General features: G+C 59.0%; 52 protein-coding genes. 20 read left to right on the forward strand and 32 right to left on the reverse strand.

Annotation, left to right across the window (positions count from 1 at the left end; translation table 11 throughout):
• Positions 1–57 precede the first annotated feature (57 nt).
• From AB4O01_RS15810 to AB4O01_RS15820, 3 genes are read left to right on the forward strand one after another with little or no spacing between them, the layout of a single operon-like run.
• Positions 58–300: a PP0621 family protein gene (locus tag AB4O01_RS15810; RefSeq protein WP_093434843.1), complete on the forward strand. Its 243-nt coding sequence runs from the start codon at positions 58–60 to the stop codon at positions 298–300.
• Entirely contained in the window at positions 290–1,879 is a 1,590-nt protein-coding gene (locus tag AB4O01_RS15815) for a sensor histidine kinase (RefSeq protein WP_116255863.1), read from the forward strand. The genes AB4O01_RS15810 and AB4O01_RS15815 overlap by 11 nt, the downstream gene beginning before the upstream one ends.
• The gene (locus AB4O01_RS15820; RefSeq protein ID WP_460089008.1) at positions 1,854–3,221 is read left to right on the forward strand and encodes a sigma-54-dependent transcriptional regulator; all 1,368 of its coding nucleotides are present in this window, start codon (positions 1,854–1,856) and stop codon (positions 3,219–3,221) included. The genes AB4O01_RS15815 and AB4O01_RS15820 overlap by 26 nt, the downstream gene beginning before the upstream one ends.
• 131 nt (positions 3,222–3,352) lie before the next feature.
• On the opposite strand, the gene thiO is transcribed toward AB4O01_RS15820, so the two are convergent.
• From thiO to AB4O01_RS15855, 7 genes are read right to left on the reverse strand one after another with little or no spacing between them, the layout of a single operon-like run.
• Positions 3,353–4,453, reverse strand: a complete 1,101-nt coding sequence (thiO, locus tag AB4O01_RS15825) for a glycine oxidase ThiO (protein ID WP_460089009.1) — start codon at positions 4,451–4,453, stop codon at positions 3,353–3,355.
• 57 nt (positions 4,454–4,510) lie between these two features.
• Positions 4,511–4,912: a type IV pilin protein gene (locus tag AB4O01_RS15830; protein ID WP_093434831.1), complete on the reverse strand. Its 402-nt coding sequence runs from the start codon at positions 4,910–4,912 to the stop codon at positions 4,511–4,513.
• A 15-nt stretch (positions 4,913–4,927) separates the two neighbouring features.
• On the reverse strand, positions 4,928–8,017 hold the full coding sequence (locus AB4O01_RS15835; RefSeq protein ID WP_460089010.1) for a pilus assembly protein: 3,090 nt from the start codon (positions 8,015–8,017) through the stop codon (positions 4,928–4,930).
• A complete protein-coding gene (locus AB4O01_RS15840; RefSeq protein WP_095048697.1) occupies positions 8,004–8,483 on the reverse strand; it encodes a pilus assembly PilX family protein in 480 nt (159 codons plus the stop codon). The genes AB4O01_RS15835 and AB4O01_RS15840 overlap by 14 nt, the downstream gene beginning before the upstream one ends.
• Before the next feature lie 10 nt (positions 8,484–8,493).
• Positions 8,494–9,207 (reverse strand): PilW family protein, encoded by a 714-nt coding sequence (locus tag AB4O01_RS15845; RefSeq protein ID WP_460089011.1) that lies wholly within the window; start codon positions 9,205–9,207, stop codon positions 8,494–8,496.
• Positions 9,204–9,653: a type IV pilus modification protein PilV gene (pilV, locus tag AB4O01_RS15850; protein WP_460089012.1), complete on the reverse strand. Its 450-nt coding sequence runs from the start codon at positions 9,651–9,653 to the stop codon at positions 9,204–9,206. Before pilV ends, AB4O01_RS15845 begins: the two co-directional genes overlap by 4 nt.
• Positions 9,650–10,123, reverse strand: coding sequence for a GspH/FimT family pseudopilin (locus tag AB4O01_RS15855; protein WP_186623942.1), 474 nt, complete (start codon positions 10,121–10,123; stop codon positions 9,650–9,652). The genes pilV and AB4O01_RS15855 overlap by 4 nt, the downstream gene beginning before the upstream one ends.
• 130 nt (positions 10,124–10,253) lie before the next feature.
• On the opposite strand from AB4O01_RS15855, the gene AB4O01_RS15860 reads away from it, so the two are divergent.
• Positions 10,254–10,808 (forward strand): GspH/FimT family pseudopilin, encoded by a 555-nt coding sequence (locus tag AB4O01_RS15860; protein WP_460089013.1) that lies wholly within the window; start codon positions 10,254–10,256, stop codon positions 10,806–10,808.
• On the opposite strand, the gene ispH is transcribed toward AB4O01_RS15860, so the two are convergent.
• The 6 genes from ispH to murJ all read right to left on the reverse strand — a co-directional run bounded on the left by ispH (position 10,780) and on the right by murJ (position 18,277).
• Entirely contained in the window at positions 10,780–11,724 is a 945-nt protein-coding gene (ispH, locus tag AB4O01_RS15865; protein WP_034153853.1) for a 4-hydroxy-3-methylbut-2-enyl diphosphate reductase, read from the reverse strand. The two genes, AB4O01_RS15860 and ispH, sit on opposite strands and share 29 nt — an antisense overlap.
• 151 nt (positions 11,725–11,875) lie before the next feature.
• Entirely contained in the window at positions 11,876–12,313 is a 438-nt protein-coding gene (gene fkpB, locus AB4O01_RS15870) for an FKBP-type peptidyl-prolyl cis-trans isomerase (RefSeq protein WP_175559621.1), read from the reverse strand.
• Positions 12,314–12,320: 7 nt separating this feature from the next.
• A complete protein-coding gene (gene lspA / locus AB4O01_RS15875) occupies positions 12,321–12,833 on the reverse strand; it encodes a signal peptidase II (RefSeq protein WP_007909836.1) in 513 nt (170 codons plus the stop codon).
• A complete protein-coding gene (gene ileS / locus AB4O01_RS15880; protein WP_093434808.1) occupies positions 12,826–15,657 on the reverse strand; it encodes an isoleucine--tRNA ligase in 2,832 nt (943 codons plus the stop codon). Before ileS ends, lspA begins: the two co-directional genes overlap by 8 nt.
• Before the next feature lie 13 nt (positions 15,658–15,670).
• On the reverse strand, positions 15,671–16,609 hold the full coding sequence (gene ribF / locus AB4O01_RS15885; RefSeq protein WP_174244482.1) for a bifunctional riboflavin kinase/FAD synthetase: 939 nt from the start codon (positions 16,607–16,609) through the stop codon (positions 15,671–15,673).
• Between the two features lie 129 nt (positions 16,610–16,738).
• The gene (gene murJ, locus AB4O01_RS15890) at positions 16,739–18,277 is read right to left on the reverse strand and encodes a murein biosynthesis integral membrane protein MurJ (RefSeq protein ID WP_460089014.1); all 1,539 of its coding nucleotides are present in this window, start codon (positions 18,275–18,277) and stop codon (positions 16,739–16,741) included.
• Positions 18,278–18,529: 252 nt separating this feature from the next.
• Here murJ and rpsT point away from each other — a divergent pair, with 252 nt between their 5' ends.
• Positions 18,530–18,802, forward strand: a complete 273-nt coding sequence (rpsT, locus tag AB4O01_RS15895) for a 30S ribosomal protein S20 (protein ID WP_003228351.1) — start codon at positions 18,530–18,532, stop codon at positions 18,800–18,802.
• Positions 18,803–19,011: 209 nt separating this feature from the next.
• On the opposite strand, the gene AB4O01_RS15900 is transcribed toward rpsT, so the two are convergent.
• From AB4O01_RS15900 to rplU, 5 genes are all read right to left on the reverse strand, one after another.
• A complete protein-coding gene (locus tag AB4O01_RS15900; RefSeq protein ID WP_007909822.1) occupies positions 19,012–19,479 on the reverse strand; it encodes a CreA family protein in 468 nt (155 codons plus the stop codon).
• 10 nt (positions 19,480–19,489) lie between these two features.
• Positions 19,490–20,608 carry a glutamate 5-kinase gene (gene proB, locus AB4O01_RS15905; protein ID WP_427119803.1) on the reverse strand — a complete coding sequence of 373 codons (1,119 nt, stop codon included), beginning with the start codon at positions 20,606–20,608 and terminating at the stop codon, positions 19,490–19,492.
• A 123-nt stretch (positions 20,609–20,731) separates the two neighbouring features.
• Complete coding sequence (gene cgtA, locus AB4O01_RS15910; protein WP_093434800.1) at positions 20,732–21,955, reverse strand: Obg family GTPase CgtA; 1,224 nt, start codon at positions 21,953–21,955, stop codon at positions 20,732–20,734.
• A 193-nt stretch (positions 21,956–22,148) separates the two neighbouring features.
• The gene (gene rpmA / locus AB4O01_RS15915) at positions 22,149–22,406 is read right to left on the reverse strand and encodes a 50S ribosomal protein L27 (protein WP_003176049.1); all 258 of its coding nucleotides are present in this window, start codon (positions 22,404–22,406) and stop codon (positions 22,149–22,151) included.
• 34 nt (positions 22,407–22,440) lie between these two features.
• Complete coding sequence (gene rplU / locus AB4O01_RS15920) at positions 22,441–22,755, reverse strand: 50S ribosomal protein L21 (protein WP_003176051.1); 315 nt, start codon at positions 22,753–22,755, stop codon at positions 22,441–22,443.
• Positions 22,756–22,994: 239 nt separating this feature from the next.
• Between rplU and AB4O01_RS15925 the strand changes: the two genes are divergently transcribed.
• The 3 genes from AB4O01_RS15925 (at position 22,995) to AB4O01_RS15935 (ending at position 24,949) form a co-directional block, all read left to right on the forward strand.
• Positions 22,995–23,963, forward strand: coding sequence for a polyprenyl synthetase family protein (locus AB4O01_RS15925; RefSeq protein WP_093434797.1), 969 nt, complete (start codon positions 22,995–22,997; stop codon positions 23,961–23,963).
• A 181-nt stretch (positions 23,964–24,144) separates the two neighbouring features.
• Entirely contained in the window at positions 24,145–24,486 is a 342-nt protein-coding gene (locus tag AB4O01_RS15930; protein WP_016986200.1) for a zinc ribbon domain-containing protein YjdM, read from the forward strand.
• Positions 24,487–24,691: 205 nt separating this feature from the next.
• Positions 24,692–24,949, forward strand: a complete 258-nt coding sequence (locus tag AB4O01_RS15935) for a PA4570 family protein (RefSeq protein WP_007909813.1) — start codon at positions 24,692–24,694, stop codon at positions 24,947–24,949.
• Between the two features lie 109 nt (positions 24,950–25,058).
• On the opposite strand, the gene AB4O01_RS15940 is transcribed toward AB4O01_RS15935, so the two are convergent.
• The 3 genes from AB4O01_RS15940 to AB4O01_RS15950 form a co-directional block, all read right to left on the reverse strand.
• Positions 25,059–25,676, reverse strand: coding sequence for an FKBP-type peptidyl-prolyl cis-trans isomerase (locus AB4O01_RS15940; RefSeq protein ID WP_008078561.1), 618 nt, complete (start codon positions 25,674–25,676; stop codon positions 25,059–25,061).
• A gap of 121 nt (positions 25,677–25,797) precedes the next feature.
• A complete protein-coding gene (locus tag AB4O01_RS15945) occupies positions 25,798–26,103 on the reverse strand; it encodes a DUF6482 family protein (RefSeq protein WP_460089015.1) in 306 nt (101 codons plus the stop codon).
• A 137-nt stretch (positions 26,104–26,240) separates the two neighbouring features.
• Positions 26,241–26,729, reverse strand: coding sequence for a TIGR00645 family protein (locus AB4O01_RS15950; protein WP_007909801.1), 489 nt, complete (start codon positions 26,727–26,729; stop codon positions 26,241–26,243).
• 158 nt (positions 26,730–26,887) lie between these two features.
• Here AB4O01_RS15950 and AB4O01_RS15955 point away from each other — a divergent pair, with 158 nt between their 5' ends.
• Positions 26,888–28,717: a hypothetical protein gene (locus tag AB4O01_RS15955; protein ID WP_460089016.1), complete on the forward strand. Its 1,830-nt coding sequence runs from the start codon at positions 26,888–26,890 to the stop codon at positions 28,715–28,717.
• A gap of 36 nt (positions 28,718–28,753) precedes the next feature.
• On the opposite strand, the gene AB4O01_RS15960 is transcribed toward AB4O01_RS15955, so the two are convergent.
• Positions 28,754–29,068, reverse strand: a complete 315-nt coding sequence (locus AB4O01_RS15960; protein WP_007909799.1) for a PA4575 family protein — start codon at positions 29,066–29,068, stop codon at positions 28,754–28,756.
• Positions 29,069–29,393: 325 nt separating this feature from the next.
• Positions 29,394–31,832, reverse strand: a complete 2,439-nt coding sequence (locus AB4O01_RS15965; RefSeq protein WP_460089017.1) for a Lon protease family protein — start codon at positions 31,830–31,832, stop codon at positions 29,394–29,396.
• A 301-nt stretch (positions 31,833–32,133) separates the two neighbouring features.
• Between AB4O01_RS15965 and AB4O01_RS15970 the strand changes: the two genes are divergently transcribed.
• The 4 genes from AB4O01_RS15970 (at position 32,134) to AB4O01_RS15985 (ending at position 35,711) form a co-directional block, all read left to right on the forward strand.
• Positions 32,134–32,622, forward strand: a complete 489-nt coding sequence (locus tag AB4O01_RS15970; protein WP_007909797.1) for a DUF3015 domain-containing protein — start codon at positions 32,134–32,136, stop codon at positions 32,620–32,622.
• Between the two features lie 94 nt (positions 32,623–32,716).
• Positions 32,717–34,570: an Lnb N-terminal periplasmic domain-containing protein gene (locus tag AB4O01_RS15975; protein WP_460089018.1), complete on the forward strand. Its 1,854-nt coding sequence runs from the start codon at positions 32,717–32,719 to the stop codon at positions 34,568–34,570.
• Between the two features lie 219 nt (positions 34,571–34,789).
• Entirely contained in the window at positions 34,790–35,146 is a 357-nt protein-coding gene (locus AB4O01_RS15980) for a hypothetical protein (RefSeq protein ID WP_093434789.1), read from the forward strand.
• Positions 35,147–35,216: 70 nt separating this feature from the next.
• On the forward strand, positions 35,217–35,711 hold the full coding sequence (locus tag AB4O01_RS15985; RefSeq protein WP_093434786.1) for a GreA/GreB family elongation factor: 495 nt from the start codon (positions 35,217–35,219) through the stop codon (positions 35,709–35,711).
• Here the strand turns inward: AB4O01_RS15985 and gdhA are convergent.
• Entirely contained in the window at positions 35,708–37,045 is a 1,338-nt protein-coding gene (gene gdhA / locus AB4O01_RS15990; RefSeq protein WP_099757229.1) for an NADP-specific glutamate dehydrogenase, read from the reverse strand. The genes AB4O01_RS15985 and gdhA overlap by 4 nt on opposite strands.
• 347 nt (positions 37,046–37,392) lie before the next feature.
• A complete protein-coding gene (gene ettA, locus AB4O01_RS15995; protein ID WP_099757230.1) occupies positions 37,393–39,057 on the reverse strand; it encodes an energy-dependent translational throttle protein EttA in 1,665 nt (554 codons plus the stop codon).
• A gap of 285 nt (positions 39,058–39,342) precedes the next feature.
• Between ettA and morA the strand changes: the two genes are divergently transcribed.
• From morA to AB4O01_RS16020, 5 genes are all read left to right on the forward strand, one after another.
• On the forward strand, positions 39,343–43,191 hold the full coding sequence (gene morA / locus AB4O01_RS16000) for a cyclic di-GMP receptor MorA (protein WP_093434777.1): 3,849 nt from the start codon (positions 39,343–39,345) through the stop codon (positions 43,189–43,191).
• 240 nt (positions 43,192–43,431) lie between these two features.
• Positions 43,432–44,685: a serine hydroxymethyltransferase gene (gene glyA, locus AB4O01_RS16005; RefSeq protein ID WP_093434775.1), complete on the forward strand. Its 1,254-nt coding sequence runs from the start codon at positions 43,432–43,434 to the stop codon at positions 44,683–44,685.
• Between the two features lie 335 nt (positions 44,686–45,020).
• Entirely contained in the window at positions 45,021–46,334 is a 1,314-nt protein-coding gene (locus tag AB4O01_RS16010; protein WP_064118745.1) for a C4-dicarboxylate transporter DctA, read from the forward strand.
• 82 nt (positions 46,335–46,416) lie between these two features.
• Positions 46,417–47,121, forward strand: a complete 705-nt coding sequence (locus AB4O01_RS16015; RefSeq protein ID WP_034153832.1) for a FadR/GntR family transcriptional regulator — start codon at positions 46,417–46,419, stop codon at positions 47,119–47,121.
• Between the two features lie 18 nt (positions 47,122–47,139).
• On the forward strand, positions 47,140–47,850 hold the full coding sequence (locus AB4O01_RS16020; protein WP_460089019.1) for a GntR family transcriptional regulator: 711 nt from the start codon (positions 47,140–47,142) through the stop codon (positions 47,848–47,850).
• 98 nt (positions 47,851–47,948) lie between these two features.
• On the opposite strand, the gene yjiA is transcribed toward AB4O01_RS16020, so the two are convergent.
• From yjiA to AB4O01_RS16035, 3 genes are all read right to left on the reverse strand, one after another.
• A complete protein-coding gene (gene yjiA / locus AB4O01_RS16025) occupies positions 47,949–48,920 on the reverse strand; it encodes a GTPase (protein WP_186623973.1) in 972 nt (323 codons plus the stop codon).
• Positions 48,921–49,079: 159 nt separating this feature from the next.
• A complete protein-coding gene (locus AB4O01_RS16030) occupies positions 49,080–49,277 on the reverse strand; it encodes a YbdD/YjiX family protein (protein ID WP_003228401.1) in 198 nt (65 codons plus the stop codon).
• Positions 49,278–49,292: 15 nt separating this feature from the next.
• Positions 49,293–51,359, reverse strand: a complete 2,067-nt coding sequence (locus AB4O01_RS16035; RefSeq protein WP_093434763.1) for a carbon starvation CstA family protein — start codon at positions 51,357–51,359, stop codon at positions 49,293–49,295.
• A 159-nt stretch (positions 51,360–51,518) separates the two neighbouring features.
• On the opposite strand from AB4O01_RS16035, the gene AB4O01_RS16040 reads away from it, so the two are divergent.
• Positions 51,519–51,887 (forward strand): PilZ domain-containing protein, encoded by a 369-nt coding sequence (locus AB4O01_RS16040; RefSeq protein WP_093434760.1) that lies wholly within the window; start codon positions 51,519–51,521, stop codon positions 51,885–51,887.
• A gap of 118 nt (positions 51,888–52,005) precedes the next feature.
• On the opposite strand, the gene radA is transcribed toward AB4O01_RS16040, so the two are convergent.
• From radA to katB, 3 genes are read right to left on the reverse strand one after another with little or no spacing between them, the layout of a single operon-like run.
• A complete protein-coding gene (gene radA / locus AB4O01_RS16045) occupies positions 52,006–53,373 on the reverse strand; it encodes a DNA repair protein RadA (protein ID WP_007909773.1) in 1,368 nt (455 codons plus the stop codon).
• A 45-nt stretch (positions 53,374–53,418) separates the two neighbouring features.
• Complete coding sequence (locus AB4O01_RS16050; RefSeq protein ID WP_460089020.1) at positions 53,419–53,964, reverse strand: ankyrin repeat domain-containing protein; 546 nt, start codon at positions 53,962–53,964, stop codon at positions 53,419–53,421.
• A gap of 59 nt (positions 53,965–54,023) precedes the next feature.
• Positions 54,024–55,565 (reverse strand): catalase KatB, encoded by a 1,542-nt coding sequence (gene katB, locus AB4O01_RS16055; RefSeq protein ID WP_093434754.1) that lies wholly within the window; start codon positions 55,563–55,565, stop codon positions 54,024–54,026.
• Positions 55,566–55,851: 286 nt separating this feature from the next.
• Here katB and mscL point away from each other — a divergent pair, with 286 nt between their 5' ends.
• The gene (mscL, locus tag AB4O01_RS16060; protein ID WP_093434751.1) at positions 55,852–56,265 is read left to right on the forward strand and encodes a large-conductance mechanosensitive channel protein MscL; all 414 of its coding nucleotides are present in this window, start codon (positions 55,852–55,854) and stop codon (positions 56,263–56,265) included.
• Between the two features lie 46 nt (positions 56,266–56,311).
• On the opposite strand, the gene AB4O01_RS16065 is transcribed toward mscL, so the two are convergent.
• Complete coding sequence (locus tag AB4O01_RS16065; RefSeq protein WP_093434748.1) at positions 56,312–57,088, reverse strand: ferredoxin--NADP reductase; 777 nt, start codon at positions 57,086–57,088, stop codon at positions 56,312–56,314.
• Positions 57,089–57,113 lie beyond the last annotated feature (25 nt).

A 57,113-nucleotide genomic window follows, 5' to 3' on the forward strand; every position in this document is an offset into this window, starting at 1 on the left:
TGCGCTTGTCGGTAGCTTGGCTAAACTGCCGGATCATCAGTCGGAAAGCCGCTCATCATGCTTCGTTTATTGTTCTGGATCGTCGTGATTTTTGCCGCGATATGGTTGTGGCGTAAATTCAAGGCGCCTGCCGCGTCCAATCAATCCAACCGTGCCCCTCGCGAACAGGACGCCCCACCAATGGTGCGTTGCGCCCATTGCGGCGTGCATCTGCCGCGCGACCGCGCGCTGAGCGTGCAACAACAGTGGTATTGCAGCCAGGCTCACCTTGAGCAAGGCCCGGGTACCCGTGATCGCTGAGGCCACCCACGCCGACAGCAAACAGGCGCAGCGCCTGCTGCGCCTTTATCATCTCTACCGCTTGAGTATCGGCATCACGCTGGTGCTGCTGATCTCCAGCAACATGGACAACCGCCTGCTGACGTCGGCCAACGACGAATTGCTGCGCGGTGGCAGTTGGCTGTATCTGATCCTCAACATTCTGTTGGTGGTGTTCCTTGAGAACACCCGACGGCCAGCGCAGCTGTTCAGTCTGGCCCTCGTCGATGTCCTGCTTTTATGCGGTTTGTTCTTTGCTGCGGGCGGCGTCGGCAGTGCGCTGGGCAATTTGCTGATTGTCTCTGTGGCGATCAGCAACACCCTGCTACGGCGGCGCATCGGGCTATTGATCGCCGCCATCGGTGCGCTGGGCATCGTCGGCTCGAGCTTCCTGCTCGGCTTCAACCATGCCCTTAGCGCCAATGAATACTTGCAGGCCGGCACCCTCGGTGCGCTGTGCTTTGCCGCGTCGTTGCTGGTGCAGGGACTGATCCGCCGCCTCGAAGTCAGCGAAACCCTTGCCGAGCAACGTGCCAGTGAAGTGGTCAGCCTCGAAGCCCTCAACGCGCTGATCCTGCAACGCATGCGCACCGGCATTCTGGTGCTCGACGAGGCGCGGCGAGTGCAACTGGCCAATCACAGCGCGCAAACCCTGCTCGCGCAGTCGCACCTTCAGGGGCATTTGATCGATGACTATTCCACGGCGCTGGTCGATCGCCTGCAACTGTGGCTGAACAACCCGACCTTGCGCCCGCAGAGCCTGAAAATCCCCGGCAACGGCCTGGAACTGCAACCGAGCTTCATTGCCCTCGAACAAAGCCCCCACCAACAAACCCTGGTATTTCTCGAAGACCTCGCGCAAATCGCCCAGCAAGCCCAGCAACTTAAGCTCGCCGCACTCGGGCGCTTGACCGCCGGCATCGCCCACGAGATCCGCAATCCGTTGGGCGCCATCAGTCACGCCGCGCAGCTATTGGCTGAGTCCGAGGAACTCGATAGCGCGGATCGGCGTCTGACGCAGATCATTCAAGACCACTCCCAGCGCATGAACCGAGTCATCGAAAACGTCCTGCAACTGTCCCGCCGCCAGCAAAGCGCGCCGCAACGCCTGGATCTCAAGCCATGGCTGGAAAACTTCGTTGTCGAGAGTCGTGAACAGGCCAGCGAACGCCAGCAGATTCACCTGCGGATCAATTCGGGAGACTTCACCACGCTGATGGACCCGAACCAGCTCACGCAAATTCTCGACAATCTGTTACGCAACGGCTGGCGCCACAGCGCCCTGCTGCATGATCAGGCCGAAGTCTGGCTGTCGTTGTTCAGTGATCCCGACAGCCAGTTGGCGGTCCTCGAAGTGCAGGACAACGGCCCCGGCGTCCCGCTCGATCAACAGACGCATCTGTTCGAACCGTTCTTCACCACCAGCAGCCAGGGCACCGGCCTTGGGCTTTATCTGTCCCGTGAGCTGTGCGAAAGCAACCAAGCGCGCCTAGACTTTCAATCACGCCAAGGCGGCGGCTGCTTTCGCATCACCTTTGCTCACGGACGGAAACAAAGTTGAATACGAGCCCACGGCAAAAATCCTCATCGTCGACGACGAACCGGATATCCGCGAACTCCTGGAAATCACCCTGGGACGGATGAAGCTCGACACCTACAGCGCACGCAATCTGGCTGAAGCCCAGGCGCTGCTGAACCGCGAGAGTTTCGATCTGTGCCTGACCGACATGCGCCTGCCCGACGGTACGGGGCTGGAGCTGGTGCAGCACATTCAGCAACGCTATCCACAACTGCCGGTGGCGATGATCACCGCCTATGGCAGCCTGGAAACGGCCATCAACGCTTTGAAAGCAGGTGCTTTCGACTTCCTCACCAAACCGGTGGACCTCACTCGTTTGCGCGAACTGGTCGGTACAGCCCTGCGCATGCCGGCGGCGGGAGGCAGCTTTACCTCCATCGATCGGCGCTTGCTCGGCGATTCGCCACCGATGCGCATTCTGCGCAAGCAAATCGACAAACTCGCTCGCAGTCAGGCGCCGGTGTACATCAGTGGCGAATCGGGCAGTGGCAAGGAACTGGTTGCGCGCCTGATTCATGAACAGGGGCCGCGCGCCAGCCAGCCGTTCGTACCGGTGAACTGCGGAGCGATCCCGACGGAACTGATGGAAAGCGAGTTTTTCGGCCATCGTAAAGGCAGTTTCACCGGCGCGGTCGAGGACAAACCCGGACTGTTTCAAGCCGCCCATGGCGGCACGTTGTTTCTTGATGAGGTGGCGGACTTGCCGCTGTCGATGCAGGTAAAACTGCTGCGGGCGATCCAGGAAAAAGCCGTGCGCAGTGTCGGCGGCCAGCAGGAAAGCGTGGTCGATGTGCGGATTCTCTGCGCCACGCACAAGGATCTCGACGCGGAGGTCGCGGCCGAACGCTTTCGTCAGGACCTTTATTACCGCTTGAACGTGATCGAACTGCGCGTGCCGCCCTTGCGAGAGCGGCGCGATGACATCGAAGTGTTGGCGGCCAGTATGCTCAAGCGTTTGGCCAAGGACACCGGCCAGGCGGCAGCACGCTTGCATCCACAGGCGTTGGCAGCGCTGAAGAATTACCGGTTTCCGGGGAATGTGCGGGAGTTGGAAAACGTGCTTGAGCGGGCACACACCTTGTGTGAGAACCGCACGATCGAGGCTGAAGATTTACGTCTGAGCGAAGGCAACTGCGCGGCGGACGGCGGGATTGCCGATCTGACGCAGATCGACAATCTGGAAGATTATCTGGAGAACGTTGAGAGGAAGCTGATCTTGCAGGCGCTGGAAGAAACGCGCTGGAATCGCACGGCGGCGGCGCAGCGGTTGAGTCTTTCGTTTCGTTCGATGCGCTATCGGCTGAAGAAACTGGGCCTGGATTGAGGACCCCTTCGCGAGCAGGCTCGCTCCCACAGGGATCTAGGGTGTTCACAAAATGTGAGTTAACCGGAGATCCATTGTAGGAGTGAGCCTGCTCGCGATGACGGCCATCCGATCGCTGAAGAAATATCAGACTAGATCCGGCCCTCGGGCGCATACGGCGCCGGATCAATAATCGGCGTCCTTCCCAGCATCACATCGGCAAACAACTGACACGACGCCGGCGCCAGCACCAGTCCATTGCGGTAATGCCCGCAGTTCAACCACAACCCGTCAAACCCCGGCACCCGACCAATGTAAGGAATGCCCTCCGGCGAGCCCGGACGCAGCCCTGCCCAGTGCCCGATCACTTCGGCATCGGCCAACGCTGGCAATAACTCCACTGCCGAAGCCTTGAGACTTTCCAGCGCCACATCGGTCGGCGTCTTGTCGTAGCCTTCGTGCTCCAGCGTGCTGCCAATCAGAATGTGGCCGTCACGACGCGGAATCGCATAACGGCCCTTGGCCAAAACCATGCTCGGCAGAAAATCCGCCGCGCACTTGTAGAGAATCATCTGGCCTTTGACCGGTTCAACCGGCAGCGTCAGGTCCAGCGTCTTGAGCAAATCACCGCTCCACGCACCGGCCGTCAACACGATCTGATCACCTTTGATCACGCCGTTGGAGGTTTCGACGCCGACGACCTGCGCGCCCTCACGGACGAATCCGCTGACCTCGCACTGTTCGTGAATCGTCACGTTCGGCAGTGCCTGTAGGGCCGCCTTCAACGACTTCACCAGACGCGGATTGCGCACGTTGGCGACATCGGCCATGTAGATCGCCCGCGAGAAACCGCCACCGAGGACCGGCACCGCATCATGCGCCGCCGAGATATCCACAGCCCGCAACGGGCGGTTTTCCCGCTCGGCCCAGGCCAGCGCTTCGGCTTCGTCGTCCAGATCCAGCCAGTACAGGCCCGTGGTGTGCACTTCAGGATCAACGCCAGTGTCGGCAAACAAACGCTCGCCGAGCTGTGGATAAAAGTCCTGCGACCAGTGCGCCAGTGCGGTAACCGCCGGGCTATAGCGCCACGGATACAACGGCGAAACGATACCGCCGCCCGCCCAGGACGATTCCTGGCCGAGGTTCGAGCGATCGAGCAGCACCACGCTGCGCACTTCGGAGGCGAGATTGTAGGCGGTCAGCAGGCCAATCACCCCGCCACCGACAATCACCACTTGCTGTTGCCTGGTCATGTTTGATCCAACCGTAAAAAAGACAGTGGGCGCAAGAGGCACCCGAAAGAAAGCGCCTCAGCGGCCCCAGCAATCCTTGGTGGTCAGCCCGGTAGTCGCGTTGTTCATGCTTCTGACGCCGGTGTTGGTCAGGGTGAAATCCCCGCACTTGTCGGTGGCCATGGACGTACCCGTTTTGCGGGTAGCGGTCAGCAGGAAGGTCTGGTCAGCGATGGTCGGGGTGATGGTGTAGAAATCATTGCCCGTGCTCAGACCAGTGATGCCGGTATAGACATTGTTCTTGGTGTAGAAACGCTCGAGGGTTTGCGCCTGCTCCGAGAGCAGTGACACCACTTCGGCGCGACGGCCTTTTTTCAGGTACTCGGTATAGCTCGGTGCGGCGATGGTGATGACGATACCGATGATCGCAATCACGATCATGATTTCGATCAGGGTGAAGCCTCGGTTGAATCTGCGCATGCCTCAAACTCTCACTTACTGTATTTGTCGCCACATGATACGACGGCTGCCACCGCCGCCCTTTTCCACAACGGTTGTGATGGTGCCACTGGTGTCGCCCACAAGCTTTTCGGTGGCATTTGCGGAGATGACGTTAAGGGTCGGAATGCCACCGGTGAATATCACGCCACTGGATATCGTGTCATTGCTGTCGACCAAACGGTCAGTATTGGTGTTGATGACGGCATAGTTGAGCATCTTACCGCTGAACGCATCCAGTTCGATCAGTTTGCCGGTACCAAAACTCGCACAGGGATCGGTGGTATCAACACTGGCCGTGGTAAAGACAATTCGGCCCAGCACGATACTCGCCTGATTGATCACCCGCTCGCCGGTCAGCACGTTGTTGTACACCAGCGGCAGATACCAACCCTTCTCCGCCGGATACGTCGTGTCATTCTGCGTTGTGGTCAGAAACTGTCCAGAGCTGCCGGCAAATGACCCGGTGATCGCCTGCGGCTGCAGACTGCTGACAGTCAGTTGACCAGAACCACCATCGGCGTCCCATACGGAATAGAACGCCTGCAAATCCTTATTGGTCTTGTCGGCCGTTTCATTGAACTTGCCGGTACCGACGAAGATCTGTTTGCCGCCCAGCGCATTATCCGCCAGTAACGGCTGCGCGGTGATCGGTTGAGTCGCCCCGCCCGCCGTGGTGAACAGTGGATTGCCGGAAAACGCCACGCCCCAACTGTCGGAGGACGTGGCACTCAGGTCGAACTTCCATAACCGCCCCTTCAAGTCGCCACCGTAAGCGGCCTGCACCACATTCGAAGAGTTGACCTTGAGTTTCACCGACGACAAACCGTTGCTGGTTTCCGTGCTGTCGATAACGATTTTCCTGATCAGCGAACCATCCAGCGCATCCAGTACATATAAAGCTGCAACGCCCGAATTGCTGCCGTAGCCGTTGGCAATGAATGTCGCCCAGCGACCATTGGCCAAGCGTGCCACTTCCGGACGGGCGTAGGCGTAACCCAGATCATTGAACGCGTTCGCCGTGTTGGCAGTGACCGGCGCACTAGCTTCCCACAATGCCCTGATGACATTGCCCGCCGAGGCATCAAACAGTTGCAGTCCATAAAAGGTTTTACCGCCGGTCCCAGTGCCACCAATGGCTAGAGTTTTCCAGTTGGTGCCGGCCTGCGCATCGAACACGCCGACCTGACCATCCACCAGAAACTTGTGGCTGACGCCGTTGACGTAGTTGGTGTCCGCGATCAGACGCAACGACGGCAGCACGCTGGAGGGCATGTACGCATAACGACGTGTGCCGTTCGCCGAATTGATCACGTTGACGAAACCGTCATTGGCGTTCACCACCAGACTGGCATTCATGTTTGCAGCCTTGGTCGTCAGGTAGTTGGTGTAACTGCTATCGCCCGACAGATCAGAGGCGCTCTTGTCTGCAGGCGACGCGAGTACCAGCGGCGAATTGATAATATCGCCAAGCAGCACACCGCGTACTTTGAGCCCGGTCTTGTTAGTCCCTTTGCTCCACTCCACAAGATCATTGCCGTTGATACCGGTGGGCAGGCCCTGATTCAGCGTCGTCTGCTGGGCTAGGGAAAAGTTGCCGAATGCCAGGGCTATCGGCGCATTGCTCACGGTGTTCCATGATTGAAAAGTCGGTGCCGTGGCAGAGGGCACGATGGTGGTGTCGGTCGTCCATTGCACAGCCGAGGTATTCACCGTGCCGGTCGCGGTAAAGCCGAACGACCTGATCGTGCCGCGCCAATCCTTGGGATCGTAAGTGGTTTGATAAAAACTGCTGCCAATGGTCAACGTGCTGCTGCTGGCGACGCCGGCACCACCAGAGCCAGCCTTGGAAGTGATATCACTCAACGCCGACGACAAGGCAGCATTGAGTCCCGTGCTGTCAGTCGCTTGGTAATACCTGCCCTGCCCATAACTGGCCGCGTCCGACAGCATGTCGTTGTCGGCGGTGAACCCCACGGTATAGGTGTTCATGTTCTGCTTGGGAAAATCCACCGCGTTCCAACTCTTGCCCGCCGCGTCCGTGCCGGTCGAACGCATGTCGATGTCGAAAGCAAATTTGGCGATGTCATCCAGATACAGCGTGTCCCCTTCGTTGTCACCATTGAGATTGTTGCCGTCATTGTTGACGCCGTCCCAGTTCGGCAAACGGCTGCCGCCCAATGGGTCGTTAGTCGGGAAGGTTCGGTCGAAAGTGGGTAGACCGTCGGTAATCACCACGCCGTAGTTTTTCTGGCAGCGATACTGAATCGGGCTCGTGTAGGTAGTCGGCGTGCTGTTGTAGTACGGCGCCATACCGCGCATGTAGCGGGTGATTTCGTAATAGGCTTCCGCCAACGGCGTGTTGGCCACGGCGCTCAAGCCGTTGATGGAAGAGATCAGTGCGTTGTAATTGGTGTCGGCCTGGGCTTGAGTCACGCTGCCGGACACCGGCGACAAATCGGTGATCGATCGGGCGATGAAACCACCATTGCCCGAGTTGGTACTGGTGGCCGGGTTGAAGGTCGATAGGCCCATACGCAGGGTGCGGTTGCTGCTGACCAGTGCTGTGGAAACGCTTCGCGCAACATTCATTCGGTAGTCGTTGGGAATTGCTCCTGTGGTGAAGTCACGGGTGCCATTGCTCGTAGCCAGGCCGACGATATAGGAAATGTAATCGGCGGAATATCGGGTGTTCTCATTGCCTACGGGGTCGGGCAGCTTCAGGCATAACGGCGCCACGCTGTTGTTGTAGAACGCATAGGCGCCGCCCGAGCACCCGGAGGTCGGCAGGCTCGATAGAAACACCGTGTCGCCGGTGATCTGCGGAGCATTGAGCGCAGAGCACAATCCCAGGAAGGCATTGCACTGCCGGGCGGGTGCACGGTTGATGTTCGGATCAAATCCGGCGGCGTAAATGATGCTGTTCATACTCCCCGAATCATCGATCAGCAGCATCACATTCGGTGGCACCGCTGCAGCACTCAACAGCGGCGAATCGGACGGCGTGAATGCATAGACGGGCGTCGCCAGATACAAGCTCAGCAGCAGGCCGAGCAGCAGCGATGTGCAGCGTTCAATACTTCGCATAGACACTCTCCACCACACTGCGCGAGCTGCCGGCAATGCCGACAGCAGTGACGCGATACAACGTCGCCGAGGTGTTGCTCGGCACGTTGACGGCGGTCAGTGTGGTGCCGATGTTCTGCACACCATAGAAACCATTGCCGGCGGCGATCCAGGTCACCCCGGACGTCGAGTTGAACCCCGCCGCACTGACCACCGACGACTCCGCCGGCGGTGCGCATTGGGTGGTGCCGCTGCACACGGCGAGCGAATAACTGTCCAGTTGCACAGCGCTCTCCCCAACACGCAGAGCCGCCTCGGCCGTCTGGAACGACTGATTGCGCAGGCTCACACTGCCGGCCATTTTTTCCTGCAGGTTGGCGCTTTGCATCGACGACAAACCAATCAGGGTCAACAACAGCAGGAATACCAGACTGACCAGCAACACCATGCCTTGCTGAGTCTGACGGGAGTGAAGAGAAATCCTCATCAGCGCGCCCTCACTGCAAGCGGTTGCGCAAAGCGGCAACCACGTTGAAGGTTTGATTGCGCACCCGATTGTTCGGATCGTTGAGGGTCAGGCTCAGCCGCACACTGCGAATGCGCGCCGGATCGGCGGGGTTGGCGCTGTAGGTCGAGGCCGCCACATCCGTCGCGGAACTGGCCAGACCGAAGGTGACGTTGAATGCACTGACATTATTCACCAACACCTGCTGGGTCGGCGTTCCGCTGCCGGTGCCCATGAGAATCTGATTGTTGCTGAAGCTGTAGATCAGACGCAGGATCGGGAACGCGATCTGCCCGCTCGCCGGTGACCGCAAGCCGGTATAGGCCGTTGCGCTATTGCGACAGTCGGAGAGCACTGTCCAGGTTGACGTGCCCCCGCCGCTGCCGATATCGGCGGTGACCAGCGTCAGTTTAAGGTTCGCATTATCCCAACTGATCGGGATGACCTGTGCGGCGTTGAAATCCCCCGCCGAACTGGAATCCGTGATGGTGCCGAGACAACCGAACATCCCCACCATACGAATTTCCTGAATCATTTTGCTCAACACAAAACGCGCGTCTTCCTGCATCGCTGCGGCACTGTTCTGGCTGACATAGGTATTTTTTGCTGCAATGAAAATCTGCACCACACCCAGCACCACGATGAGGCCCAGTGCCAGGGCGATGAGCAATTCGATCAGGCCGAAACCACGTTGATGGCGCCTCATGGTGTGGCTACCGGATCGACTGCGGCGCGACTGCTCAGGACAAAACTGCGTTGAGCGCTGGCGGTGTTGGCTGCCCGCGCATCGCTCCAGTTGATGGTGATGGTGTAAACGCGCTGATTGAGGCTGATGCTACCGGTGGCCGTCGGCCCGCCGAAATTGCTGATATTGGTGGAGAAGTCGTAGAGGTCTTGATCGCGGGCAACGCTCAGATTGCCCGAGGTCGGCGGTGTGACAGTGTAGTCAGCGCCGGAGTTGGCGCGGATGCGGTCCATCATGTCGTAGGCGATGAAACTGGCCTGACTGGTCATCCGTGAGCTGTCGGTGTACTTCAGCGCATTCAGTTGCACGGCCGCCGCGCCCAGCAACCCGACCGTCAGTATCAGCAACGCGACCAGCACTTCGATCAGCGTCATCCCATGCTGCACGTGTTGACTCCCTGCCCTCATCCGCAAGTTCCACCCAATTGAATTCGTCCGTTCAAACACACGTTCAGCGTCCTGCTTTGCGTTCCCAGCGTGTAACTTATGGCCACCGCCGTCGACGGTGCCGCCAGACCGCCAAGGTTGTTGAAATCCAGTGCGGTCACTCCTGAGGGTAGCGTCAGAGTCGCGCCGCTGCTCATCGCGGGAACAACCCGCAACACATTGGCCGGATTGCCAGTACTGTCGTAGACCGCCAGCTCACCGGTCCAGACGCTGCCACCAGCGGTTGGACGCAAGCGCAGCGTCGTACCACGGTCGATGGCCTCGAGCCTGGCGAAATTGATCGCCCGCTGCAGGTCGCCCATTTCGGTGTCGGCCTTGCTGCCCTGAACCGAACGGGTGAATGCCGGCACCGCCAGGGTGATCAGAATCACGAAGATCGCGATCGCAACCAACAACTCGATCAGCGTGAAACCTTTTGTACGAAGATCCATCGATGCCCTCCGTTGCCGTCGGCTATACCTGCTTCTACACGCTAGAACATTCAACCGGCCCGCGTCGGTTGATTTGCCCTGCCCGGCGCACGGAGCGCGCCGTTCATCACACTCCACGGAGGGATTTTTCATGCCGCAACAGGGTTTCAGCCTGATAGAACTGCTTATGGGACTGGCGATTGGCGCAATTGTTCTGCTGCTGGTCAGTCCGGCGTTTGCCACGCTCAAAGAATCGAACCATCGGGACCAAGCGGCGCAATCGCTGCTCGATGGCCTTCGCAACGCCCGCACACTGGCCATCACGCGCAATCAGAGCGTGGTGATTCATGGCATCAACGGCGACTGGAGTCAGGGCTGGCGGATCATTCTGGATATCAGCGGCAAGGGGCCGAAAGACAGCAACAATCCACTGCTACAAGAAAGTGTGAGCGACACGCAGGTGCCAATTGTCGGCAATTGGTCGGTGAGTCGTTACGTACGTTTCAGCAGTCTGGGGCAACCGCTGATGCCCGGGCGGGCATTTCAGGCAGGGACATTACATGTCTGCTCTGCTCGCGAGCCGGTCAGCCAGCGTCAGATAGTACTGGCGGCGACCGGCCGTGTACGCCTGAACAGCCAAGAGACTGAGCAGGCGCTGTGCCACAAAAACCAGCGTGTCAGATCGAACGCACGCGCAGCTCTTTAGGCATCGAGAACGTGATGTTCTCTTCGCGACCGGCCAGCTCATCGGCACCGGTGGCACCCCAAGCCTGCAGTTGCTGAATCACGCCACGCACCAGTACTTCCGGCGCGGAGGCACCGGCGGTGATGCCGATACGCTCAACGCCATCGAACCAGCTCTTTTGCAGGTCTTCCGCGCCGTCAATCAGGTAGGCCGGTGTGGCCATGCGCTCGGCAAGCTCACGCAGACGGTTGGAGTTGGAGCTGTTCGGGCTGCCAACTACCAGCACCACGTCGCACTCGTCGGCCAGTTGCTTGACCGCGTCCTGACGGTTTTGCGTGGCGTAGCAGATGTCGTCCTTGCGCGGACCACCGATGGCCGGGAAGCGCGTGCGCAAGGCATCGATGACGCGACTGGTGTCGTCCATCGACAGCGTCGTCTGAGTAACGAAAGCCAGTTTTTCCGGATTGTGCACCTGCAACTCGGCAACGTCTTTCTCGTCTTCGACGAGGTAAATCGCGCCGCCATTGCTGCCGTCGTACTGACCCATGGTGCCTTCGACTTCCGGGTGACCGGCGTGGCCGATCAGGATGCACTCACGACCGTCGCGGCTGTATTTCGCCACTTCGATGTGCACCTTGGTCACCAGCGGGCAAGTGGCGTCGAATACTTTCAGGCCACGTCCGGCAGCTTCGGTACGCACGGCTTGGGAAACACCGTGGGCACTGAAGATCACGATGACGTCGTCCGGCACCTGATCCAGCTCTTCGACGAAGATCGCCCCGCGGCTGCGCAGGTCTTCAACGACGAACTTGTTGTGCACTACTTCGTGACGCACGTAGATCGGCGGCCCGAAGACTTCCAGGGCGCGGTTGACGATTTCGATCGCCCGGTCCACGCCAGCGCAGAAGCCACGGGGGTTGGCGAGTTTGATTTGCATGCTGTGCCTCGTGTCTTGCGCGCGAAAACAATGAAAAACCACTGTAGGAGCGAGCTTACTCGCGAAGGGGCGTCACCTTTCAACATCTCTGTTAGCTGACACACCGGTTTCGCGAGCAAGCTCGCTCCCACATTTGACCTTATACAGTCAGTTACAGCGCTTTAACGTTGATGATTTCCACGTCAAAGGTCAGCGTCTTGCCCGACAGCGGGTGGTTGAAGTCGATGGTCACTTGCGTGTCGTCGAACTCTTTCACCACACCCGGCAGCTCAGTATTGGCCGCGTCATTGAAGATCACCAGCAAACCCGGTGACAACTCCATATCGACGAACTGCGAACGCGGAATGATCTGTACGTTCTGCGGGTTCGGCTGACCGAAGGCGTTTTCCGGCTCGACGGTCAGCGTGCGCTTGTCGCCGGCCTTGAAGCCGAACAGCGCCGCTTCGAAACCCGGCAGCAGGTTGCCGTCGCCGACCTTGAAGGTCGCCGGGGCTTTGTCGAACGTACTGTCGACGGTGTCGCCGTTCTCCAGGCGCAATGCAAAGTGCAAGGTGACTTCCGTGTTCTGGCCGATGCGTTGCTCAGCCAATACCTGTTCAGTCATGAACGGCTTCTCCGGTCTTTTTACTTTTGAACATATCCAGTGCCAGCATCACCGCACCAACAGTGATGGCGCTGTCGGCGAAGTTGAACGCCGGGAAGTACCAGCGGTTCTGCCAGTGCACCAGAATGAAATCGATCACATGGCCCAAGGCAATGCGGTCATACAGATTGCCCAGCGCGCCACCCAGCACCAGCGCCAAAGCGACGGCCAGCCAGGTTTCGTTGCGGCCCAGGCGCTTGAGCCAGACCACCAGCACCGCACTGACCACAATCGCGATCAGGGCGAACAACCAGCGCTGCCAGCCGGAGCTGTCCGCCAGGAAGCTGAACGCCGCGCCGGTGTTGTAAGCCAGGGTCCAGCTGAAGTAATCAGGAATGATCACGATCTGCTGGAACATTTCGAGCTTGCCTTCGAAGTAGAACTTGCTGGCCTGGTCGATGACCAGAACCAGCAAACTCAACCACAGCCAGCTCAACCGTCCAAAACGGCCAACGGCATTAGGCATAGTGACGAACCTCGCCAGCGCCGCTGATGTTGTCGACGCAACGACCGCAGATTTCCGGATGCTCCGGGTTCACACCGACGTCTTCACGGCAGTGCCAGCAACGGGCGCATTTCGGGAAGGCCGATTTGACGATCTTCAGCTTCAGGCCGCTGACTTCAGTCACTACTGCATCGGCCGGAGCCTGTACGAACGGCGCAACGCTGGCTGTCGAAGTGATCAATACAAAGCGCAGTTCGTTGCTCAGCTTGGCCAGATCGGCGCTCAGGGCGTCTTCGGCGTACAGCGTCACTTCGGCTTGCAGGTTGCCACCGACAGCTTTCGCTGCGCGCTGGATTTCCATTTCTTTGTTGACCGCTACTTTGACCGCCATCACGCGTTCCCAGTAGTCGCGGCCCAGTTCAACGTCGGCCGGCAGTTCGGTCAGACCTTCGTACCAGGTGTTGAGCATGACCGATTCGTTACGCTCGCCCGGCAGGTATTCCCACAGTTCGTCGGCGGTGAAGGCGAGGATCGGCGCGATCCAGCGCACCAGCGCTTCGGAGATGTGGAACAGCGCGGTTTGCGCCGAGCGGCGGGCCTTGCTGTTGGCGCCAGTGGTGTACTGACGGTCCTTGATGATGTCGAGGTAGAAACCGCCCAGCTCCTGCACGCAGAAGTTGTGGATCTTCGAGTAAACGTTCCAGAAACGGTATTCGCCGTAGTGCTCTTGCAGCTCACGTTGCAGCAGCAAGGTGCGGTCGACCGCCCAACGATCCAGCGCGAGCATTTCTTCAGCCGGCAGGATGTCGGTAGCCGGGTTGAAACCGCTCAGGTTCGAAAGCAGGAAGCGCGCGGTGTTTCGGATACGACGATAAGCGTCCGCACTGCGTTGCAGGATCTGATCGGAAACCGCCATTTCACCGGAGTAGTCAGTCGAAGCAACCCACAGACGCATGATGTCGGCGCCCAGAGTGTCGTTGACTTTCTGCGGCGCGATCACGTTACCCAGCGACTTGGACATCTTGCGGCCGGCTTCGTCGACGGTGAAACCGTGGGTCAGCAGTTCGCGGTACGGCGCGTGGTTGTCGATGGCGCAACCGGTCAGCAGCGACGAGTGGAACCAGCCACGGTGTTGGTCGGAACCTTCCAGGTACAGGTCGGCACGCGGGCCGCTCTCGTGACCCATCGGGTGCGAACCGCGCAGGACGTGCCAGTGCGTGGTGCCCGAATCGAACCAGACGTCGAGGGTGTCGCTGATCTTGTCGTACAGCGGCGCTTCGTCGCCGAGCAACTCGGCAGCGTCCATCTTGAACCAGGCTTCGATACCTTCGACTTCAACGCGCTTGGCCACTTCTTCCATCAGCTCGACGGTGCGTGGGTGCAGTTCGCCGCTTTCCTTGTTGAGGAAGAACGGGATCGGCACGCCCCAGTTGCGCTGACGCGAGATGCACCAGTCCGGGCGGTTGGCGATCATCGAGTGCAGACGCGCCTGGCCCCAGGCCGGAACGAATTTGGTGTCTTCGATGGCTTTGAGCGAGCGCACACGCAGGGTGTCACCGCTGGTTGGCTCTTTGTCCATGCCGATGAACCACTGCGCGGTGGCACGGTAGATCAGCGGGGTCTTGTGGCGCCAGCAGTGCATGTAGCTGTGTTCGATGACGGTGGTGTGCAGCAGCGCACCGACTTCGGTCAGTTTGTCGACGATGGCCGGGTTGGCCTTCCAGATGAACTGGCCGCCGAAGAATTCCAGCGACGGCACGTACACGCCGTTGCTCTGCACCGGGTTGAGGATGTCGTCGTTGACCATGCCATATTTCTTGCAAGTCACGAAGTCGTCCACGCCGTAGGCCGGAGCGGAGTGAACCACGCCGGTACCAGCGCCCAGTTCGACGTAGTCAGCCAGATACACCGGCGACAGACGGTCATAGAACGGATGACGGAAGTTGATCAGTTCCAGCTGTTTACCGGTGGTGGTCGCGATGACCGAGCCTTCGACGCCATAGCGCGTCAGGCAGGCTTCGACCAGCTCTTCAGCCAGTACCAGCAGCTTGTCGCCGATGTCGACCAACGCGTAGTTGAATTCCGGGTGAACGTTCAGCGCCTGGTTGGCCGGGATGGTCCACGGGGTGGTGGTCCAGATCACGATCGAGGCAGGTTTGCCCAGCGACGGCAGACCGAACGCGGCAGCCAGTTGGGCTTCGTCAGCGATCGGGAAGGCGACGTCGATGGTCGAGGACTTTTTGGTCTCGTACTCGACTTCCGCTTCAGCCAGGGCCGAACCGCAGTCGAAGCACCAGTTCACAGGCTTGAGGCCCTTGAACACGAAACCGCCCTTGACGATTTCAGCGAGGGCGCGGATTTCACCGGCCTCGTTCTTGAAATCCATGGTCTTGTACGGGTTGGCCCAATCGCCCAGCACGCCGAGACGGATGAATTCGGACTTCTGCCCTTCGATCTGCTCGGTGGCGTAGGCACGGCACAGTTCGCGGGTCTTGTCCGCGCCCAGATTCTTGCCGTGGGTCACTTCAACCTTGTGCTCGATCGGCAGGCCGTGGCAATCCCAACCCGGAACGTACGGCGCGTCGAAGCCCGACAGGGTCTTCGAGCGGATGATCATGTCCTTGAGAATCTTGTTCAGTGCGTGACCGATGTGGATCGTGCCGTTGGCATACGGAGGACCGTCGTGCAGAACGAACTTCGGACGATCCTTGCCAATCTCGCGCAACTTTCCGTACAGGCCAATACTGTCCCAGCGCTGCAGGATCTGCGGTTCGCGCTGTGGCAGGCCGGCCTTCATTGGGAAGGCGGTGTCCGGAAGGTTAAGCGTGGCTTTATAGTCGGTCATTTAAGGCTCTTCATTAGCGATGGGCGCTAGGTGCGGCTAGTGCACGGGCGGTGGCGACATCCGCATTGATCGCCGTTTTCAATGCCTCCAGGGAGGCGAAGCGCTGCTCTTCACGCAGCTTTTGGTGGAAAACCACCGTCAAACGCCGGTCATACAGATCGCCGGCAAAATCTAGAAGATGGACTTCAAGGTGGGCCTTGCCATCACCTTGTACCGTGGGTCGTACGCCGATATTGGCGACACCGGGCCAGGTCTTGCCGTCGATATCGACATTCACCAGGTACACACCTGTGAACGGCACGCGACGACGTTTGAGTTGAATGTTGGCAGTGGGCGTACCCAGTTGCCGGGCCAGTTTCTGGCCATGCAGCACGCGACCGGCAATGCGGTACGGGCGACCGAGCAAACGTTCGGCCAGGGCAAAATCGGCGGCAGCCAATGCATTACGCACCTGCGTACTGCTGACGCGAATGCCGTCCAGCTCGACGGTTTGTGCCGCTTCAACGGTAAAACCGTGCATCTGCCCGGCCTGCAGCAGGAAGTCGAAATCGCCGAGGCGGTCGCAACCGAAGCGGAAGTCGTCACCGACTTCCAGATGCTGCACGCCGAGACCATCAACGAGGATGGTGTCGACGAACTCGCTGGCGCTGAGCTTGCTCAAGCGCTGGTTGAACGCCAGGCACAACACCCGGTCGACGCCTTCGGCAGCCAGCAATTGCAGCTTGTCGCGCAAGCGGGCCAGACGCGCCGGCGCGGTCTCGGGGGCAAAGAATTCCCGTGGCTGCGGCTCGAAAATCACCACGCAGCTGGGTACGCCCAACTCGAGCGCACGCTCACGCAGTCGGGCCAGGATAGCCTGGTGACCACGGTGAACACCGTCAAAGTTGCCAATAGTGGCGACGCAGCCCCGATGCTGGGGGCGCAAGTTGTGGAGGCCTCGAACCAGCTGCATAACGCGCTTCTTGCTCATAAAGTGGTCGATTATAACCACACCCGACGGTCGACGACAGGCAACACCGTAACGCAAAGTGAACGAGCCGACAAAACTGCCGGCCCGCGCCTGTTTATAAAGGGTAAAACCTTAACTCAAGGCCTTGCGATTGAAGTCGCGCAAACGGAAACCAAGCAGCAGCAACATACCGAAATAGGCGACCACGCCCGCCGCGACCAATGCGCCCAGACGCAGGAAGCGCTCAAGCATGTGCCCTTGGTCCCACGCCGGCATGAAATGCATGCCAACCAGTAACACCGCCGACATCACCGCCACGGCGATAACCAATTTGAAACCGAACCTGGCCCAACCCGGCTGCGGCTGATACATCTGTTGCTTGCGCAGTTGATAGAACAGCAACCCGGCATTCAGGCAGGCACCGGCGCTGATCGCCAAGGCCAGACCGGCATGAGCCAGCGGGCCGATCAACATCAAGTTGAACAACTGCGTGCACACCAGCGTGAAGATTGCGATTTTTACCGGAGTACGGATGTTCTGCTGCGCATAGAAGCCCGGCGCCAACACCTTGATCACGATAATCCCGAGCAGACCGACAGAATAGGCAATCAGTGCGCGCTGAGTCATTTCCGCGTCGAAACCACTGAATTGACCGTACTGGAACAGCGAAACAGTCAGCGGCTCAGCGAGAATTCCCAGCGCCAGCGCACAGGGCAGCACCAGCACAAAGCACAGACGCAGGCCCCAATCGAGAATCCGCGAATACTCGTGACGATCCTTACTGGCGTAAGTTTTGGCCAGCGTCGGCAGCAGAATCGTGCCCAAAGCCACGCCAAGCACGCCGGATGGCAGCTCCATCAAACGGTCGGCGTAATACATCCACGACACCGAACCCGCGACCAGAAATGAGGCGAAAATCGTGTTGATGATCAGCGAAATCTGGCTGACCGAGACACCGAGAATCGCCGGCAACATCTGCTTCATCACCCGCCAAACACCGGTATCACGCAGATTCAGACGCGGCAGCACCAGCATGCCGATCTTTTTCAGGTGCGGCAGTTGATAGAGCAACTGCGCCAGACCGCCGACCAAGACCGCCCAACCCAATGCCATGACCGGCGGATCGAAGTACGGCGTGAGGAACAGCGAAAACACAATCATGCTGACGTTGAGCAACGTTGGCACAAAGGCCGGCACTGAGAAACGGTTCCAGGTATTGAGGATCGCCCCGGCCAGCGATGACAGGGATATCAGTAATATATACGGGAAGGTCACCCGCAACAGATCGGAGGTGAGCTGGAATTTTTCCGGCGTATCGGTAAAACCGGGCGCGGTGGCCCAGATCACCCAAGGCGCGGCGATCATGCCCAGCGCAGTGACAACCGCCAGCACCAACGTCAGCAAGCCCGATACGTAGGCAATGAACGTGCGCGTCGCCTCTTCGCCCTGCTGGCTCTTGTATTCGGCCAGAATCGGCACGAATGCCTGCGAGAAAGCGCCCTCGGCGAAGATCCGCCGCAGCAGATTGGGCAGTTTGAAGGCAATAAAGAAGGCATCCGTCGCCATCCCGGCGCCGAATGTACGGGCAATCAGCGTGTCACGAACAAAGCCCAGAATCCGGGAAAGCATCGTGATAGAGCTGACGGCGGCCAACGATTTGAGCAGATTCATTGAGGGAATTTGTGCCTGTCGATAAACAGCAGGCGAACAAAGCGCCTACTTGTGCGATACTCCGCGCCGCAGCAGCACAGAGCCAAAGCTCGCGAGTTTACAGGTCAAGCGCCGGAAATAAATATCCCGCCTCTTTATACCTACCACTTAGCGGAACGTTTCAAGTGCCCTTGACAAGACTTCAACTCATCGGCATGATTCGCGGCCTATTTTGTTTGCTATTTCCTAAAAAGTCTTTCGAGGAGCTCGACGGTGGCCAACTCACCTTCCGCCAAAAAACGTGCAAAACAGGCTGAGAAGCGTCGCAGCCACAACGCCAGCCTGCGTTCCATGGTTCGCACCTACATCAAGAATGTAGTTAAAGCCATCGACGCAAAAGACGCTGAAAAAGCTCAAGCTGCATACGTTCTGGCTGTGCCAGTTATCGACCGTATGGCCGATAAAGGCATCATCCACAAGAACAAGGCTGCTCGCCATAAGAGCCGCCTGAATGGCCACGTCAAAGCGCTGAAAGAAGCTGCTTAATCCGACGTAGTCATTAAAAAACCGACCTTAGGGTCGGTTTTTTATTGCCTGTGATTTAGCAAATCCAGCGCAAAAAAAATGTAGGAGTGAGCCTGCTCCGGGCGGCGTTCCGACGATGGCGGTTAGTCAGATGTACATTTGCTGACTAACACAGCTATCGTCGGCACGCCGCCCGGAGCAGGCTCACCCCTACAATTGGATTTGCGGTGTTATTGCTGGACGGGTACCCACGGCAGGATCGGGATCGCGGTCACGGCATTCTGCGGACTGCCTTCGATCAAGCGATCGCTGTAGACCAGATACACCAGCGTATTGCGCTTCTTGTCCAGGAATCGCACCACCTGCATGGTCTTGAATACCAGCGAAGTGCGCTCCTTGAACACTTCATCGCCATCCTTCAAATCACCCTTGAACTTGATCGGGCCGACCTGACGGCAAGCGATCGACGCTTCTGCGCGATCTTCAGCCAGACCCAGACCACCCTTCACACCACCCGTCTTGGCGCGCGACAGGTAGCAGGTCACCCCCTCAACTTTCGGATCATCGAAAGCCTCGACCACAATGCGGTCGTTCGGACCGACAAACTTGAACACCGTCGACACTTGACCGATCTCCTCGGCCGAGGCCAGCAATGGCATCGCCATCAGCAAGCCCAACAATCCTTTCGCTAAACGCATCGAATTTTCCTTAGACCAGAATCAGGTTGTCACGGTGAACCAGTTCAGGCTCCGCCATGTAACCGAGCAAACCGACAATCGCATCCGACGACTGACCGATGATTTTTTGTGCTTCCAGCGCACTGTAGTTAGCCAGGCCACGAGCAATCTCACGACCATCGGGCGCCACGCAGACGACCATTTCACCGCGACGGAAACTGCCCTGCACCAACTTCACACCTACCGGCAGCAAACTTTTATTGCCCTGTGACAACGCCGACACCGCACCATCATCCAGCACCAACGTGCCGCGAGTCTGCAGATGCCCGGCCAGCCATTGCTTGCGCGCCGCGAGCATGCCGCGCTCAGGCGACAGCAACGTACCGATACGCTCACCCGCCTTCAGGCGATCAAGCACGCGCTCAAGACGCCCACCGACAATGATGGTGTGCGCACCGGAACGCGCAGCCAGTCGCGCCGCTCGCAACTTGGTCTGCATACCGCCACGCCCCAGCGCACCGCCCGTACCACCCGCTACCGCATCGAGACTCGGATCATCGGCGCGCGCTTCGTAAATCAGCTGCGCCTCGGGATTGTTGCGCGGATCGGCGTCAAACATGCCATCGCGGTCGGTCAGGATCACCAGCAAATCCGCCTCGACCAGGTTAGCCACCAGCGCCGCCAGGGTGTCGTTGTCGCCAAAGCGGATTTCGTCGGTGACCACGGTGTCGTTTTCGTTGATCACCGGGATGACTTTCAGGTCGACCAATGCGCGCAAAGTGCTGCGGGCGTTGAGGTAGCGCTTGCGGTCGGACAAATCGTCGTGAGTCAGGAGAATCTGCGCAGTGTGCCGGCCATGCTCGGCGAAACTCGATTCCCACGCCTGCACCAGACCCATCTGACCAATCGCAGCGGCTGCCTGGAGTTCGTGCATCGCACTGGGTCGTGCGGTCCAGCCCAAACGACTCATGCCGGCCGCTACCGCCCCGGAGGACACCAGCACCAACTCGACACCAGCCTCATGCAAGGCCACCATCTGCTCCACCCAGACACTCATTGCCGCGCGATCCAGCCCTTTGCCATCAGCTGTCAGCAAAGCGCTGCCGATCTTCACGACCCAACGCTGCGCACCTGTCACCTTGCTCCGCATCATCTTCAACCTTAGCTTGAGGGCAACGCGACCCAGCGCCGCCCATGACGTTATTTGTGACTTGCGATTTCCAGATACTAAAACGCCGCTCGATTGAGCGGCGCTTAAGTTTACTGCAACGAATCAGTCACGCACGTAAATGATTTCCGGACCGTCTTCGTCATCCACATCTTCTTCGTCCCAATCATCGTCGCCGATGTCATGGACCGACTTCACGCCGCTGCGACGCAGGGCACGCTTGTCATCCAGCGCCTGCAGTTGCGCGCGCGCTTCGTCTTCGATGCGCTGATCGAGATCGGCCAGCTCTTCCTTGTAAGCCGGATCATTGGCCAAGCGATCGGCACGATCTTCCATGTAACGCATGATGTCGTGACACAGACGCTCGGTACCGATCTTGGCGATCGCCGAGATCACATAGACCGGACCGGTCCACTCGAGGCGATCAACGATTTCCTTGACGCGCTCTTCGTGCTCTTCTTCAAGGATCTGGTCGCACTTGTTCAGCACCAGCCAGCGATCACGCTCGGCCAGGGACGGGCTGAACTTGATCAGTTCGTTGACGATCACTTCAGCGGCATCCGGTGCGCTGGAATCATCCAGCGGCGCCATATCGACGAGGTGCAGCAACAGACGCGTACGCGCCAAGTGCTTGAGGAAGCGAATGCCCAGGCCAGCACCGTCGGAAGCGCCTTCGATCAGACCCGGAATATCGGCAATGACGAAACTCTTCCAGCGATCGACACTGACCACACCGAGGTTTGGCACCAGCGTAGTGAACGGGTAGTCGGCGACTTTCGGCTTGGCCGCAGAAACGGAACGGATAAAGGTACTTTTACCGGCGTTCGGCAAGCCCAGCAGACCGACGTCAGCCAGTACTTTCATTTCCAGTTTCAGGTCGCGCTGCTCACCCGGCTTGCCCGGAGTGGTCTGACGCGGCGCCCGGTTGGTACTGGATTTGAAACGGGTGTTACCCAGACCGTGCCAGCCGCCCTGCACTACCATCAACTTCTGGCCAGCCTTGGTCAGGTCGCCAATCACTTCCTGGGTAGCAGAGTCGATCACCGTGGTGCCGACCGGCACGCGCAGGATCAGGTCTTCACCCTTTTTACCGGTGCAGTCGGTGCTGCCACCGTTGGAACCACGCTCGGCATCGAAGTGCCGGGTGTAACGGTAGTCGACCAGGGTGTTGAGGTTTTCGTCGGCCATCATGTAGATGGAACCGCCGTCACCGCCATCACCGCCGTTCGGACCACCGTTTTCGATGAATTTTTCCCGACGGAAACTCATGGCGCCATTGCCGCCATCACCAGCCTTTACGCGAATCGATACTTCATCAACAAACTTCATAACCAACGCCTCTCGCCGTACGGACGAGCCGAAAAACAATCAAGACATAAGACTCTTGCAAAAATGAGCGCAGCGACCCCAAAACACGACCTGCATCGCACGCCGACAGCCCATACAAACAGTTTTGCAAGAGACTCACCCCACAAACGAAAAAGCCCCGTCGCGAGACAGGGCTTTTCCAGCGATCGCGCAATTAAGCCGCGACAACGCTCACGTAACGGCGGTTGAACGCGCCTTTTACTTCAAACTTGATCACGCCTTCGATTTTCGCGAAGAGGGTGTGATCCTTACCCATGCCAACGCCGTAGCCAGCGTGGAATTGGGTGCCGCGCTGACGCACGATGATGTTGCCCGGAATGATTTTCTGGCCGCCATACATCTTAACGCCAAGGCGTTTGGCTTCTGAGTCGCGACCGTTACGGGTACTACCACCAGCTTTTTTGTGTGCCATGAGTCAATTCTCCTAGTGAGGAATTAGGCTGAAATTAAGCCTGAATACCGGTGATTTTGATCTCGGTGTACCACTGGCGGTGGCCCATACGCTTCATGTGGTGCTTACGGCGACGGAACTTGATGATGCGGACTTTATCGTGACGACCTTGGGAGATCACTTCAGCCACAACGGTAGCGCCAGCAACAACTGGAGCGCCGATATTCACGTCGTCGCCATTGGCAACCAACAGAACGCGATCAAAGGTAACGGATTCGCCGGTAGCGATTTCCAGTTTTTCGATCTTCAGGTATTCACCCGGGGCGACTTTGTACTGCTTGCCGCCAGTAACGATTACTGCATAAGACATGGTATTTCTCCGATAATCCTGCTCACCCAGCTCTTTATAAGAAGAGGTATTGGCTGGCATGGCTGCATAAGGCTGGAAGGCCCGTTGCAATTGCGTAAGGCAGGTGCTGCCCAGGAAGTTCAGGGTGCGCGATTGTACGCAAGGTGCCGCAGGCTTGCAAGTAGCCGTCTATCGCGCCTTGACAGGTCTGGATGGGGGTCCTAGCATGCCGCGCAACCCTTCTGGAGCGACTCTCGCTGATGCAACCCCAAGCTTTCTACCGCGCGGTGGCGGACGATTTTAGCGCCGTCGACGGCATCATCAAGAAGCAGCTGACTTCCCGAGTACCGCTGGTATCGAAAATCGGCGATTACATTACCTCGGCCGGCGGCAAACGTCTGCGTCCTTTATTAGTGTTGCTGTGTGGCAAGGCCCTGGGTCGCGAAGGCGACGACATGCGCCTTTTGGCCGCCACCATCGAATTCCTGCACACCGCCACCCTGCTGCATGACGACGTGGTCGACATGTCCGGCATGCGCCGTGGCCGTTCTACCGCCAACGCCATGTGGGGCAACGCCCCGAGCGTGCTGGTCGGCGATTTCCTGTACTCGCGCTCGTTCGAAATGATGGTCGAACTGGGCTCGATGCCGGTGATGAAGATCCTGTCCCAGGCCACGCGCATCATCGCTGAAGGCGAAGTACTACAACTGTCCAAGGTGCGCGACGCCAGCACCACCGAAGAAACCTATATGGAAGTCATCCGCGGCAAGACCGCGATGCTCTTCGAAGCTTCGACCCACAGCGCCGCTGCATTGGCCGGTGCTACCGCTGAGCAGAGCGAAGCCCTGCGCACCTTCGGTGATCACCTCGGTGTGGCGTTCCAACTGGTCGACGACCTGCTCGACTACAAGGGCGACGCCGAAACCCTGGGCAAGAACGTCGGTGACGATCTGGCCGAAGGCAAACCGACCCTGCCGCTGATCTACACCATGCGTGAAGGTACGGCTGAACAGGCTGCACTGGTGCGTCAGGCGATCCAGAAAGGCGGGATCGAAGACCTGGAAAGCATCCGCATTGCCGTGGAAGCCTCCGGTTCGCTTGAGTACACCGCGCAACTGGCCCGCGATTACGTGGCCCGTGCGATCAAGTGCCTCGATGCCCTGCCGGCCAGCGAATACCGCGATGCGCTGGTTGAACTGAGCGAGTTTGCGGTCGCCCGTACGCACTGATACAGCCCACTGTGGGAGCGAGCCTGCTCGCGAAAGCAATCTGCCAATCGACATCAATGTTGACTGACACACCGCTTTCGCGAGCAGGCTCGCTCCCACAGTTGTTTCTGCGCTATGCCCTCCCTCGCGTAAAACCCTATACAATGTGCGACTTTTAGCGATCCATACCCAAGGAGCCTTAGTGAGCACGTTGCCACCCTGCCCGAAATGCAATTCCGAATACACCTACGAAGACGGTACCCAGCTGGTGTGCCCGGAGTGCGCCCACGAGTGGTCCGCCAGCGGCGAAGCCGAAGTGGCGTCTGATGATGCCGTGAAGAAAGACTCGGTCGGCAACGTCCTGCAGGACGGCGACACCATCACCGTGATCAAGGATCTGAAGGTCAAGGGCACTTCGCTGGTGGTCAAGGTCGGCACCAAGGTCAAGAACATCCGTCTGTGCGATGGCGACCACGATATCGACTGCAAGATCGACGGTATCGGCCCGATGAAACTCAAATCCGAGTTCGTCAGAAAGGTCTGATTCCGTTGTCATCCATCCCGCGCCAGGCGTGGGATGGAGCTTCGCCCTCCCCGCTCTACCCCAGCAAAACCGCGCAATAGCCAAACGCCAGCCGTTTTGACCTTACGCAATCTTTACCCGGAAAATTTCAGAATCCGCCAATAGACGCTTGCTATTTGGCGAATAAGAATTATTCTCATTGAAACCCTTCAAGGAGATGAGAACCATGACTTATTTGATCGACGCGTGGCTGGATCGCCCACACCCTTACCTCAGAATCCTCCATCGGGAGACCGGTGAAGTCTGTGCGGTGCTTGAAGAAGAAGCCTTGCATGAACTGCAGGATCAAGGGGATCTGGACGTCAGCAGCCTAAATTCCAGCGAACCATTGGTGCTCAAGGAGCTGGTGCGCAATCTGTTCCTGTTCTGCTATGCCCGGGCCTTGCGCCCGACCAGTGAACTGCAGCACAAGATAGAACTATGAGCAGCAATACAAACCTGTGGGAGCGAGCCTGCTCGCGAAGGCTTCAACTCGAATCTCAGTTTAGATCCAGTCGCCTGCATTCGCGAGCAAGCTCGCTCCCACAAAGGTCTTACAGAACGTCCAGCAGCTCGACGTCGAATACCAGAACGCTATGCGGCGGGATGCTGCCAACGCCTTGAGCGCCGTAAGCCAGTTCGCTCGGCACGTACAGACGCCATTTGCTGCCGGCATTCATCAGTTGCAGGGCTTCGGTCCAGCCAGCGATCACGCCGCCAACCGGGAATTCTGCAGGCTGGCCACGCTCGTAGGAGCTGTCGAACACAGTGCCGTCGATCAGTGTGCCGTGGTAGTGAGTACGGACCTGGTCTTCACGGGTAGGCTTGGCGCCTTCGCCCTGAGTCAGCACTTCGAATTGCAGGCCGGAAGCCAGGGTGGTGATGCCGTCACGCTTGGCGTTTTCAGCCAGGAAAGCCAGGCCTTCGCCAGCAGCGGCTTCAGCTTTGGCAGCGGCTTCGGCTTGCATGATTTCGCGGATAACCTTGAAGCTGGCGGACATTTCTTCCTGGCCAACACGGCTTTCCTTGCCGGCGAAAGCGTCGGTCAGACCGGCCAGGATCGCGTCCAGGCTAACGCCCGGTGGCGGGTTGTCGCGCAGCTGGTCGCCCAGTTGACGGCCGATGCCGTAGCTGACGCGGGTTTCGTCGGTGGACAGATTTACTTCGGACATGACACTGCTCCGCTGTGCGGACGGCCACAAGACTTGCCGTGCGAGCACAGCGCGTCCCGGCGCGCCCGGAACCAAAAGGGCGAGCAGACTAGCACAGATGCCCGGCGATGGGGCGCAAGGCCTACAGGGCTGAACGCCAGACGAGCGGCACCTTCAGGCTTTCATCGATACTGCCGGCCAGGCCGCACATTTCGTCATGCACCGAGGTGTGGACAAGATTGAAGGGCAGCACCGGAAACGCATGCAGCAGATCCCGCGCATGCTCCACTGATCGCAGGGTCAGCATCTTGCCTTTGGGATCACTCAACGGATATGCCGCCCCGTGCATCCGCGCTTCGAGCAGATAAATCCCGCCCTCCATGGAGATCAGGTTCAACTCATCGACCTTCCTGGCGATGGCAAACGCATTCAGCTCTTGCAGGTTCATGAACGCACCTCACAAAGTGGCGAGTCAGGACCTCTACAGGGATATGCTTGCGCGCACCAAAGCACAAGCCACAAACGACACCGCCCGTCTGTTTCGCAACAGACGGGCGGTGTTTTTTTGCAGCGATCAACGGTTGATCAGTGCTTGGTGACTTTGTCCAGGTAACCCATGGCGAACGCCGAAACGACGAAGGTCATGTGGATGATCACGTACCACATCAAATGCTCGGGATCGACGTTCTTGGCGTCCATGAAGATGCGCAGCAAGTGGATCGAGGAAATCGCCACGATCGAAGCCGCCACTTTCATCTTCAACGACGAAGAGTCCATGGTGCCGAGCCAACTGAGCTTTTCCTTGCCTTCGTCGATGTTCAGTTCAGAGACGAAGTTCTCGTAGCCGGAAATCATCACCATCACCAGCAGGCCGCCGACCAGTGCCATGTCGATCAGCGACAGCAGCACCAGAATCAGTTCCGACTCGGCCATCGAAAAAACGTTGGGCAGGATGTGGAACACTTCCTGGAAAAACTTCAGTGCCAGCGCCAGCAACCCGAGCGAGAGCCCGATATAGATTGGCGCCAGCAGCCAGCGCGAGGCGTACATTGCATTTTCGATAAAGCGTTCCATTGAATCTCACACAAGGGGGTGGAAATGGCGGCGAGTATACCAGCCCCCTGTGACAGCCAGAAACTGCCCGAAAATCCGCCACCTGCGCGTGTGGATGATTTTTTCTGCTAGTGTCGAAACCATTGACAGCCCAGTGACTGCAGACAGGACGTGTGGAAATGGATGTGCGATTACCGATAACGACGGCCGGAATTTGCCTTGCTCTGTTGATCAGCGGTTGCTCGCCCGGCGACGAAAAACACGCCACCAGCCTTGAAGAAAAAACGGCAAAGTTCGAACAATCGCTGGACGCCATCACCGACACCAAACTCAAGGACGCCATCACCGAACTCGGCGGCTCACTGCTGCTGCTAGAACGCGCGCAACTCAAGCTCAACGACAATCCGCCGCGCACCGAATACGGTGAAGACGCACTCGCCGTGCTCAAGCACTATCCTGCCCCGCAGGCGCTGGTCGATACGTTTATCAACGGCCTGTTCGTGCTGCACAAGGATGCCAGCTCCGATTACCTCACCGATCTGCAACCGGTGTTCCCGTTCAACCTGAACATTCCCGGCGGCTTCTTGTTTCCACACGGTGTGGAATGGCAGTCGGTGACGTTGAGCAACAAACGCGTGATCGCCTATCAGCCGGAATGGTCGGAAACCGATCCGGGCATTCAGCTCAGCCCCTCCAGCTCCAACGTCACCAACCCCGATGACCTGACCGTGACCTACCCGTTCATTGACGGACTGGACGTGGACAAGAAGTCCCTGCCGCAACCGGTCAGCCTGCAAGGCCAGATCGAAGTCATCGCACCGCGCCGCTTGTACAGCTTCGACCTGACGCAAAAAGACGTCGGCCAGACCCGCAGTAACGACAACCTCAGCGTCAAACTGCTGAAGCTCGAGAACAACTACGCCGAAGTGGAATTCAGCAACAATCTGCCACTGGCGGCGGAAGTCGCAGAGACGCAGCTCAATCCGCTGATCGTCCAGGCCCGCGACAAGACCGGGCAATACCTGATACGCGCCGGCTCGATCAACGAGAGTCCGGAGCAAGTGGCCTTCTATGAAAAACAACTGGCCTACCTGCAACAGCAGAAGGGCTGGAGCGATGCGCTGGAAAAGCAACTCACCGAAGAGCAGCAGGCATTCGAGGACAAGCACCCGCGTCGCTATAACAAGGTCTATTTCAATGGCCCGATCGACACTCTGGAAGTCAGCGTACTCGACTTCTCCTCGGCGACGGTGACGCGCAAATCGCTGGATCTGCCGATTCGCACGCTCAATCAACATACGACGCAGAAGGCCATTCAACCGCTGGATCTGCCAGTGACGGTCTACGACGATCTGGCAGCCAACTGGCTCAAAGGCGCGAGCCTGACCGAGGACCAATTGAAGGCTGGCATCCGCGTCCATCAATACGTTGAAGAACCGAGCGCTGCGCGCATCGAGTTTTCCCATCGCCGTACGTTCAACGATGAACTGCTGGGCGATGACTTCAGCCCGGGGGTCAGCCCTGTCACGTTCTTTACCGAAAAACGCAGTGGCAAACTCGATGAACCGATCGAACTGCCGCCCGAGGCATACCAGGTCGATCCGCTGCGCGCGACGATCACTTACGACCTGAACCTGTTCCCGGAAACCCCAGCGATCGCCGTCGGTTCAATGCCGCTGTTTCTCGCGACTGTGGCCAAGCAGGCATACGACGCCAAGTCCTTGCCCAAAGGTCTGGAGATCAAGAACAACCTGCTGGTGGTGGACCTGAAATTGTTTCCGCCCAACGAATGGCGTTTCTTCGTCAAAGACGACAGCGGCAACTACCTCAAGCAGATTCTTTCTGTCAGCCACGATGCGAGCGCAGAAGGCCCGGCGCTGTTCGGCGTGCACTATTTTTATGGCCGCCCGACGCACGTAGAAACCTATCAGCGCACCGACCTCGCCACTGTGCAATACGGCTTTGAGGTCAAACTCGACCGGGCGCAGGTACCTGAGGCTGCCCACTGAAGAGCCAGATCAAAAGATCGCAACCTGCGGCAGCGCCTACAGGGCGCGGCCACGGCCACCGTTGATCTGCCGCAACTGGGCTTGCAGGTGCAGGCTCCAGATCTGCGGATCATCGGCCAGTTCATAGCCGTGCAAGGTCAGGCTTTCAACGATGGTGTCGAGTATCGATTCGGCGGCGACCGGCCCATGAAACGGGCCCTGAGCTTTGATGGCGGAAGGTTGTTCACCGGCCATGCCGGCCGCGAAGAGCAGCGTCCACATGCCGTTATCGCCGGCCAACGGCTTGATGGCGCATTCGATACGGGTCACCAGACCCAGGCATTGACGGGTGAGACAGAGGTTGCGCGACATGGCGGCGACCCTCGGTGAAGCCGGTATTCAGCCCTCACGGGAGGACTGGCTCGATCCAGTGATACTGTCGATATCCTTGAGCTGAGAATAGAAGAAAAGTCCGCTGCGCAAGCCGAATGAGACCAGAAGGCGCCGAATGGTCATTGTGTGAATATTGGCGTCAGAGTTGTGGCATATCTCCCGAAGATCTCCACAAAAATCAATCTGGAAAAACAACCGTGGGAGCGAGCTTGCTCGCGAATACGGAGTGTCAGGCAACTGATTCGTCGACTGATACGCCGCTTTCGCGAGCAAGCTCGCTCCCACAGGGTTCGCTTTAAGACTGTTAAGCCGGTTTGGCTTCGGCCAGCGCTTCTTGGGCCAACTCTTTCTCGGCTTCCTTGAGGTCTTCTTCGCTGATCATCTCGGCGATGTCGCGCAAGCGCTCGACCACCCGTGCGTTGATGCTGCCTTCCGGGAATTCGCCGTCGGCATTCGGTTCACCGGCCGGTTCGCCCACCAACAGACTCAACGCCTCGTCGGCCTGACGCACCGCGTACACGTGGAACTGCCCGGCACGCACCGCCGCCAACACTTTCTCATCAAGCATCAGCGTGGCCACGTTGGCCTGTGGAATGATTGCGCCCTGCTCGCCAGTCAGCCCGCGCGCTTCACAGAGTCGGAAGAAGCCTTCGATCTTCTCGTTGACCCCGCCCACCGCCTGCACTTCGCCGAACTGGTTGATCGAACCAGTGATCGCAAAGCACTGCTTGAGCGGGGTTTTCGACAGCGCCGAAATCAGCGTGCACGCCTCGCCCAGCGACGCGCTGTCGCCGTCGACGTAACCGTACGACTGCTCCAGCGCGATGCTCGCGGAAATCGCCAGCGGGAATTCCTGGGCATAACGGCTGCCCAGATACCCGGTGAGGATCATCACGCCTTTGGAGTGGATCGGCTGACCGAGGTTGACCTCACGCTCAATGTCGACAATGCCGCTGCCACCCGGGTAAACCGTGGCGGAAATCCGCGCCGGCACACCGAACGCCGAATCGCCGACTTCGAGCACGGTCAGACCGTTGCACTTGCCGACCGCCGCGCCATCGGTGTCGATCAGGATGATCCCGGCAAGCATGTCGTCGAGAATCCGCGCCGACACACGACCGGTGCGCGTGGCCTTGGCTTTCAAGGCACGTTCGATATGCCCGGCATCGGTCATTTCATCGCCGGCCAGGTGACGGATGAAATCCGCTTCGCTGACCAGTTGGAACAGATCGCCAATACGCGCCGACAAACGCCCTTGGTGCTCGGCCAAACGTGCGCTGTAAGTCGCCAGGCGCGCTACCGCATCGGCAGTCAGCGGCGCCATGCCTTCTTCCGAAGTACGGGTTTTCAACAACTGGGCGAATTGCTCCAGGCTCTCGTCGACCATCGGGATGTCTTCGTCGAAATCCACGAGGACGCGGAACATCTCCTGGAAGTCCGGATCGAGGTCTTGCAGCGTGTAGTACAGCGACCGCGCACCGATGATGATGACTTTGACCTGCAACGGAATGTGCTGCGGGTTGAGCGTCACAGTGGCGAAACGGCCCATCTCGCCCAGCGGCGATTCCATTTTCAGCTTGCGCGATTGCAGGGCGCGTTTCAGCGCATCCCACACGAACGGCTCGCTGAGCATTTTTTCCGCTTCAAGAATCAGGAAACCGCCGTTGGCGCGGTGCAAGGCGCCCGGACGCAACTGACGATAAGTGGTGTAGAGCGCGCCCTGATCGGTGGTGTATTCGATGCGACCGAAGAGGTTTTCGTACGTCGGGTGCGGCTCGAAAACGACTGGCGCACCGCCGCTGAGCGGATGACCGACCACCAGGCTCGGTGCGTATTGTTCTTCCAGCAGTTTGCGCGCGACGGCGTCGGTCTTGCTGTCATCGACCAGTTGCTCGACCACGGTTTTCAGCAGATAGACCTGCATGGCTTGCAAGTAACCACAGACCGCAGCGTTCTCGGCGTACTTCTCCGACAGCGGCGACAGCAATGGCTGCAAGGCTAGGGTGATGGTTTCTTCGTTGAGCGCACGCAGTTGATTGTTCGATTCGCGCTTCCACTGCGGCAGGCTGGCGAGTTCTTCGTTCAGACGCTCTTCGAGACCGGAGATGTCCTCGTGGAAACGCTCGCGATCGGCTTCCGGCAACTGGGCGAATTCGGCTTCGTCCAGCGCTTTGCCGTCGAGCATCGGCGTGAAGGCGATATTGCTGCTGTCGCGGTACAGGGCGACGTCTTTTTCCAGGGCCAGGCGCTCGATGATGTCGAGGGCTTTGTCGTAGCGCTGGTTGAATGCACGGTCGATGGCACTTTTCTTTTGCTGATAGGACGGGTGCTCGAACACCGCTGGAAACGTCGCCAGCAAGTTGTCGATCAAACCGTTGATGTCACCGATAAACGCGCCGGCAGTGCCCGAAGGCAGTTCCAGCGCACGCGGCTCGCGCGGCTCATCGAAGTTATTGACGTAGACCCAGTCCGCCGGGGTCTGCAGGCGCTTGCCTTCGGCCTTCAGGTAGCGTTTGACGAACGAGAAACGACCAGTGCCGGGCTCGCCCATGACGAATACGTTGTAACCGGGGCGTGGCATGGCCACACCGAACTGCAAGGCTTCGACCGCGCGTTCCTGGCCGAGCACACCGCGAAAGGGCTCCAGATCATTGGTGGTAGTGAAGCTGAACTGTTCAGCGGAAAACGGACGGGTCAGCGCTTCGGGCGCAAGACGCAAGCTGGCAGCAACAGGATCAGGCATCGGGCTTCCTTAACAATCAGGCGGGGCAGATAGCGGCATTCTGGCGCTGCCCGTGCCCCACTGGCAAGGCGCGCCACACTACAAAGCATAGACAACCGGCCAAGCCTGCGGCCCGCCCCCTGAAACCGGGGTTTATTCCAAATATTTTGCAAAAAACCACGGAACCCCTGGAACGTGCCTAAACTCCAAACTGCGCGGCTGGAACTAATACCGGCCCACTGGCTTCGTTTTGATCTGTTTCGTACAGAGCTTGGGGGGCCAGAACCCTGTCCATTGGTATGCACACAAAGAGAAAAAAGCTATGAAACGGATTCTTCTCGGTACTCTCTTCACCGCTGTATCCATCAACGCAATGGCGCAAGCTCCAGGCGGCCCGGATTGCGGTTGGGGCAACATGCTGTTCGAAGGTCAGCGTGGCACCCCGGCGCACTTCCTCGCTTCCACCACCAACGGCACTTCCGGTAACGCCACCTTCGGTATGACTTCCGGCACCAACGGTTGCTCGACCAACGCGTCGCTGACCTACGGCGGCAAATCCTGGTTTGCCATGAATGGCATGATGAACGAGCTGTCCGAAGACATGGCCAAAGGCAACGGCGAAGCGCTGACGACTTATGCCGTGGTACTGGGCGTGGCGCCGGAAGACCGTGCGCACTTCGCGGCTGTGACTCACGAGCACTTCCAGCAGATCTTCAGCAAGGCTGACGTGACCGCTGAAGACGTGCATACCAACACCCTGGCCGTACTGAAATCGGATCCTCGTCTGGCCAAGTACGCAACTCAGGCTTAAGCTCGACCTCGCCCGCTTCCTTCGGGAAGCGGGTTTTGTTTTTTCGGCCCGCCCTCCTTGGGTCTTTATTTCTTTCCTGTTCAAGTTGCCGACTATGCTCAAACGCCTTGCCTGGCTGGCGCTCTGTGTCTGCGCCCCGCTGTCCGCCGCGCCCCACATCGACCCTCAACGTTTGCAGCAACTGGCCAACGACCACTTCTGGATTTCCCTCGGTCACTACGAAACCGCCAAGCTTGGCGGCTGGCGCAGCTATGTCAGCGACAAGAAGTTCTTTCTTGCGCCCGATGGCAATGAACATCCCGATCATGAGCTGGCGGCCACCGTGCAAGCGCTGTACGCCCCGGCCAGTCTTGGCGAGCAACATGCGCAATGTGTTTATCCGGCGCGCACTCGCTGGCTGAAGGCGCAACTCAATCTCAGCGATCTGCCGACACCGGCATGCGCCGAATACAAAAAGTGGTTCAAGGACGTCTCGCCGCACAGCGCGGTGATGATCTTCCCGGCGGCTTATTTGAACAGTCCGTCATCGATGTTCGGCCACACCCTGCTGCGCATCGATCAAGCCGATGTGCAGGCCGACAAGACCTCGCTGCTCAGTTACGCGATCAACTTCGGTGCCTACATCGAAGGTTCGGACAACAGCATTCTGTATGCCTGGAAAGGTTTGATGGGCGGCTATCCCGGGTTGTTCGCGCTGGTGCCCTATCAGGAAAAACTCTCGGAATACCGCAGCCTGGAAAACCGCGATCTGTGGGAATACCGATTGAATCTGACCCAGGAAGAAACCGCGCGCATGGTCGAGCATGTGTGGGAGTTGAAGCAGATCCAGTTCGACTATTTCTTCTTCGACGAAAACTGCTCGTATCGTCTGCTTGAGTTGCTGCAGGTGGCGCGGCCGAGCCTGCGCCTGACCGAACAATTCCCGTTGACCGCAATTCCCACCGACACCGTCAAAGCGGTGAAGGAAGCCGGGCTGGTGGAAAGTATCGAATACCGCCCGTCCCGCGAGCGCGAATTGCTCAGCCGTGCCGAGCCTTTGAACAGTGACGAACAGCAATGGGTGCTGAACGTCAGCGCCGATCAACAGCAGTTGCAGGATCCGGCGTTCAAAGCCCTGCCCCGCGACCGTCAAGCGTTGATCATCGACGCGGCATATCGTCTGGAGCGCTACCGCGCCAACGGCCAGGAACGCGATCCACAACGGGCACAGCGCAGCTTTGAACTGCTGCGGGCGATCAACAAGAACCCCGCCCCCGAACTGGACATCCCACAACCGGGCTTGCCCGAAGACGGCCACGAATCGCGCACCTGGCAGGCCGGTCTCGGCACCCGTGGCGACCGTGCGTTCGGTGAGTACGGCTTGCGCATGGCGTATCACGACCTGAATGACAACGCCGAAAGCTTCCCGCTCGGCGCGCAAATTGAAATCCTGCAGATGAAGCTACGTCAGTACGAGGGCAATCACTGGCAGTTCCAGCAACTGGATCTGGCGACCATTCGTTCGCTGACACCGCGCAATGAGCTGCTGCAGCCACTGTCGTGGCAAGTCACTGGTGGTCTTGAGCGTGTACCGGGCAAGCACGATGACGAGACGCTGGTCAGCCACGTGAATGGTGGCGGTGGCGGCACTTGGGCGTTGGGTGATGACGTATTGGGTTTTGCCCTCGGCACCGTGCGCGTCGAGCACAACAATGACTTCGCCGAATTCGTCTCCCCGGCCGGCGGTTTCAATACCGGCGTGCTGTGGAAAAACCCGCTGGGCAATCTCAGCCTCGAAGCCAAAGGTGATTACTTTTTCAATGGCGAAGTGCGCCGCAGTCTGAGTCTGAATCAGCAGTGGGAGTTGTCGCGCAACCTTGGTTTGCGCCTGAGTGCGCAGCGTGAGTTCAGCCATCTCGCCACCCCGGAAACCGAGGTCATGCTTGAAGTGAAGTGGTATCACTACTGATCCCGAACACAGCACAAAACCAATGTGGGAGCGAGCTTGCTCGCGAAAGCGGTGGGTCAGTCGATATCAGAGTTGCCTGACACGAAGCCTTCGCGAGCAAGCTCGCTCCCACAGGGGATTTGTGGTGTTAATGGATTTTTCACGGCGCTTCGACAGCCGCCTCATGAATCAGCTTCTAGACTTTCCCCATAGGCCGGAGAACCGGCGCGGGAGAGTGCGATGTGGCGGTGTGCGGGTTTGCTGGGTGTTGTGCTGTTACTGGGCGGTTGCCAGACCACCCATGAAGATCTGATCGCCAAGGGTTATCCACCGGCCTTCGCCGACGGTTTCGATGATGGCTGTGTCAGCGGTCGTCAGGCGGCGGGTTCGATCAGCGGCGAGTTTCGCAAGAACGTGCCGCGCTATCTGAAGGACAAGCAATACGCCGAAGGCTGGACCGACGGCTTCCGCCAGTGTCAGGCAATGCTGGAAAACAAGGACCGCGAACAGTATCGCAATGAACATTGGGACGAACGCGAGCGCGCCTGGCAGCAACAGAAAGATCAGGACGCCGGGCGGGCCTATCGCTCGCAATAGGTCGTTTCCAGACATCCAGTGAAACCAAATGCCTGCGAGCATGGCCCAAACCTCATACGAGGAGGACACCATGAGTCGCGCATTCGTCAACGAAGACAACGCCGCCGCGCAAGCCGATCAGCCGGTCGAACGGCAGGTCAGCACGCAGCCCAACTACGTCACGCCGCAAGGGCTGGCGCAGTTACAGGCGAAGGTCGCCGAACTGCAAACCTTGCATGCCGAACAATCGGCCAAAGGGGAGCAGGCTGACAAGCAGCGTCTGGCGGATCTCGAAAGGGATTTGCGGTATTTCAATCAACGCCTGAGCAGCGCACAAGTCGCGGTTGCCGCGACCTCCACCGACAAAGTGCAGATCGGCAGTTGGGTGACCTACGCCGACGAGCACGATACCGAACGCCGGGTACAACTGGTCGGCGAGGATCAGGCCGATGCCAGCAAAGGCCTGATCAATTGGGGCTCACCGCTGGGCCGGGCGCTGCTCGGTGCGCAGCTCAATGACGAGGTGCTGTGGCAGCGCCCCGCCGGCGATCAAGTGATTGAAGTGATCCGCATCGAACCGGCTTAAACCACGCCCTGCGCGAGCATTGCGTCGGCGACTTTGACGAAGCCGGCGATGTTCGCGCCTTTGACGTAGTTGATCCGCCCGTTCTCTTCGCCGTAATGCACGCAAGCGTGGTGGATCGACTGCATGATCGCGTGCAGCTTGCTGTCCACCTCACCTGCCGTCCACAGCAAGCGCATGGCGTTCTGCGACATCTCCAGACCGCTCACTGCCACGCCGCCAGCGTTGGATGCTTTGCCCGGCGCAAACAGAATCCCGGCCTCGATAAAGATATCCACAGCCTCGAGCGTGGTCGGCATGTTCGCGCCCTCAGCTACGCACACGCAGCCATTGCGCAGCAGTGTGCGCGCGGCTTCGGCGTCGAGTTCGTTCTGTGTAGCGCACGGCAGCGCGATGTCGCACGGCAACGACCAGGGCAACTGACCGGCGCGGAATTCCAGGCCGAACGCTGCGGCCAATTCGCTAATGCGTCCACGTTTGACGTTTTTCAGTTCCAGCAGCGCCAGCCACTGCTCTTCACTCAACCCGGCTTCGCAATACAACGTGCCTTCGGAGTCGGACAGGGAAATCACCTTGCCGCCCAGGTCCATCACCTTGCGCGCCGCGTATTGCGCGACGTTGCCGGAACCGGAGATCGCCACACGCTTGCCTTCGACGGTCTGCCCGCGACGCTTGAGCATTTCTTCAGCGAAATATACGCAGCCGAAACCGGTGGCTTCCGGACGAATCAGGCTGCCGCCGTAGGTCATGCCTTTGCCGGTCAGCACACTGGTGAACTGGTTGCTCAGGCGCTTGTACTGGCCAAACAGGAAACCGATCTCGCGCGCACCGACGCCGATGTCACCGGCCGGCACGTCAACGTCGGCGCCGATGTGGCGGTACAACTCGCTCATGAACGCCTGGCAGAAACGCATGACTTCAGCGTCGCTCTTGCCCTTCGGATCGAAGTCGGAGCCGCCCTTGCCGCCGCCCATTGGCAGCGAGGTCAGGGAGTTTTTGAAGGTCTGTTCAAAGGCGAGGAATTTCAGCACGCCCATGTTCACCGACGGATGGAAACGCAGGCCACCCTTGTACGGGCCGATGGCGCTGTTCATCTGGATGCGGAACCCGCGATTGACCCGGACTTTGCCCTGATCGTCGACCCACGACACGCGAAACATCACCGCGCGCTCCGGCTCGCAGATGCGCTCCAGAATCCCCGCGGTCAGGTAATGCGGATTGGCTTCGAGAAACGGCCACAAACTGCGCAGGACTTCTTCGACGGCCTGGTGGAATTCGGGTTGATCCGGGTCGCGTTTTTTCAGACGAGCGAGGAAGGATTCGACGGATTCGATCATGGGAAAAGTCTCGGCAAATTTATTGTCGTTGGAGGAGATTGGGCCGGACTGTAACAAACGAAATGCGCACAGGAACAGAGCAAAATGTCGCAGTTATGAAATTAAATGGTGCACAGGATATAAATCAGGCCGGTTTTTTGACCTGCTTTGCACGCTAATGGTGAGATTAGATTCACGTCATGCACCAACAGTTACAGCCCCTTCGCGAGCAAGCTCGCTCCCACATTTGAAATGCGTTCCCCTGTGGGAGCGAGCTTGCTCGCGAAGGGTTCGACTCGGTTAAACCTGAAAAACACAAAAAAAAACGGAGCCCGAAGGCTCCGTTTTTTCATGCAACCAACCCGATATCAGGCCAGTTTCTTGTGACGTACCCGGTGTGGCTGAGCAGCCGCTTCGCCGAGACGCTTTTTACGATCCGCTTCGTACTCGGTGTAGTTGCCTTCGAAGAACACCGCTTGCGAGTCATCTTCGTACGCCAGGATGTGCGTCGCCACACGGTCCAGGAACCACCGATCGTGAGAGATCACAATGGCAGCGCCCGGGAAGTCCAGCAGGGCTTCTTCCAGGGAACGCAGGGTTTCCACGTCGAGGTCGTTGGACGGTTCGTCGAGCAGCAGGACGTTGCCGCCCTCCTTCAGAGTCAGCGCCAGGTGCAGACGACCGCGCTCACCACCGGACAGATCCTTGACGAACTTCTGCTGATCGCCGCCCTTGAAGTTGAAACGACCGACGTAGGTACGCGACGGGATCTCGTAGTTGCCGATGCGGATCTGGTCGGAACCGTCGGAGATTTGCTGGAATACAGTCTTGCTGCCATCCAGGTCATCACGGCTCTGGTCAACGCAGGCCAGTTGCACGGTTTCACCGACTTCGATGCTGCCCGAATCCGGTTGTTCCTTGCCCATCAGCATGCGGAACAGGGTCGACTTACCGGCACCGTTACCGCCGATCACGCCGACAATGGCGCCTTTCGGCATCGAGAACGACAGGTTGTCGATCAGCACGCGATCGCCGTAGCCCTTGGTGACGTTCTTGAATTCGATGACCTTGTCGCCCAGGCGCGGACCGGCCGGGATGTAGATCTCGTTGGTTTCGCTGCGTTTCTGGAATTCCTGCGATTGCATTTCTTCGAAGCGTTGCAGACGCGCCTTGGATTTCGACTGGCGGGCTTTCGCGCCTTTGCGCACCCACTCCAGTTCTTCTTTCATGGCTTTTTCGTGCGCCGACTGCTGCTTGGATTCAGCGGCCAGACGATCGGACTTGGCTTCAAGCCAACCGGAGTAGTTGCCTTCATATGGAATGCCCGCGCCGCGGTCGAGTTCGAGAATCCAGCCAGCGACGTTATCGAGGAAGTAACGGTCGTGCGTGATCGCTACCACAGTGCCCGGGAAGTCGTGGAGGAAGTGCTCCAGCCACGCCACCGAGTCGGCGTCCAAGTGGTTGGTCGGTTCGTCGAGCAGCAGCATGTCCGGCGCGGACAGCAGCAGACGGCACAGGGCCACACGGCGTTTTTCACCACCGGACAGGTGTTCTACTTTGGCGTCCCAGGCCGGCAGACGCAGCGCATCGGCGGCGACTTCCAGTTGACGCTCAAGGTTGTGACCATCGCTGGCCTGCAGGATCGCTTCGAGTTTGGCTTGCTCGGCGGCCAGCTTGTCGAAGTCGGCATCCGGATCGGCGTAAGCGGCGTAGACCTCGTCCAGACGCGCTTGCGCATCCTTGATCACGCTGACCGCTTCCTCGACCACTTCACGCACGGTCTTGGTCGGATCAAGTTGTGGCTCTTGCGGCAGATAACCGATGTTCAGGTCCGGCATCGGACGGGCTTCGCCCTCGAACTCGGTGTCGACGCCAGCCATGATTTTCAGCAGCGTGGACTTACCCGAACCGTTGAGGCCGAGTACACCGATCTTGGCGCCGGGGAAGAACGACAGCGAAATGTTTTTGAGAATTTCCCGCTTCGGCGGAACAACTTTGCCCAGCCGATGCATGGTGAAGACGTATTGAGCCATGGAGAACCTTGGGTCAGTGACAGATGAATGATTGCAGCGCAGGCGAAGCCCGGCCAGACCATGCGCGTCGTTCACTTGATGGTTATCAATGCGTGCGCGCTGAAAAAGTCTGAGTCTAGGAGCTGGAACGCTCCCGCGTAACCGGCAAAGCTACCTTAATGACCGGTGGCAGTCCAGCCGCGCGGGGCTGGCACTTCGCCACGACTCAAGGCATGCTAGCCGCCCTTTGGGCGTCCGGCTTATAGTGCACGTCGCGCCAGTCCAGCCAAATCGCAGGATCACAGCTTGTCCAATGTCACTCCGCCAGCTTCTGTGAGCAGCACCCCACCGGCGCCCGGCTCGTCCCTGCGCGGTACATTAAAGGGTGCGCTGGCGACGCTCGTGCTTTTATTGCTGGCGTTGCTGTTCTGGCAACTGCTCGATCAACTGCGCGAAACCCAGAAAAACCAGCGTCAGTACACCATCGATTACACCGCCGACCTCGCCGCGCAGGTCAGCCTGAACATGGCGCTGAACGCGCAAATCGCCCTCAATCTGCTACCGATCGTCGAACAACCGCAATCAGCCGACGAACAGCAGGTGCTATTGCGCAAGCTCCAGCAATCCTTGCCTGACCTGCGCAGCCTGGCCCTGCTCACCCCTTCCGGCAAAATCATCAGCGACAGTGACGACAACAGCCACGACGCCAGCTACCTCACCGAACTGGTACGCCGCAGCCGTGCACAGGCGCATTACTTCAGCAACGCCGACGACGGTTCTGTGGTGCATCTGTTATTGCATCAGGCCAGCGGCAGCACGCGCGGTTATTGGGCATTGCGCCTGACGCCGACGTTCTTCGACTCGCTGACCAAACAGGGCGAAACCGGCATCCGCCCGTTGTGGCTGGTGGAAAACCGCCTCAATCATCAGATCATCAGCCGTGACGAAGCGCAGCCCTCGGCCAAGGCTGGCGTCTTGAGTCCGGACGACATGGCCAACACGGTGTTGACCGTGCCGCTGAGCAGCAGCGACTGGCAGTTGCGTGGTCTGTTTGACCGCCAGCGTGTGCTCGAAGAACTGCTGCCGGCGTTCATCGGCAAATGCCTGCTGGGCCTGGCGTTCTCGATGTTGCCGGTGATTGCCCTGCTCAACATGCGCCGGCGCCAGCGCCAGTTGCATGAGGGTCGCCGGCGTTATCAGGACATCTTCGAAGGCACTGGCGTGGCCCTCTGTGTGCTGGACCTGTCCGGTCTGAAGCAGGTCTTCGACAAGGCGCAGATCCAGACCAGCGACCAGCTCAAGGCCTGGCTCGACCAACCGGCGCAGCGCCAGCAACTGTTGCAGGAACTGCGCGTCACCGAGGTCAACCAGGTCGCGCTGCAACTGCTTAACGTCAACTCCTGCGAGCACGCCTGGCAGCTGTTGATCGACGGCCATCCGCACCGCCAGTGCGCCATCGGCAATCAAGTGCTCGACGCCGTGTTGCAGCAACAAAAGCAGCTGGAACTGGAAATCAAACTGCCGGACATCAACGGCCGCGACCAGCACCTGTGGATGGTGTTGCGTCTGCCGACCGAGCAGCACGACTACAAAGCGGTGATCCTCAGCATCAACGACATCACCAGCCGCAAGCTGATCGAACTGTCGCTGCTCGAACGCGAAGGCTTCTGGTCAGACGTGGTGCGCACCGTGCCGGATCATCTGTATGTGCAGGACGTGATCAGCCAGCGGATGATTTTCAGCAACCACCACCTCGGTCAGACCCTCGGCTACAACCGCACCGAACTGCACCAGATGGGTGAGTATTTCTGGGAAATCCTCCTGCACCCGGAAGATGCCGACTACTACCATCGCTCGCGGCAGATGCAGCGCCACGCCGGTTACAGTCAGTTGCTCCAGTGCCAGTTGCGTTTCCGCCATCGCGACGGCAAATGGCGGCGTTTCGATATTCGCGAACAGGCACTGGCACGGGACAAACACGATCAGGTCACGCGGATCATCGGCGTGGCCAAGGACATCACCGAACAGATCGAAGCCAGCGAATCCCTGCGCGACAGCGAGCAGCGCTACCGCATGCTCGCCGAAAGCATCAGCGACGTGATTTTCTCCACCGACAGTAAGCTCTCGCTGAACTACGTCAGCCCGTCGGTGCAGGCCGTGCTGGGTTATGACGCCGAGTGGATTTTCCAGAACGGCTGGCAATCGACTATCGCCAACCCGCAACAACTGAGCGGCATCTACACGCTGATGGATCGCGTCAGCAAGGCGCTGGACAAACCCGAGCAACTGGCGGTGTTGCGCAATCAGGTACAGACGCAATTGTTCCTGTTCGACTGCCTGCGCGCCGATGGCCGCAAGATCCCGATCGAGCTGCGTCTGGTGCTGGTGTGGGATGAACATGGCGCGTTCGAAGGCGTACTCGGTGTCGGTCGCGACATCAGCCAGCAGCGCCGCGCCGAGAAAGACCTGCGCATGGCCGCCACGGTTTTCGAACACTCGACCTCGGCGATCCTGATCACCGACCCGGCCGGTTACATCGTGCAAGCCAACGAAGCCTTTAGTCGCGTCAGCGGTTACGCCGTGAGCGAAGTGCTCGACCAATTGCCGAACATGCTCACCGTTGATGAGCAACAGGACGCGCACCTGCGCTACGTGCTCAAACAATTGCATCAGCACAGCACCTGGGAAGGCGAAGTCTGGCTCAAGCGCCGTAACGGCGAGCATTACCCGGCGTGGGTCGGCATCACCGCGGTGCTCGACGACGAAGGCGATCTGGCCAGTTACGTGTGCTTCTTCAGCGATATCAGCGAACGCAAGGCCAGCGAGCAGCGGATTCACCGCCTCGCCTACTACGACGCCCTGACCCACTTGCCGAACCGCACGCTGTTCCAGGATCGTCTGCACACCGCGCTGCAATCGGCCGAGCGGCAGAAGTCGTGGGTGGTGCTGATGTTCCTCGACCTCGACCGTTTCAAACCGATCAACGACTCCCTCGGTCACGCCGCTGGCGACCGCATGTTGAAAGACATGGCCACGCGCCTGTTGGCCTGCGTCGACGATGACGACACCGTGGCGCGCATGGGCGGCGACGAATTCACACTGCTGCTGCAACATCGCTCCAGCCGCGAACTGGCGCTGAACCGGGCGATTCATGTGGCCGAGCAGATCCTCGGCAGCCTGGTGCGGCCATTCGTGCTCGAAGGCCGCGAGTTCTTCGTCACCGCCAGTATCGGCATCGCCCTGAGTCCACAGGACGGCAACGAACTCAGCCAGTTGATGAAGAACGCCGACACCGCGATGTACCACGCCAAGGAGCGCGGCAAGAACAACTTCCAGTTCTATCAGGCCGACATGAACGCCAGTGCGCTGGAGCGTCTGGAACTGGAAAGCGATTTGCGCCACGCCTTGGAACAGAACGAATTCGTCCTGTATTACCAACCGCAATTCAGCGGTGACGGCAAACGCCTGACCGGCGCCGAAGCGCTGTTGCGCTGGCGCCATCCGCGCCGTGGCCTGGTGCCGCCGGGGGATTTCATTCCGGTGCTGGAAGAGCTGGGTCTGGTGGTGGACGTCGGCGACTGGGTGATCAGCGAGGCGTGCCGTCAGCTGAAGACCTGGCACCAGAATCGTGTGCGTGTGCCGAAGGTGTCGGTGAACATCTCGGCGCGGCAATTTTCCGATGGCCAACTCGGCACGCGGATCGCCACAATCCTGCGTGAAACCGGCCTGCCACCGGCGTGTCTGGAGCTGGAGCTGACCGAAAGTATCCTGATGCGCGAAGTCAGCGAAGCGATGCAGATTCTCGCCGGGCTGAAAAACCTTGGCCTGAGCATTGCGGTCGACGACTTCGGCACCGGTTACTCATCGCTGAACTACCTAAAACAATTCCCGATCGACGTGTTGAAGATTGACCGCACCTTTGTCGATGGTTTGCCGTCCGGTGAGCAGGACGCGCAGATCGCCCGGGCGATCATCGCCATGGCGCATAGCCTGAATCTGGCGGTGATCGCCGAGGGCGTGGAAACCCATGAACAGCTGGACTTCTTGCGTGAGCATGGTTGCGATGAGGTTCAGGGGTATCTGTTCGGGCGGCCGATGCCGGCGGGGCGGTTTGAGGCGCAGTTCAGTAATGATGCACTGTTCATGTTCGACTGAAGTCCTGCGGCGCGGCATTCGCGAGCAGGCTCGCTCCCACAAGGGATTGATGTCGGTCAGGAAATCGCAAGAGCACCCCGGTTACTGTGGGAGCGAGCCTGCTCGCGAAGAGGCCTTCAAAAGCACCGCACATCTGTCATGAACGCCACTTGTCTGCGACATGATGTCGTTTCATATGCCATCCAAAACCCATTGGGTTAGAATGCCCCCCTTTTCTGCCCCCGATCCTTGAGGACCGCCATGTTCAGCCGTGATTTGACTATTGCCAAGTACGACGCCGACCTTTTTGCCGCCATGGAGCAAGAAGCTCAGCGCCAGGAAGAACACATTGAGCTGATCGCTTCGGAAAACTACACCAGCCCAGCGGTGATGGAAGCTCAAGGCTCGGTCCTGACCAACAAGTACGCTGAAGGCTACCCAGGCAAGCGTTACTACGGTGGTTGCGAGTACGTTGACGTTGTTGAGCAACTGGCCATCGACCGCGCCAAGGAACTGTTCGGCGCCGATTACGCCAACGTTCAGCCGCACGCCGGTTCGCAAGCCAACGCCGCTGTTTACCTGGCCCTGCTGCAAGGTGGCGACACCATTCTGGGCATGAGCCTGGCACACGGTGGTCACCTGACCCACGGCGCCAGCGTTTCCTCCTCCGGCAAGCTGTACAACGCCGTACAGTACGGCATCGACGCCAACGGCCTGATCGACTACGACGAAGTCGAGCGTCTGGCGGTTGAGCACAAGCCGAAAATGATCGTGGCCGGTTTCTCTGCCTACTCGCAGATTCTCGACTTCCCACGCTTCCGCGCCATCGCCGACAAAGTCGGTGCTTACCTGTTCGTCGACATGGCTCACGTGGCCGGTCTGGTTGCCGCTGGCGTTTACCCGAACCCGGTGCCTTTCGCTGACGTCGTGACCACCACCACGCACAAGACCCTGCGCGGTCCACGTGGCGGCCTGATCCTGGCTCGCGCCAACGCCGAGATCGAGAAGAAGCTGAACTCCGCGGTATTCCCGGGCGCCCAGGGTGGCCCGCTGGAGCACGTGATCGCCGCTAAAGCGATCTGCTTCAAGGAAGCGCTGCAGCCTGAGTTCAAGGCCTACCAGGAACAAGTGGTGCTGAACGCCCAGGCCATGGCCGAAGTGTTCATCGAGCGCGGTTTCGACGTAGTGTCGGGCGGTACCAAGAACCACCTGTTCCTGCTGTCGCTGATCAAGCAGGACATCTCCGGTAAAGACGCCGACGCCGCGCTGGGCAAAGCGTTCATCACCGTGAACAAGAACTCCGTGCCAAACGATCCACGCTCGCCGTTCGTCACGTCCGGCCTGCGCTTCGGTACTCCGGCTGTGACCACTCGCGGCTTTAAGCAAGCCGAGTGCAAAGAGCTGGCTGGCTGGATCTGCGACATCCTGGCTGACCTGAACAACGAAGCGGTGATCGACGCCGTTCGTGAGAAAGTCAAAGCCATCTGCAAGAAACTGCCGGTATACGGCGCTTAATTGCGACGTTAAACCCGCAGCATGAAAAACCGGCCAAGTGATTGGCCGGTTTTTTTTCGTCCCTGATTTCCCGTGTAGGAGCTGCCGAAGGCTGCGATCCTTTGATCTGGATCTTAAAAACAAGATCAAAAGATCGCAGCCTTCGGCAGCTCCTACGCGGATATGGCCACTGGTCAGACCGGCCATGCCAATTTTGATATTTTCACTTGTCATCGCGAAAAAACCGAGCGTAGACTGCACCCGCACTGGACATACCGGTAAGACCACAATAATTAAGTCCTGAATCTGATGCGTTCAAGCGCACGGCAGCCAGGACACCGACCAGGATTCCTCCCATGCTCAGATGGTGCTCGCGTTCAATCTTCCTCCAAGTGGTTCTCGGACTGATGCTCGGCATCGTCTGCGGGCTGACCCTTCCTGAATACTCGGCCCAGCTCAAACCGCTCGGCGACGGTTTCATCAAACTGATCAAGATGCTCATCGGCCTCATCGTGTTCTGCGTGGTGGTCAGCGGCATCAGCGGTGCCGGCGATCTGAAGAAGGTCGGGCGCATCGGCCTCAAATCGGTGATCTACTTTGAAGTGCTGACCACCATCGCGCTGGTGATCGGCCTGGTCTTCGCCTTCAGCACCGGCATCGGCAGCGGCGCGAATATCCATCTCGAGCAATTGTCCGCCGCCGATATGGGCGATATCGCCGAACGCGGCCAGCACATGCACACCACCACGCAGTTCCTGATGGACCTGATCCCAACCTCGGTGATCGGCGCCTTCGCCGACAACAACATCCTGCAAGTTCTGCTGTTTTCGGTGCTGTTCGGCAGCGCGTTGAATCTGGTCGGTGAAGCGGCCTCCGGGATCTCCCGACTGATCAACGAACTGAGCCATGTGATCTTCCGCATCATGGGCATGATCGTGCGTCTGGCACCGATCGGCGTGTTCGGCGCCATAGCCTTCACCACCAGCAAATACGGCCTCGATTCGCTGCAGCACCTGGGCAGTCTGGTCGGCTTGTTCTACCTGACCTGCATCGCATTCGTCAGCGTGATTCTCGGTCTGGTGATGCGTGCTTCCGGCCTGCGCATGTGGCCGCTGTTGAAGTATCTGCGTGAAGAACTGCTGATCGTCATGGGCACGGCATCGTCCGACGCCGTGCTGCCACAGATCATGCGCAAACTCGAACACCTCGGCATTGGCAGCTCGACCGTGGGTCTGGTGATTCCGACCGGCTACTCGTTCAACCTCGACGGTTTCTCGATCTACCTGACTTTGGCCATCGTATTCATTGCCAACGCCACCGGCACACCATTGGCGATGACTGACTTGCTGACGATTCTGCTGGTGTCGCTGATCACCTCGAAAGGAGCCCACGGGATTCCCGGTTCGGCACTGGTGATTCTCGCAGCGACGCTGACCGCGATCCCGGCTATTCCGGTGGTCGGTCTGGTGTTGGTGTTGGCGGTGGACTGGTTCATGGGCATCGGCCGGGCACTCACCAATCTCATCGGCAACTGCGTCGCTACTGTCGCCATCGCCCGCTGGGAAAAGGACATCGATGTCCAACGCGCCAACAAAGTACTCAGCGGCCAGCAGGGCTACACCTTTCAGCCGCGTAAAGCAGCAACTCCGGCGCACCAGCAGGAGTTCTGATTTCAACCCTGCAGGCGCTGCCGCAAGCGGCGATTTTTTGATCGAATTTGCGGCGGCCTCGCAGGCACATGGAGCAAGACAAGTGATTACCACATCAACCGTCGTCAACTCAGTAGTAGAAAAACTCCGCGCCGCATTGGCTCGTGGCCAGTGGCGCTCCGGCGACATGCTGCCGGGTCAGCGCGAACTGGCCGAACAACTGGGCATCAGCCGCCCGAGCCTGCGTGAAGCGGTGATCGTCCTGGAAACCCTTGGCCTCGTACGCTCGATGCCAGGCAAAGGCGTAGTCGTACTCGACGCGCAACTCAGCGACAGCCAAAGCCATGACAGTGCAGTCGCCGGCGCCAGCCTCGAAGACGTGCTGCAACTGCGCTACACCCTTGAGCCGTTCATTGTCGGTCTGGTCGCACAATCGATCAGCAGCAAGGAAGTCGGCCAGTTGCGCCTGACCCTGATGGACATGCGCGAAGCCCTCGAAGCCGGCGACAGTGAGGCCGGGGTCAGCGCCTACATCGCCTTCCACGAAGAGCTGTTCACCCTGACCTCGAATCCGATCTTCCAGAGTGTGGTGCAGCAAACCAGCAACGCCCTCAAGCAGAGCGCCGAGGTGCTGCGCAATTCGCCGGAGCATCTGGCCGAGCGCCTGGAAGAAAACGAAGCGGTGGTCCGCGCGATCCGCAGCAAGAACAGCGCCCAGGCCAGCGCCGAAATGCGTCGGCACATTTTGCGCGAAGGGCAGCGCATGGGCATTGAGCTGAATATTCCGGAAGACAACTTGAGTCGCTGATCCAATGGGAGACCGGTCATGAACAGTTTCGCCTCACCGTCGCCAACCCGATCGACTGCTGCCCCCCTGCCCTTCTCCCGCCTGCGCGCATCGGTGGAGGATCTGTATCCGCGGCTGTTCGATGCGATTCTGGAACAGCGCATCGATTCGGCCAGCCGTTTTACCGAGGACAGTTTGAAAGAGATGTTCGGCGCCAGTCGCGCCGACGTGCGCCGGGTGCTGACCCAACTGTCCCATGAGCACGTCATTGTCTTGCGCGCCAATCACCGGCCGCGGGTGGCGGCACCTGATCGGGAACAAACGCGGCAGGCCCTGCATGCGCGGCGGCTGACCGAGAGCACGCTGGTGCGTCTGGCCTGTCAGCGTCCGCAGGCAGACGATTTGAAGCACCTTCGCACGCTGATCGAGCGCGAACGTCAAGCGGTCGAGCAGGATCGGCGGGGTGCGGCGATTCGCTTGTCCGGGGAGTTTCATCTGCAATTAGCACAAATGGCGGGGAATGCACCACTGGCGCATTTTCTTGGCAGTCTGGTGCCGCTGACGTCACTGGCGATTGCGCGAAGTGAGGGCCAGACGCATAGCTGTTGCGCTTGGAAGGAGCATTTGGCGTTGGTGGAAGCAGTAGAGCGAGGCGATGCTTCCAAGGCCGGGATGCTGATGAATCGGCATTTGAATCTTCTTGAACAGACACTGCTCGGTTCAGACCTTGAGCATTGTGCTGTCGGTTAGATAGCTATCGCGAGCAGGCTCACTCCTACATTTGAAATGCGTTCCCCTGTAGGAGTGAGCCTGCTCGCGATGGCGTCATTACGGGCACCGAAAGCCCATCAGGCAGAAGCCACTCTGGCAAACCCCGCCCGAATCTTCTCTTCCGGCAAATCATCGGCAATAAACACAATCACACTTTCCCGCGCCTCACCCTCGGCCCATTCGGTATCCCAGTCAAAACCATAAAGCTTCAACACCCCCTGAAACACCAGGCGCCGATCCTCACCCGCGATGTTCAGCACACCTTTGTAACGCAACAATTGCTTACCGTGCTCTTCGAGCAATTCATTCATGAACTCGCTGAGCTGATCGATATCCAGCGGCTGATCGGTGCGCAATACCAGACTCGAAATACGATCAATTGACGGCGCCTTGCTCACCGGACGCAGGCTCAATCCGCCGCCGAGATCGGCGTTGAGGTTGAAGCCGCGCACATCAAGAAGTTCTGCCAGATCAATGGTGCCGTGCTCGACTACACGAATCGGCGCCCGGCGGTTGATCCGTGTCAGCCGTTCGCTCAGCGCGTTGAACGTGGCTTCGTCGACCAGATCGGTCTTGCTCACCAACAAGCGGTCGGCAAAACCGATCTGCGCCTGGGCGATGGTCTGGGTCAGGTGTACGTCGGCGTGGGCGGCATCGACCAGGGTGATGATGCCGTCGAGCAGGTAGCGCTCGCGCAATTCCTCATCGATGAAAAAGGTCTGCGCAACGGGTGCCGGATCGGCCAGGCCGGTGCACTCGATGACCAGACGATCGAACGCGATCTCACCGCTGTCCAGCCGTTCAAGCAGCAGGTACAGCGCTTTGGTCAGGTCTGTGTGAATGGTGCAGCACACGCAGCCGTTGGCCAGGGTCATGACTTGCACCGGCTCATCACCGAGCAACTGAGTGTCGATGCCAGCGTCGCTGAATTCGTTTTCGATCACGGCGATTTTCAGGCCGTGCTCGGCTTTGAGGATATGGCGCAGCAAGGTGGTCTTACCGGCGCCGAGGAAACCGCTGAGTACCGTGACCGGGATGGGAGAGGACAAAACTCGATCTCCTTCAAATGAATGAACAACACAAAAACAAATGTGGGAGCGAGCTTGCTCGCGAAAGCGGTGTGCCAGTCAAATTATTCATCAACTGACATTCCGTATTCGCGAGCAGGCTCGCTCCCACAGGGATTACCTCAACCTTGCGCTGTCAGCTCAACAGCACTTCGGCCCACCCTTGCCACCGTAACGCGCCTCCTGACGTTCGCGAAAGAACATCTCGTAGCTCATCACCGGTTTGTCCGGGTGCTTGGTTTGCATATGCTCGACGTAGGTGTCGTAGTCGGGCATGCCGACCATCAGACGCGCGGCCTGACCGAGGTATTTACCGAGGCGACTCAGGTCATTGAACATGGTGCAATCCTCTGGTTACGCATCCGGCAGGGCCTGGAATGGCGATTCTTTATCCGTACGCTCTTTCTTGCCCCAGGCGGCGATGCCGACCTTCAGCGCATAGAACAGGATGCTGAAGACCACGAACAGGAACAGCGCGGTAAGCGTTGCGTTGGTATAAGCGTTGAAGATCACGTGCTGCATCTGCTCGACGCTTTTTGCGGGTGCCAGCACCTGACCATTGGCCAGCGCATCGCTGTATTTCTTGGCCAGCGACAGGAAACCGATCGCCGGGTTGGCATCGAACAGTTTGATGAAACCGGCAGTCGTGGTGCAGATCAACAGCCAGGTGGCTGGCAGCAGGGTGACCCAGATGTAGCGCTGGCGCTTCATTTTGATCAGCACCACGGTGCCGAGCATCAGCGCGATACCGGCCAGCATCTGGTTGGAGATACCGAACAATGGCCACAAGGTATTGATGCCGCCCAACGGATCGATCACGCCTTGGTACAGCAACCAGCCCCACATCGCCACACAACCGGCGGTGGCGATCAGGTTGGCAGTCCACGACTCGGTGCGTCTCAGCGCCGGCACGAAAGAACCGAGCAGATCCTGCAGCATGAAGCGCCCGGCACGGGTGCCGGCGTCCACAGCCGTCAGGATGAACAGCGCTTCGAACAGAATCGCGAAGTGGTACCAGAACGCCATGGTGTTTTCACCCGGCAGGACACTGTGCAGGATCTGCGCGATACCGACCGCCAGGGTCGGCGCACCGCCGGCACGGGCCAGAATGGTGGTTTCACCAATGTCATGCGCCACGGCTTGCAGCGCTTCCGGCGTGATCGCGAAGCCCCAGCTGGAAACCACTTGCGCAACCGATGCGACATCACTGCCGACCACAGCAGCCGGGCTGTTCATGGCGAAGTACACGCCAGGCTCGATCACCGACGCGGCAACCATGGCCATGATCGCCACGAACGATTCCATCAACATGCCGCCGTAGCCGATGTAGCGAGCGTTGGTTTCGTTATCCAGCAGCTTCGGCGTGGTGCCCGAAGAGATCAGTGCGTGGAAACCGGATACCGCGCCGCAGGCGATGGTGATGAACAGGAACGGGAACAGACCGCCCTTCCACACCGGGCCAGTGCCGTCGACGAACTGGGTCAGCGCCGGCATTTTCAGCTCGGGCATGGTGATCAGAATACCGATCGCCAGAGCGACGATGGTGCCGATTTTCAGGAACGTCGACAGATAGTCGCGCGGTGCCAGAATCAGCCAAACCGGCAGCGATGCAGCGACGAAACCGTAACCGACCAGCATCCAGGTAATCTGCACGCCGGTGAAGGTGAAGGCCTTGGCCCACACCGGATCAGCGGCGATCTGACCACCGAGCCAGATCGACCCGAGCAGCAGCAACACGCCGACCACGGAGATTTCGCCGATGCGGCCCGGGCGGATGTAGCGCATGTAAATGCCCATGAACATCGCGATCGGAATGGTCGCCATTACGGTGAAGATGCCCCACGGGCTCTCGGCCAACGCTTTAACCACGATCAGCGCCAGCACCGCGAGGATGATGATCATGATCAGGAAGCAGCCGAACAGGGCGATGGTGCCGGGCACGCGGCCCATTTCTTCACGCACCATGTCGCCCAGGGAACGGCCGTTGCGCCGGGTCGACATGAACAACACCATGAAGTCCTGCACCGCGCCCGCCAGCACCACGCCGGCAATCAGCCAGAGCGTGCCGGGCAAGTAGCCCATCTGCGCGGCCAGCACCGGGCCGACCAAAGGTCCGGCGCCCGCGATCGCGGCGAAGTGGTGACCGAAAAGAATGTGTTTGTTGGTCGGCACATAGTCCAGACCGTCGTTGTTGAGCACGGCGGGGGTTGCCCGACGCGGGTCCAGTTGCATCACATTGTTGGCGATGAACAGACTGTAGTAACGGTACGCAACCAGATAAATGGCCACAGCGGCGACCACGATCCACAAGGCGTTGATTGCCTCGCCGCGGCGCAATGCCACTACGCCAAGGGCGCACGCTCCTACGATTGCCAGCACTAGCCAGGGTAAGTGGCGTAGCAGGCTATTATTATTTTTCATTTTATTATTCCAGCCAGGGTGGACAAGAAAGACAGCCACCCCGAGTTTAGCGCTTACGGCGCCAAAGGCCATACCCCGACGTTGGTCTAGACGCTTTAGCGATTGGCTGGCGCCCGCATTCGCGGTCTATAGTCAGCGAACCTTCATGAGGATTGCGCCATGAGCGAGCACCCAGCTGAGCGTCGCCGCTTCAAACGTATCGCGTTCGATGCCAAGACTGAATTGAGTCAGGGCGAGTACATCTGGCCGGTCAAATTGATTGATCTGTCGCTCAAGGGTCTGTTGATCGATAAACCCGAGCCGTGGCTAGGTGATCGGGAGCGGCATTTTCTGGTCGATATTCATCTCAACGATGAGGTCGGCATCAAGATGGAGGTGCAACTGACCCACGACGACCATGGCCAGCTCGGCTTCGTCTGCAAGCACATCAGCCTGGAGTCCATCGAACGCCTGCGGCGCTTGATTGAGTTCAACCTGGGTGACCCGCAGGAGCTGGAACGCGAACTGGGTGCCTTGATCGAAATCTAGCCATCACTGCAAATCCCCTGTGGGAGCGAGCGTGCTCGCGAAGACGGTGTGTCATTGAGCAATGCTGCCGACTGACACGACCCCTTCGCGAGCAGGCTCGCTCCCACAGGTTCGGAGTTCACTCAAACAATGCGTCGAGGGCCTGTTCGAGGCGGGTCACGGCGATGATCTGCAAACCCGGAGGCGATTCCTTCGGCGCATTGCCCTTCGGCACGATCGCCCGCTTGAAGCCATGCTTGGCCGCCTCCTTCAGACGCTCCTGCCCACTCGGCACCGGGCGCACTTCGCCGGAAAGACCCACTTCACCAAACACCAACAGGTCATGCGGCAATGGCCGGTTGCGCAGACTCGACATCACCGCCGCCATCAACGCCAGATCAGACGCCGTTTCCAGCACCTTCACGCCACCCACCACGTTGAGGAACACGTCCTGATCATGGGTCGGAATGCCGCCATGGCGATGCAAAACTGCGAGCAACATCGCCAAACGGTTTTGATCCAGCCCCAGCGTCACCCGACGCGGATTGGCCAGATGGCTGTCATCAACCAGCGCCTGCACTTCCACCAGCATCGGCCGCGTGCCTTCCCACGTGGCCATGACCACGCTGCCGGGGACTTCTTCCTGCGCACGAGTGAGAAAAATCGCCGAAGGATTGGAGACTTCTTTCAGGCCCTTGTCGGTCATGCCGAACACACCGAGTTCGTTGACCGCACCGAAACGGTTTTTCACCGCACGCAGCAAACGCAAACGCCCATCGGACTCGCCTTCGAAATACAGCACAGTGTCTACCATGTGCTCCAAGACGCGAGGACCGGCCAGCGCGCCCTCCTTGGTCACGTGGCCGACGAGAAAAATCGCCGTGCCGCTCTGTTTTGCATAACGCACCAGCAGCGCCGCGCTCTCACGTACCTGGGAAACACCGCCGGGGGCCGATTGCAGCTGTTCGGTGAAGATCGTCTGGATCGAGTCGATCACCATCACCTTGGGCTTTTCCTGACGGGCGGTGGCGATGATGGTTTCGATGCAGGTTTCGGTCATTACCCGCAGTTGATCCTGCGGTAAGCCGAGGCGCCGGGCACGCATGGCCACTTGCTGTTGGGATTCTTCGCCGGTGACGTAGAGAGCCGGCATGCTTTTGGCCAGGTTGCACAAGGTCTGCAACAGAATGGTCGATTTGCCGATACCCGGATCACCGCCGATCAGCACCACAGAGCCGTCGACCAGACCGCCACCGAGGACCCGGTCCAGCTCACCGGACGCGGTGGAAAAGCGCGGAATTTCTTCGATGCTGACTTCGGCCAGGGTCTTGATCTGCGCCTGCTGCCCGGCCCAGCCGGTGCGGCCGGTCGGTGCCGTGGCGCCGCCGCTTTCGATCATGGTCTCGGTCAGGGTGTTCCAGGCGCCGCACTCGCCGCACTGGCCCGCCCACTTGGGAAAGGTTGCGCCGCACTCGGTGCAACCGTACATGCGCTTGGCCTTGGCCATCAGAACCCCCGACAAAAACCGCGATGATAACGCACGTACCGCCGATCAGCGCGGCGCCGCACTACGGATTTCGCCACTGGCCAGACGCGCGGCGCTATTACCCAACGGATCTTCGGCATTCAGGTCCGCGCCCTTGGCCTTCAGCGCATCGAGCAATTCCAGACGCTTGAACAATCCGGCGTACATGGCTGCCGTCTGCCCGGCGCCATTGCGCTGATCGGGGCTGCAATCGGTGGCCATCAAGCGTCGGGCGATCTGTACTTCACCTTTGAAAATCGCCCCCATCAGCGCGGTGTTGCCACGTTGATCCTGGGCACAGGCATCGGCGCCGGCTGCAAGTAAACGCTCCACGGCCGGAGCCTGACCGTGATAGGCCGCCAGAATCAGCGCGGTGTAACCCTTGCTGTCGCGGGTGTCGAGGGAATAGCCGGACTCGATGAACGTGTCGAGCATCGGCACATCACCGCGTCGGGCCGCATCGAAGTAATAGTCGCGCAGTTGGGCCTGGATTGCCTCGGGACTCTGCTCGACCGGTGCCGCCCATACCGCGAACGACAGGCAACCGGCCAAGAATAAAAGACAGCTTCGCATCAGCATTCTCCTTTAACGGAACGGGGCCTGACTCAGGCCCCGCGTGCGCTGCATCGGTATCAGTCGACCAGTTTCGCTGCCAGCGCCTTGACCCGGCTCAGGTCGCCTTTGGCCACTTCAGTGACGCCAGTGCCATATTCCGGATCGGCCTTATAAAGGAAGGACAGGATGATGTGCTTGCTCTCATCATCGGTGGTTGCCAGCGAGCCGCCGAAGCTGTCGATCAAGTCCCGGCGTTCTTGCTTGCTGAACGAGCGATACAGATCGCCGGCCTGCTTGAAGTTCTGCTCACGCTGGATTTTCGCCTGCTGGGTGCTGCCCGATAGCGCCGATTGGCTGTAACGCGCGCTTGGCGTCTCGTCACGGGGTTGCAGTCGGCTTGGCTGGTAGTTCACACCGCTGTTGCTGGCACCGAAGTTCATTGCGCCATCCTGATTGCCATTGTTCACGGCAACTTTCGGCGCATTGATCGGCAATTGCAGGGCATTGGCACCCAGGCGATACATTTGCGTATCGGCATAGGAGAACACTCGACCTTGTAACAAACGGTCTTCGGAAGGTTCGATACCTGGAACTACATTGGCTGGCGCCATGGCCACTTGTTCGGTTTCCTGGAAGACATTCGCCGGATTACGGTTCAACACCATTTGTCCAACTTTTCGCTCAGGAATACCTGGCCAGATCTTGGTAGCGTCTAATGGATCAAATTCAAACTTGGACAAATCTTGTGGTTTCAGCACTTGAATGTACAAGTCCCATTTCGGGAAGTTACCTTTATTAATGTTGCTCACCAGGTCATTGGTCATATGACTGTAGTCTTGACCCTGGACGTTCGCGACTTGTTTTGGCGTGAGGTTATTAAGTCCCTGCAAGCTCTTCCAGTGAAACTTGACGTAGTGGACTTCACCCTTGGCGTTAATCAACTTGTAAGCATGAACACCATTACCGTCCATTTCTCGATAACTGGCCGGCGTTCCCGAGTTCGAATACAACTCGGTCAGGGTACGGGTGGCTTCCGGTACATGGGAGAAGAAGTCGAATCGGCGCGAATCGTCATCTAGGTTAGTCCGAGGGTCCGGTTTGAACGCATGCACCATGTCCGGAAACTTGATCGCGTCACGGATGAAAAAGGTCGGGAAATTGTTGCCGACCAGGTCCCAGTTGCCGTCGGCCGTGTAGAACTTGGTGGCGAAACCTCGTGGATCGCGCAGGGTTTCCGGCGAGTGATTACCGTGCACCACCGCAGAGAAGCGTACGAACACCGGTGTGCTCTGGCCAGCAGCAAACACTTTGGCCTTGCTCAGGTCGCTGAGATCGTTGGTGACCGTGAACGTGCCATGGGCGCCAGTGCCGCGGGCGTGAACCACGCGCTCGGGAATGCGCTCGCGATCGAAGCGCTGCAGCTTCTGAATCAACTGTACATCCTGCAGCAGCACCGGGCCGCTGGCACCGGCGGTCTGCGAGTTCTGATTGTCGCCGACGGCGGCACCGTTATCGCGGGTCAGGGGCGCGGCGTTAACCGAAAAGGTCAACAGGCTGGCGGTGAGTACACCGAGGGTGCGGCGACGGGGAAAAGCCCCCAGTCCAAGTGCGGAATTCATATCAGGATCCTCTGGTTGTTTTGGGGCGCATCCAGATGCGCCAACCCAAGGCTAGAGGCCTGCGGCGTTGAACATAAATAGAAAGAACGTAACACCATGATTGAGAAAATTGGCTTTCCGATCAGCGAGTTACCGTATATTTCGCGCGCGATTGATGGCACTTTGCAAACTAATCGCCAATTGATGTGTCGATAAAAACGGGCATTGTAAGAAGGTGTTTCGCGCAGGACGCGTTTTGCTGATTTACACTGCGTACACCAAACTCATCTGTAACAAGGAAATAACTATGGGCGTGCTTAGCGAGTTCAAGGCCTTCGCGGTCAAAGGCAATGTGGTCGACATGGCCGTTGGTATCATCATCGGTGCTGCCTTCGGCAAGATTGTTTCGTCATTTGTCGGTGACGTCATCATGCCGCCAATCGGCCTGTTGATCGGTGGGGTGGACTTCAGTGATCTGGCCGTCACGCTCAAGGCCGCCGAGGGCAATGCGCCTGCAGTGGTAATGGCCTACGGCAAATTCCTGCAGACCATTCTGGACTTCGTGATCGTCGCGTTCGCCATTTTCATGGGTGTCAAAGCGATCAACCGCCTCAAACGCGAAGAAGCCGTGGCCCCTACCCTGCCACCGGTTCCGACCAAGGAAGAAGAGTTGCTGGGCGAGATCCGCGACTTGCTCAAGGCCCAGAACACCCGGCCCTGAATGCTGTGCACGATAGAAACAACGGCGCCTTCGAGGCGCCGTTTGTTTACCAGTAATTTTCCACAGCCACCTGACCGGGCCGGCGGGTCAGGCTGAGGCTCATGTGGCGTTTTTTCAGCAGCGCGCGGGTGTCATCGATCATCTGTGGATTGCCGCACAGCATGACGCGCGAGTGCTCCGCCGACAGCTCCACACCCGCGACGCGCTCCAGTTCACCATTTTCAATCAGGGTAGTGATGCGCCCGTGCAATGCGTCAGGATGCGCTTCACGCGTCACCGTCGTGATGAACTGCAATTTGTGCGCATGTTCGCTGAGGTATTCACGCTGCGTGAGTCCGGCAATCAACGCCTGATAGGCCAACTCCCGCGCCTCGCGCACGCTGTACACCAGAATGATTCGCTCGAATTTTTCCCAGACTTCGAAGTCCTGCAAAATCGACAGAAACGGCGCTACCCCGGTGCCTGTGGATAACAGCCACAGATCGCGACCGTCGACGAAACGGTCCAGCGTCAGGTAGCCGAAAGCCTGGCGATCCACCAGCAAGGTGTCGCCGACCTGCAGCCGACTCAGCTCACTGGTGAACTCCCCGCCCGGCACGACAATGGAAAAGAACTCGAGAAACTCGTCAAAAGGCGACGACACCATCGAATAGGCACGCCACACAATGCTGCCATCGGCTTTGGCCACACCGAGCCTGGCAAACTGCCCGGCGCGGAAACGGAACCCTGCATCCCGACTGGTACGCAAGGTAAACAGGCTTGGGGTCAAGGGTTGAACATCAAGCAATGTCTGCGTGGTGTATTTCTCGGCACTGGCGGTCATGAGGCACTCCATTGAACGATTGCTG

This window comes from Pseudomonas sp. S2_E02, assembly GCF_054668355.1.

What these genes read in the sequence shown, in the direction of transcription:
- AB4O01_RS15810 (WP_093434843.1), top strand. Translation starts at nt 58, where the DNA reads ATGCTTCGTTTATTGTTCTGGATCGTCGTGATTTTTGCCGCGATATGG.
- thiO (WP_460089009.1), bottom strand. Translation starts at nt 4,453, where the DNA reads ATGACCAGGCAACAGCAAGTGGTGATTGTCGGTGGCGGGGTGATTGGC.
- AB4O01_RS15830 (WP_093434831.1), bottom strand. Translation starts at nt 4,912, where the DNA reads ATGCGCAGATTCAACCGAGGCTTCACCCTGATCGAAATCATGATCGTG.
- AB4O01_RS15835 (WP_460089010.1), bottom strand. Translation starts at nt 8,017, where the DNA reads ATGCGAAGTATTGAACGCTGCACATCGCTGCTGCTCGGCCTGCTGCTG.
- AB4O01_RS15840 (WP_095048697.1), bottom strand. Translation starts at nt 8,483, where the DNA reads ATGAGGATTTCTCTTCACTCCCGTCAGACTCAGCAAGGCATGGTGTTG.
- AB4O01_RS15845 (WP_460089011.1), bottom strand. Translation starts at nt 9,207, where the DNA reads ATGAGGCGCCATCAACGTGGTTTCGGCCTGATCGAATTGCTCATCGCC.
- pilV (WP_460089012.1), bottom strand. Translation starts at nt 9,653, where the DNA reads ATGAGGGCAGGGAGTCAACACGTGCAGCATGGGATGACGCTGATCGAA.
- AB4O01_RS15855 (WP_186623942.1), bottom strand. Translation starts at nt 10,123, where the DNA reads ATGGATCTTCGTACAAAAGGTTTCACGCTGATCGAGTTGTTGGTTGCG.
- AB4O01_RS15860 (WP_460089013.1), top strand. Translation starts at nt 10,254, where the DNA reads ATGCCGCAACAGGGTTTCAGCCTGATAGAACTGCTTATGGGACTGGCG.
- ispH (WP_034153853.1), bottom strand. Translation starts at nt 11,724, where the DNA reads ATGCAAATCAAACTCGCCAACCCCCGTGGCTTCTGCGCTGGCGTGGAC.
- lspA (WP_007909836.1), bottom strand. Translation starts at nt 12,833, where the DNA reads ATGCCTAATGCCGTTGGCCGTTTTGGACGGTTGAGCTGGCTGTGGTTG.
- ileS (WP_093434808.1), bottom strand. Translation starts at nt 15,657, where the DNA reads ATGACCGACTATAAAGCCACGCTTAACCTTCCGGACACCGCCTTCCCA.
- ribF (WP_174244482.1), bottom strand. Translation starts at nt 16,609, where the DNA reads ATGCAGCTGGTTCGAGGCCTCCACAACTTGCGCCCCCAGCATCGGGGC.
- murJ (WP_460089014.1), bottom strand. Translation starts at nt 18,277, where the DNA reads ATGAATCTGCTCAAATCGTTGGCCGCCGTCAGCTCTATCACGATGCTT.
- AB4O01_RS15900 (WP_007909822.1), bottom strand. Translation starts at nt 19,479, where the DNA reads ATGCGTTTAGCGAAAGGATTGTTGGGCTTGCTGATGGCGATGCCATTG.
- proB (WP_427119803.1), bottom strand. Translation starts at nt 20,608, where the DNA reads ATGCGGAGCAAGGTGACAGGTGCGCAGCGTTGGGTCGTGAAGATCGGC.
- cgtA (WP_093434800.1), bottom strand. Translation starts at nt 21,955, where the DNA reads ATGAAGTTTGTTGATGAAGTATCGATTCGCGTAAAGGCTGGTGATGGC.
- rpmA (WP_003176049.1), bottom strand. Translation starts at nt 22,406, where the DNA reads ATGGCACACAAAAAAGCTGGTGGTAGTACCCGTAACGGTCGCGACTCA.
- rplU (WP_003176051.1), bottom strand. Translation starts at nt 22,755, where the DNA reads ATGTCTTATGCAGTAATCGTTACTGGCGGCAAGCAGTACAAAGTCGCC.
- AB4O01_RS15925 (WP_093434797.1), top strand. Translation starts at nt 22,995, where the DNA reads ATGCAACCCCAAGCTTTCTACCGCGCGGTGGCGGACGATTTTAGCGCC.
- AB4O01_RS15935 (WP_007909813.1), top strand. Translation starts at nt 24,692, where the DNA reads ATGACTTATTTGATCGACGCGTGGCTGGATCGCCCACACCCTTACCTC.
- AB4O01_RS15940 (WP_008078561.1), bottom strand. Translation starts at nt 25,676, where the DNA reads ATGTCCGAAGTAAATCTGTCCACCGACGAAACCCGCGTCAGCTACGGC.
- AB4O01_RS15945 (WP_460089015.1), bottom strand. Translation starts at nt 26,103, where the DNA reads ATGAACCTGCAAGAGCTGAATGCGTTTGCCATCGCCAGGAAGGTCGAT.
- AB4O01_RS15950 (WP_007909801.1), bottom strand. Translation starts at nt 26,729, where the DNA reads ATGGAACGCTTTATCGAAAATGCAATGTACGCCTCGCGCTGGCTGCTG.
- AB4O01_RS15955 (WP_460089016.1), top strand. Translation starts at nt 26,888, where the DNA reads ATGGATGTGCGATTACCGATAACGACGGCCGGAATTTGCCTTGCTCTG.
- AB4O01_RS15960 (WP_007909799.1), bottom strand. Translation starts at nt 29,068, where the DNA reads ATGTCGCGCAACCTCTGTCTCACCCGTCAATGCCTGGGTCTGGTGACC.
- AB4O01_RS15965 (WP_460089017.1), bottom strand. Translation starts at nt 31,832, where the DNA reads ATGCCTGATCCTGTTGCTGCCAGCTTGCGTCTTGCGCCCGAAGCGCTG.
- AB4O01_RS15970 (WP_007909797.1), top strand. Translation starts at nt 32,134, where the DNA reads ATGAAACGGATTCTTCTCGGTACTCTCTTCACCGCTGTATCCATCAAC.
- AB4O01_RS15975 (WP_460089018.1), top strand. Translation starts at nt 32,717, where the DNA reads ATGCTCAAACGCCTTGCCTGGCTGGCGCTCTGTGTCTGCGCCCCGCTG.
- AB4O01_RS15980 (WP_093434789.1), top strand. Translation starts at nt 34,790, where the DNA reads ATGTGGCGGTGTGCGGGTTTGCTGGGTGTTGTGCTGTTACTGGGCGGT.
- AB4O01_RS15985 (WP_093434786.1), top strand. Translation starts at nt 35,217, where the DNA reads ATGAGTCGCGCATTCGTCAACGAAGACAACGCCGCCGCGCAAGCCGAT.
- gdhA (WP_099757229.1), bottom strand. Translation starts at nt 37,045, where the DNA reads ATGATCGAATCCGTCGAATCCTTCCTCGCTCGTCTGAAAAAACGCGAC.
- ettA (WP_099757230.1), bottom strand. Translation starts at nt 39,057, where the DNA reads ATGGCTCAATACGTCTTCACCATGCATCGGCTGGGCAAAGTTGTTCCG.
- glyA (WP_093434775.1), top strand. Translation starts at nt 43,432, where the DNA reads ATGTTCAGCCGTGATTTGACTATTGCCAAGTACGACGCCGACCTTTTT.
- AB4O01_RS16010 (WP_064118745.1), top strand. Translation starts at nt 45,021, where the DNA reads ATGCTCAGATGGTGCTCGCGTTCAATCTTCCTCCAAGTGGTTCTCGGA.
- AB4O01_RS16020 (WP_460089019.1), top strand. Translation starts at nt 47,140, where the DNA reads ATGAACAGTTTCGCCTCACCGTCGCCAACCCGATCGACTGCTGCCCCC.
- AB4O01_RS16030 (WP_003228401.1), bottom strand. Translation starts at nt 49,277, where the DNA reads ATGTTCAATGACCTGAGTCGCCTCGGTAAATACCTCGGTCAGGCCGCG.
- AB4O01_RS16035 (WP_093434763.1), bottom strand. Translation starts at nt 51,359, where the DNA reads ATGAAAAATAATAATAGCCTGCTACGCCACTTACCCTGGCTAGTGCTG.
- AB4O01_RS16040 (WP_093434760.1), top strand. Translation starts at nt 51,519, where the DNA reads ATGAGCGAGCACCCAGCTGAGCGTCGCCGCTTCAAACGTATCGCGTTC.
- radA (WP_007909773.1), bottom strand. Translation starts at nt 53,373, where the DNA reads ATGGCCAAGGCCAAGCGCATGTACGGTTGCACCGAGTGCGGCGCAACC.
- AB4O01_RS16050 (WP_460089020.1), bottom strand. Translation starts at nt 53,964, where the DNA reads ATGCGAAGCTGTCTTTTATTCTTGGCCGGTTGCCTGTCGTTCGCGGTA.
- katB (WP_093434754.1), bottom strand. Translation starts at nt 55,565, where the DNA reads ATGAATTCCGCACTTGGACTGGGGGCTTTTCCCCGTCGCCGCACCCTC.
- mscL (WP_093434751.1), top strand. Translation starts at nt 55,852, where the DNA reads ATGGGCGTGCTTAGCGAGTTCAAGGCCTTCGCGGTCAAAGGCAATGTG.
- AB4O01_RS16065 (WP_093434748.1), bottom strand. Translation starts at nt 57,088, where the DNA reads ATGACCGCCAGTGCCGAGAAATACACCACGCAGACATTGCTTGATGTT.